Raw genomic sequence first — 57671 nt, forward strand, 5'->3', positions numbered from 1 at the left:
TTAAATAAAATAGAGAATGAGAGCAAAACTTTTATACAAGCAGAAGAAGAAGTATTAGGTTTTACCCACGCACAAATCGGCTCCATGGTAGCTGAAAAATGGAACTTTCCTACTCCTCTTGTAGAAAGCATTCAATATCATCATTCTCCAGAAAAAGCTCAATCAAATCAGAAGTTAGTTTCCATAGTCCACATAGCTGATGCAGTAACTATGATGATGGGTATAGGACTAGGCAGTGATGGACTTTCTTATAATTTTTCTAACTTTGCCTTTAAAACTTTAGGAATTGAAGAAGATGTTATTGAAGAAATTCTTTTCGAGGTTACTAATCGATTAGAGAATAATAATGATTTTAGTATATTGAATTGAAACAAAATCCATTACAATCTTATAAACAAAAACCAGAGTATTAACTACTCTGGTTTTTTTGTTATTATATGCTTTCCTACACACTTGCATCTAAGTGTTTTCCTAAATTAGGATCCACAGCCGAATTCTTTAGCATTTCTGTCATCTGGGTAGCTGTTTCTTTTCCTGTATTCATAGCAATCTTCATTACTGCCAACTTAGCTGCTTGTTGTACTTTTGATTGACTCATTGATATTGATAGTGCTGCTATATCCATAGTTACCTCCTAAATTGTTATTTTAATAGTCTAGTACCTTTTATCCATTCTCTGCATCCCAGGAATATTCTTGTTAAGTTAATATTCTAAAAACTGGTTCACATTTTCTCTGCTTGATCTTATAAAGAACCTATCTTTTTATTATAAAGCTCGGTGTAGCATTTAATCCCAACTTTTCAATTGTAATGTCTTTGCCCCTAAAATAATCATCTACAGCTTTAGTTTCTCCAGGGAAAACTCCATAATCGTCAATAACAAGCACCCCTCCCTTTACAATCTTTGGATATAGATTTTCTAAAATTGTAACTGCTGGCTCATAAATATCAGTGTCTAAATTTAACATAGATATCTTTAACTCCGAATGATTTTTAACATACTCTGGTACCGTTTTTGTAATATCTCCTTTTATCAATTCAATGTTTTTATTAATTCTTTTATTTTCAAGCACATTATAAAGCTGTTCAACTGAAATACTCTCTTCTCCAGCACTTTTTATAAATTTATTCCTTAAATTTTTATCTTCTTGAAAATCAGTTTCTGGAAATCTATCAAAAATATCAAAACCAATCAATTTTCTTGAATTGCTATTTTCAATTAGTTCTCTATACATTGCAAATCTGCTAAAAGAAGCTCCTTTAAATACTCCGCATTCAACAATAGCTCCAGGTAAATTCAATACTCTTTTATATAGTTCGTAGTGAACTAAAGCTTTTCCAATTCTTGAAGAATCGCATGACAAGTAAAAATTATTTTCATAATCAAAACTTTTTGTATAAATTGGCATATCAATCATGTTTACTACCTCACTTTTTAATTTTGCATACTGCAAATATAGTATCTGTTTTATTAGATTTTATTAATACATTATCATAAGCACTCTTTAATTCATCATCAAATATGTTGTCAAACATACCTTGTCCACCTGGCTTTCTATTTTCAAGCCAATTTATATGATTTGATATATCATATCTCTGTATATTAATTATTTCATATTGATAACCAGCTTTATCTAGAACATAACTTAAACTTCTTCTATTAAAATACCATAAATGTGCTGACTGATAATAAAAGTCTCTAAATTGTGGAATGTCATATGTGCTTAATAGAATATCTCCATTATTAGGTACCTCAATAAATAAAATGCTATCTTCTTTCATACTGTTTTTTAATTTTTCAAGAAAATTTATAGGATCTATCATATGTTCAAGTACATGAAACATAAATATCTTATCGAATTTATATTTAAAATCCTCAATATTTTTTGCAGTATTTATTCCAAGCTTTTTACAGTAACTTGAATTACCTTCATCCCATTCAGTTCCACTCACTAGTTTTACCTTATCTTTTAATATATTAAGAAAGTATCCAGATGAGCATCCAATTTCTAATATAACATCTTCCTTATTTAAATATTTTTCTACTCTTGATACTCTTATTTCTGCTTCAGGAATAGATTTTCTAAAAAAATTTTCTATTTTTTCTTCTGAATAATAATTTTCTTCAGTATAATTTTTTCTATATTCGCCATTGTAAAAACTTCTTAACTCTTTTTCTGTAAAATATGGATTCAAAAAATGCACCCCACAACTGCTACATTTATAAACTTTTGTTTTATCTGTATGTACATTTCTAATTTTTGTATCTATTAGATCTGTTTTCCCATTATTACATAATATACATTTCACATTAAAATCTCCTTCTTCTAAACTTATAATATTCTATTACAAAGAGTTATGTAAGTTTGCTCTTTGAATTAATTATAAATTCTGCCACTTCTCTTACTGCCCCAAAACCACCTTTTGCTTTCGTTACATATTTTGCTTTATTTTTAACTTCTTCCATTCCATCATTTACAGAACACCCAAACCCAACAGATTTTATGGCTTCTAAGTCATTAATATCATCACCTATATAGGCTATCTCCCATAAAGATAAGTTATATTTTTTAGCAAGTTCATATATTATATCAACTTTATTCTTAATGCCCATATATAAATCATCAACTTTTAATTTTTCTGCTCTTCTTTTAACTAAATCCACTTTTTCACCCGTTATTATAGCTGTTTTAATATTTGCATCCCTTAACAATTGTATCCCCATTCCATCTTTAGTATTAAACTTTTTCATTTCGTCACCATTCTCGGAGTAATACATTCCTCCATCTGTTAAAACACCATCACTATCCATTATAAACAATTTAATCTTGCTTGCTATTTTGTTTATATCAATTTTATCAATATTTCTTTTTTCCAATAGTTCCTCTACAATAATCCAATCACTGGGCTCATCAATTTCAAAATAAGAATCTTCACACATCTCAACAAATCCTATTTTACCAGAAATTCTACATTTACTGTTTAACAAATCTTCTCTTTTTGTGATATAGAAAGCTCCATTCTCTACTAGAAATCCATCAAATTCTTGCCTTCTTGGTCTATTTGTAAAATTATAATTTATTGGTGTTAGAAATCCTTCGCCAGAGTGTTGCCATAAAAATCTCTTTTGCCTTACTACTGATAAAACACTATCATATTTTCTCTTATTAAATTCTTCAAACCCTTTGTCTAAATCACTAGTTGTTAATAATGGTGAAGTTGCTTGAATCAAAGTTATAGAATTAAAACTATATTTTTCAGCAAATTCCATCATAGCTGATTCAGTAGAAGCATTATCTGTGGATGTTTCTTTACTTCTATCTATAACTTGTATCATATCAGAAGAATATTTCTCCACCACACTTTTTATTTCATCACTATCGGTTGCTACGTACACTCTATCAATAAAATTACATTGCGTAGCAGCATCTAATACCCAATAAATTAGAGGACGTTTATTTATTAATTTTATATTTTTAAGTGGTATGGATTTACTTCCTCCTCTTAATGGTATAAAAGCAATATTGTTATGATGTTTCATTTTATCTCTCCCTATATTTTAACTTTTCTCTTTGTATTTTTTCAATATTTAATACTTCTTCTTTCTTATAAGTTAAAGCCTTATATGTATTTTTTAAATCTCTAGCAAGTCTTCTTAATCCGTCTGGTTCAAGTGATGCAGCATGATCCGTACCTTTCCAAGTTCTATTAAGAGTAAAATGTCTTTCTATCGTAGTCGCACCTAATGTTAACGCAGCTATATCTAAAGCGATTCCATTATGATGTCCCGAAAAACCTATTTCTTTTACTCTTTGACCATAAGTTTGAACTAATCTGCTAATTTCCAATAAACATACATCCTCTACCGGCACTGGATATCCTGATGTACATGCATATAAGACCAAATCTTTGGCTCTACCGTTTTTCTCAAATGTTCTTACAATCTTTTCTTCTTCATCATGTGATGTCATGCCCAAAGATACATGTATTTCTCCTTCATAATTATTGCATAACCATTCAAGCATTTTATAATTATTATTGCATGCTGACGGTATCTTAATTAGCTCTGGTTTTAATGCAGCAATTTCTTTTGCTGATGTTAAATCCCATACAGATGAACTGTAAACTAATCCAAATTGCTCACAATACTCTTTTAATTCTTGATGCTGTATCGAAGTAAATTCAAGAAATTCTCTATGTTCTCCATAAGTTTTTCCATACGAATTCCACGGATTGGGATGCGGTTCATTATATTGCTCTTTAGTTAATAATTCTTTATTATTTCTTTTTTGAAATTTCACTACATCTACCTGACAAAATATTGATGCCATTTTAATAAATTCCTTAGCAATTTCTATATCTCCCATATGATTACATCCTATTTCTGCTATAACTCTTGGCTCCTTATATTTCATTTCTAACTCCTCTTTCTTCATTTTATCTACATTTGTATTTATATAATCTTATTTATATTCATCTCTACTAAATATTCTAATAACAGATGGGTGTTCATTTTAAAATTCCTTTATCACGCCTTGTCAAATAATTTCAATCTCACCTAGTATCAATATTTTTTATTTTTATAGTAACTTGTATATCTCCTTTAACATAGAATTAAAATAAAACCACTAAAAATCATATTAAATTAGTTTTATCTGAGTATTATTAATAGTTATAGTAAAATCATACATATTTTACTATTAGACTTTATTTTTAATCTCATCTAACAAAGGATATACTTCGTAATTTAATAAATCTCCTACCAATGTATAATCGCTATTTTCCAATGCTTCTACAACTTCATTCAATGTTTCATTTATACTTTCTATATTTATCTTTTCTCTATGGACATCTTTTGTCAAATATAGCACTTGCGACAACCATTCCATTCCTTCTGCAAAATGTGGCATTATAGATATAGCCTTTTCTTCTTTTCCTTCATATATATAATTAAATGCCTTTTCTACGCCATCTTTTAAGTTATCTATATAGCTTTTAGCAGTTATTAAAGTCTCCATCTTTTCTTCTCTCATTCTTTTTCCTCCTTTAATTTATCAATAGCTATTTTTAACAGTGGCATAACCTCTTTTATTTTATCTCCTATACCTTTATATAATTTCATACTTTTTTCTGCTATCTTAATTCCTCTCTCCCTTTCACTATCTTTAGAGCTTATCATATATTCAGGATTGCACAATACATCCTCTAGAATTTTAAATATTAAAAAATTTATAATCATAGTTTCTTCTCTGTTTTTTTCTATAAACTGGCCTATTATATCTAATTTTTTATTTATATTATCTATGTCTATTTTTTTTCCTATCTTATAAGATAAATATATCTCTTTTGAATATTCAAATCCTCTATCTACTTTTATATTTATGTCTCTTAAACTTTTCTCACTTTGTTGTAAATACTTTAATATATTGTACTTTCCTATCCTTGCTGAACGATCAAAAATTTCTCTTATCTTTTCTTTATTTATTTGTTCTATACCATATTTATCTATAGTATATTTTAAAGTATAAACTTCAGTGGCCTTCATATAAGCTCCACCTTCAGTACTATCAATAAAAACTTTATCCTTATATTTCTCGATAATTTCTTCCATGTTATTTTTATAAAAATTTAGAATCCAACTTGTTTTAACGGGATATCCATATACATCCTTAACAACTATATATTCATCACTACAATTTATTTGATTCTCTTTTCTAAATGCCGAAGAATCTGCATGAAATTTTTCTCCTGTATAGGCAAAATCCTGTCCTATAAATGTAATAGGATTGCAGCCTAAATGAAGAGCAAAAGATGTACACGTATGAGCTACAGAACCACCTGTTAATAAGTCCTCTACATCATACTGCAACAAATTATGAATAATGGTATTACCAGTGAAAAAAATTTTTTCTCCTTTATGTAAATCTAAAGCTTTATAGCTAGTACTTTCAAAAAACACTAATGGAATATTATAATCTAAATAATCTTCAATAAACTTCAAGTTCAAATCGCAAGGATCCACCATACATATAAAATCAGGAACAATATCATTTTTAATAAGAGTTCCTAAACTTCTCGCTCCTGTTATTATTATAAATTCATTTTGGCTTTCTTTAAGTATATGAACATTCTTTTCAAGAGAAGGTCCCGCCGAAACTACTATTGCTGGCTTGTCTTTGAAAATATTTTTAAAATAATTTATCGGCGTAGCTTCTGCAATATGATATAAATTATTAACAAAAGCCTTAGTAAATAATTCTGAAAAAGACTTATTGGTAGAATTATTTACTAACGATTTTTCTATAAATTTTTTAATACTACTAAATGCATTAATAATTTCTTTTCTATAAATTTTGTCATAATTTGAGAATTTTATAATTTTTATGGAGGTCCTTATTGTTAAAGAATTTATATATGTATTTAAAAATGTTTCCACTTTATCTTCCTCACATAGACATAACGATATCCTCTCATCTGAAATCAACTCTTTACTATATTCTATTTGTAAAAATCTATTTACAACATTTATATCTGGCTCTATAATCAATACTTTATTGCTCTCTTCTAATCTCTTAAGAAGCTCAATTATATGCTCACCTGCGCCTAGTCCAAAAACTATTATTATGCTTTGAGGGGTTATATCTTCTAACCCTTTTAAAAATTCTTCTATATCTCTTTGAACATTATATTTACTTCCTAAGTAAATTTTTTTTCCATCTTTGTTTATTTTTATTATATATTTATCATCCTTGCTTTTTTCTAAGGAGTATTCTTCATTTATATTATTATCATTTATATATTCCATAGTATCTTTTGTAAAATTATCCATGACACACCTCTAAATCAATTTAAATTATATAACTATATATCGTGATTTTATAGGATATCTTTAATTCATTGTTTTAACTTTGAATTACAAAAAGAGTCAGAGAAAAACTCTCTGACTCTTTTATTATTTTATGTTTTGTCTATAAATCTATCAAGGAAATTCAGACTATGTCTGAGTAAGCGACTTACGAACTTTTAACTAAAGTAAAAGTGGTTCGCTGCTTATCTTAATAATTGTAGAACTCCTTGTGGAGCTTGATTAGCTTGAGCAAGCATAGCTTGTGAAGCTTGTTGAAGAATATTATTCTTAGTATACTCCATCATTTCCTTAGCCATATCTACGTCTCTAATTCTTGATTCAGCAGCTTGTAAGTTTTCGGAAGCATTATCTAAATTCTTAATTGTATGTTCTAATCTGTTCTGTGTTGCTCCTAATGTAGCTCTATTAGTATTAAGGGTTTTAATAGCAGTATCTAATGCCTTTATCTCTATTTGAGACTTAGATGCAGTCTTTAAATCACCAACAGCTGCTAATAAAGTTGCAGAATCATTTTTAGTTAATTTAATGTCTATTGTCTGACTTGCATTAGCGCCAACTTGTATAGCAATTGTTTGTGATGATGCTAAAACATCTTTTCCGTTAAACTGTGTCTTTTCTGCAATACGATCAAGCTCCCCTACTAGTTCTTGATATTCTAAATCAAGTTGATCTCTATCATCTGTTTCTAATGTTCCTGTTGATGATTGAACTGCTAACTCTCTCATTCTTTGAACAATTGCATGAGATTCATTCAATGCGCCTTCAGCTGTTTGTATTAAAGAAATACCATCTTGAGCATTTCTAGATGCCTGATTTAATCCTCTTATTTGACCTCTCATTTTTTCTGAAATTGAAAGTCCAGCTGCGTCGTCTCCTGCTCTGTTAATTCTTAAACCTGAAGATAATTTCTCCATGGATTTAGCAGCACTTCCAACGTTAACACCCATTTGTCTGTGTGAGTTCATAGCATTCAAATTGTGATTAATAATCATAAATTTACCCTCCTTGAATTATAAATTCCACTTCCTTGTGAAACTCTATTTTTTATTTTAATAGTTATAAGAAAATACCTATCTTCATGGCCACTCAGTTGGTATATCTTTCTTATACTTATTATATCGTAAGTGAATTTCTATACTTTATAGTTTTTTATCATATTTTATATTTTTTTTGTAAAAACTATACTTTTGGTATAGAACTTTTGGTTATATCCTTGATTAGCTTTTCTATTGGTGTTTAACTCTGTAATGTCTTGCCTTATCTCTTTCTTTTTTTTATTCAATAACCCTTGTAGTTTTTCATTGTTATCCAGAAGATTAATTTCAATACAAAACTTTATAAACTCTTCTTGAGTATAGGGTATATTTTCTATTTTTTCTATAATTCTTTGTCTCTTGTCCATTATCTCCTCAAGACATTCTAAATTTTGACTGTTTATTTTAGCAATTAACTCTAAGGTTAGTTGGTTAAAACTTATTAAATAATCTTTCAAAATCATAATATTTACTCCTATTGTCCACCACCAAGTTGTTGAGATAACCAAGAAGCTTGAGCGTTGTACTTACTCATAGCTTTTTCTAGTGCGGCAAATTGCTTATATAACTGCGACTCTTTACTCTTCATTTTTTCATTTAATTGATTTATTAAAATATCTTTTCTGTATATTTGGTCAGGTAATTTATTCGTTCCAATTCCTCCATAAATACTATGGTCGTCTTGCTTATTTGCATATTCAGTAAGTATAGCATTATTTAAAGTGGTTCCTGGTAGTCCTACGTAATCCTTTAGTATATTGTTTATCCTTTGAAATACACCAGAATTTTTATTTAATATTTCTTTTTGTTTTTGTTTTGATTCCTTTAAATCATCTGCAGATAAAGTATAAGTTTTATTAAATAAATTCATTATCTCCTCTGGTCTTTCTCTCAAAGCCTTCTTTAATATTTCTTCCCCACCAGCTGTGAACTCAATTTGCCCTGCTTTAGACGCTATGTTGCTAGTGTCTAATCCTAATTCCTTTCTATTAAAGGTTAAGTTGCTCCCTTCTACTGAAGTAAAAAAGGTATTTCTTAATTCACTTAGCATTTTTTCTAAATTAGCATCATTTCTTAATATGCCTTTTTTAGTTTTTTCCTCCCAAGCTTTTATATCCTCTTCTTTCATATCTTTTTTCTGATCGTCCGTAAGAGGTTTATAGTCGTAATCTTTCTTCTCTGTTATTTTTTTATTTATTTTATCTACTAAAGCATTATATTTATCGAAGAAAGTTTTAATTCTGTCGAAGGTTTTATCTACATCTTTTGTTATGTTAACTTCTGTGCTAGTTAATGATTTTCCTGTGGTAGTATCGTAACTATCCACTCCAGTTAGATTATAGCTTACACCATCTATAGTAAAGTTGTTTGAATCTCTTTCAACTTTTGTTCTTGTACCTCCTGGAGGGGTTACATAAGATATTGACCCTTGACCTGATTGCTCCCCAGTAGTTAATTTTATTCCCGATAGAAGATTACCTGATCCAACATTCTCTATATTTAATTTTGACGAACTGCCAGTGGCTTTAGTATTAATTGTAAAGGTACTAGTTAATTCACTAAAAGAAACGTCAATATCATTACCAACCAACTCGTCCTTACCATCCCATTTAGTAGATTTTATTTTACTAATTAAAGTTTTTATGGTGTCATTTTCTTCTATCTTTATTGTAGCTTCTTTTCCATTGGAAGATATTTTAAATTCGCTACCTGCAGTTATTGATAAATCATTTAATTTAGTATTTAATGTAGTAGTAGCACCCAAGTTTCCACTTTTTATAGTAGCTCCCTTAGCCAATTGTTCTACATCAATCCTGTAATTTCCCTCAACTGTTCCCTGACCAGCTGTCACTGTAGCAGATGTTCCACTATTCACCTTAGCTACATAATCAGAATAGTTACTATTAGAGTTTAAATTATCTTTGGAAGTCACACTAAAATAAGCGTTCTGTAAATCCTTTAAGTCCTTAATTATATCTCTATAAAGTTCCTGTTTCCATAATATTGTTTGCTTATCTTGCTTTACCTTGTCTATTTTCATTTGTTGCCCTAAAAGCATCTTCTTAACTATCTCATCTGTGTCCATGCCAGTAGCAAGTCCACCTATTCGCAAACCGCCACCACCTATTCCGCTTACCATTTTGAAAAACCTCCTTTTTCTTTCGAGTTTTTTAGTTTTTTAGATTTTTAGTTATAGAGAATTTTCACCTTAATTATAAACTATTTACCTAATTTATATTAAGTAAATTTAAATATAGTGTTAAAGGATATATTGTGCAGTATGCATTGGAGCAAAATTTAGTAATTCTTAATTAATTTTAGAATTTATTATTTTGTGAGAGTTACACAAACAATACATATCCTTTTTCTCTACTTAGCATTCTTGCTTAACTTATATGCCTCATTCCAAGTATCCCTTACATCCTCAATTAAAGGAATTACCTCATCCATTATAGTTTTATCTTTTTTTATATTTGCTTCCATAAGCCTATTTAAAATAAACTCATATACATGCATTAATCCCTTTGCCCACTCCCCACCTTTTTCTACATCTAACGTTGCTATTAGCTCGTAGAATATATTTTGGGTTTTTACTATATTCTCGTGAGCCTTTGGTATATTTCTTTCTTCTATACCTAGCTTAGCTATCTTTGAAAATTTCACTGACCCATCTAATAGCATCAATAATAACTGTTCCTTTGATGCATAGTTTACACTATTGTTTTTATATGCACTATATGCATTACTAGAATACATTTAGTTTACACCTACCTTTTCTTTCGAGATTTCTAGTGTTTTAGTTGTTGTAAAAATTTCCTTATGGTATTTCATCCCAGTTGAACCATATTAGAGGATATGTACTGTGCAGTATGCATTGGAACAAAGTCTAGAATTACTTATTTTGTGAGAGCTATACAAACAGCACATATCCTTTTATCTCTTAGTATCTAGAAATCTTCCCCTAGATAAATTATTTTCTTCACCTTTATACTTAATTGCTTCTACATCTATTTCTTCAATTTTTTCAGCTTGTACTAATATTACTTTTTTCTTTTTTCCTTTATACTTCTTTAGCTCATCAGAAAAATCCTTATCTTCCTTTTTATCTTTAGCATCTTTATCTATCTTTAGTTCCTTTTTCCTATGGATCATGCCTTCCCTAGTTGTATCCTCAATTCTTTGTCTAACTTCCATATCAACTTTATTAAGCCTATATTCCATAGAAACACCCCTTTTTGAGTTGTTTAGGTTTTAATTGTAATAGAAATTCCCTTATGAACTTTCATCCTAATTTCACCACGTTAAAGGATATGTACTGTGCAGTATGCATTTGAGCAAAATTTAGAAGTTCTTATTGAAGCGAAAGCTACACAAACAGCATATATCCTTATGCCTTCTCATCAACAAACATCCCTGCTAATTCGCAAAGTTTTTCTACCATGTCGATAATTTTTTTAGGTGGCAATTCTTTAACTAATTCATTTGTGTTTCTATCCATTACTTTGATTACTATATTATTAAATTTTCCGTAAACTTCATATTGCAAATAAGTAGTTTTATCTTTAAATTCTTTATTTAAAGTATCTACTGCTTTTTTTACATCCTCTTCTTTTATCTTTATGTTTTCTACTTGTACTCCGTTATTAGTACTTTTATCATTGGCTATAAGTTCATTGTATATAGTATTTTTGTCGAAGTTAATCTGTCCTCCTTGACTTACTAACTTTACATCCATGTTTTTAACACCCCTCTAAATCTAGAATACTATTTTTTAAGTTTTTTAAGCAATGAAATATCTACTTTAGCAGCATTTTTGTTTTCTTCTTCTATTTCTTTATATAATTCTTTTCTAAGTATTGTAATTTCCTTTGGTGCAGATATGGCAAGTCTTACTGAACCATCTTCAATTTTAACCACAGTGATTTCTATATCCTCACCTATAATAAGGGATTCTCCTTTTTTTCTACCTATAACTAACATTATTTTTCCTCCTGAAAAATTGGGTGTTTTATTCCGTAGTCATCCTTTTCTAGTATTATTTGTTCCCCCATTTTCTCCTTTATATTTACTACTATGGGCGCTCTTAAATTAGTAGTAATATTTTCATAATTTGAGTTAATGGTTACTGTGGTAAATACTAATATATCTTCCGGTGAATTTGCTTTTAAACTCTTTATTATTTCTTTTGAAAGAGTAAATTCATAATCTTTATCCACATTAAAAGGAGAAATCAATGGGATCCCAATATCTTCATCCTCTATTGAGTGAAGCAAAGTAAAAATCCCCTCTTGTTCAATAGGTAATAATATAAACTTTCTAAGCTCCTCAAAACCTGGAAGTCCCTTCGAAAAAACAACTATATCCTCTTCTTTATATTCTATTAAACCGTGATACTTTGTATTTAGCTTCATAGTTTATCCTCCAATTATCTTATGTAGTCCATCAATGTTGGTTGAAGTACTCTTGCACTAGTTTGCAGAGCAGCTATATATACTGTTTGAGCTACTGCATATTCCATAGTTTTTTCTGTTAGGTTTATATCTTCTGTTTTAGAAAGTATTTCTGTCATATTGAAGTTCTCTTCAGTATTTCTATCTTGAGCTCCTTCCATACTGTTTTGCTTTGCTCCTACCTGTGAACGAATTTTTAATATATTATTTAAAACAGCATCAATAGCTTCTAAGTCTTCTCCTGTCAAAGCCCCTACATCATTATTGTCTAAATGAGTTGCAATTTTCTCGAATACTTCTCTTGCGTCCCACTCTTTGCCGTTGTTATCTTTAAATTCTAAAACTTCTGTAGCTGTTACGTTATACTCTACCCTCACTCCTTGAGAAATTTCTGTTACAAGCTTTTCACTGATTAAGTCTAATTGATTGTCAGAAATTTTTTGACCACTCAGAGTATTTAAATCATCCACTACCGTAGTAGCAGAAATCTTTATTTCATTTCCCTTGTCTTGATTAGTGAATTTTATATAGCTCTTTCCACCATCTTCAATTACCTCTACAGATAGCTTTCCTTTTAGTTCTCCTGAATCAATCTTCGCCTGTAAATCTTCTCCAAGTTCTTTCACGGAATTGATAGGTGAAGTTAGGTCTATCTGTACAGAATTCCCTTTATACTCAAAGTTTATTTCTTTTCCACCCCAGTTGGTATCCAAGTTGGCAACATTAACCTCAACTATGGATGCCTCAGGTAGAACTTCTCCATCTCTTCCTCTGAACACTAATTTTGAGTTTTCACCTACTTTTTCTATATCTACAGGCTTTGAAGTAGCTCTTGTTCCACCAAATATATACTTACCATCAAAATTTGCATTTAAGCTATTAGAAAACTGCCCTACTATTTCATTTATTTCATCTTTAAGCTTCTTTCTTTCATCTGCTCCATAACCAGGATTACCAGCAGTTACTAATAGTTCCCTTACTCTTTTCATTTGCTTTCCCATTTGGTTTAAAGCTGTATCTGTAGTATCTAACCAATTTATAGTATCCTTTATATTTTCATTATACTGTTTATTTGTATTTATATCCGTATGCATCTGCATTGCTCTAGCTACCTTAAAAGGATCATCCGAAGGTCTTCTTATTTCCTTTCCTGAAGTTAATTGAGATTGCAGCGTTTGTAGATGACTTAAATTTCTATTCATATCTACCAAAAAATTATTAGCTAACATTTTATTTGTAACTCTCAAAATTTCTCAACTCCTTATCTTTTCAATCCATTGACGATAACATCTAGAAGTTCGTCTACTGTGGAAATAATTTTCGCGTTAGCTTGATACGCATGTTGAAATTGTATCATGTTGGTCATTTCTTCATCTAAGGCTACCCCTGAAACAGCTAGTCTTGATTCTTCAAAGCCAGCTAGCACTGATTGCTGATTTTTAACCATTCTTTTTGCTTCTTGGGCTTGAACCCCTAATCTATCTATAGAATCCTTAAAGTAACTATCTATTTTCATACCATCTGTGCTGCCTTTTACTACAAGAAGGTCTAAATCATTATCTTTTACTAAACCACCACATAGCCCATCAATATAGCTCTTTCTATTAGTTTTTCCAGCTCCCTCTAATTTGATATTTTGAATTTCCATAAATTTATCTCTTAGAGAAGCAATGGCTAAGGCTCTTTTTCCGTCAGATTCTCCACCATTTAAATCTTTTCCTGTCTTTATTAGCATTACGTTGTTTAAAATTTCTACATTTATGCTTATATTTCCTGCAGTTATGTTGCTTTCAGCACCTAAAACATCTTCTAAATTAGTTAATTTAGAAGGATTTTTACTATAGTTTGCCTTATCTTTATTCACAAAGAAAGGTAAATCATCTAGAGAAGCATCCCCATTTTGGCTATGTATAGCATTAACAGAATATACTATAGCTTGAGCTAGTTTATTTAATTGTTCTATATTAGCATCTATATCTTCTTGCACTGACATATATCCTTTAAGCTCACCACTACTTGGAGTGAATGTGGCTATTGAATTTATATTTGCACTTTCTCCTAAAGGCTTACCCTCTTTATCAACTGCTAGCCCATCTTTGCCTGTCCATATAACTCTACATTCATCTAAAGCCCTTAGTTTATCCATAGCGGTTAAATTATCTTCACCTTCAACAGACATTTCAATAACAACTTTATTTTTCTCTGATGTCATATCCCCATTTTTATAATAGGTTACCTTATAGGTACCATCCTGTCCATAGGTTACCCCTTCACTAGGCTCAATGCTGGATATATAAGCAAAATTTAAGACATTTTCTGGGTTAATACCTTGGATTAAATTTCCTCCACCTGGCGGAAGTGCCTTAGCATCCTCCTTTGTGTTTACATCTATCGCATTGTGCCCTACCTTATCTATTTTAACTCCAAATTTTCCACTTAATTGATCAAGCAAATAATCTCTTCTATCCATCAAGTCGTTTGGATTATTTCCGGCTACACTAACTTGTATTATTTCATCATTTAACTGTCTTATTTGTCTCATTATTGAATTTGCATCAAAGACTGATTGTCTTATAACATCTTGAGCATTACCTTTAAGTTTCTCTAGTTTGTCGTAAACACGATTTAATTCATCGGCTAATGCCTTTGATTGTTCCGCCACTACAGTTCTAGCGTTAGAGGTATCACCTTGTTTTGCTAACTGTTGCCATGAATCAAAAAACTTTCCTATTAGATTTGATATTCCTGTATCACTTGGCTCGTTGAAAATATTTTCTACTTCCCTTAAAAACTTATCTCTTCCTGCAAAGTTTCCCTGCACTCCTAGTTCCACTCTAACTTGGTAATCCAAAAATGAGTCCCTTACCCTAGTAATTTGAGATATAATTACCCCAGTACCTATTTGACCTGGCTCTGCTGCATTATTCATACCTGGAGTGCAGAAAGGTCTTCTAGTTTGCATTTCTGCCCTTTGCCTTGAATAACCCTCCGTATTTGCATTGGCAATATTATGGGTAGCTACATCAATGGCTCTTTGATTTGCAAATAATCCGCTTTTTCCTATATTTAAAGTTCCAAATAAACCTGACAAATTCTCTTCACCTCTATTTCATTTTTCCATAAGGGCTATAAGTTTTAGCGCTTCTATCTGGATTTAGTATTTGAAGCATTCTTGTTGTAAAACCTAGTCCTTGCTTTATAAGCATTTCATTAGCATCCTTTTGTACATTAAGCTCCTCAAGCAATGTTCGCATTTTTCTATAATTTTTTTCTATTTCCATATCCTTAAGTTCCTCAACTATAGAACTCATAGTTTTTCCTTTAGTTAAATTTCTTCTTTCCATTTCCCATTTTGCAATTTCTCTATTACATTCCTCAATTTCCTCAACCACTTTTTCTAATTTTAGTATTTCATTTTTAACTACATATTCGTGTTGTTTATCTAAAGCTCCTAAAAGCTTTTCTAAAGAGAGTATCTCGTCTTTCATTATGTTATTTAACTTTTCTATCAAGGTTTCATCTCCTCCAAAATCCCTTGAGCTATGAGTTTCCCGTCCACCTTATAAGTCCCTTTTTCAATTTGCTCTCTTATTCTTTCTATTTTTTCATTTGAAGCTGCTGGGTTTAAATCTAAACTATAATTTTTTAAACTTTTCCCTAATGAAGATATTTCAATGGAATCCGTTCCTTTTACCTTTTGCAAATCCTTGCCTTCCACCTTTTTCTTATTGTCCCCATAGGCACTAATTATTTTATTTGGGTTTATTCCGTTAATCTTCATGTGATACACTCCTTACGATACACATTCTACATATTTCCATGTATATATTATCGGCAACTATTTATATTTGTTTATAGTTATTTAAAAGTATTTTATGACATATAATGAAAAGAACGGCTCTTTAAAGCCGTTTTTCTACTATTTTCCTAATGATTTTATTTTTTCTTCATTGCTTACAATACTGGTAATTCTAACTCCAAAGTTTTCATCTATTACAACCACTTCACCAAAGGCAACCATTTTTCCATTAACAAGTATTTCTACTGGTTCTTCTGCTAATTTATCCAGTTCTATTAAAGACCCTGTACCCAGGTTTAATATTTCCTTTATATTTAGCTTCGTTCTTCCAAGTACAACGGATATTTCTAAAGGAACATCCATTATTAAATCTATGTTACTCGGCAATGCTTTTGAAGGCACCTGTGAATTTAGCGGCTGAAATGCAGCATGCTTTACTTCAACAGGTTTTTCTTCTGTTATGGTTTTAGGTGCAACTTCTTCTCTGTATCCTACCTGTTCTATAACTTCTTTTGTTACTGCGGGTTTTTCCTGTGGTTTTTCCACTACCACTGGCTCTTCATTTCCCATCATTATGGACACTATTTTTCTAGCGGTTTTAATAGGTAGTAGTTGCATAATAGTGCTATCTACTAATTCTCCTATGTTTAAAGTAAAGGATACCTTTACTATTGGTTCATCGTCACTTAAAGCATCAGTTAAAGGCGCAGTCAAATCATCCCATATTCTTGATGTTGGCGGAGATATATTTACTTCCCTTGCAAACATAGTTGCCATAGAAGTGGCAGCAGATCCTATCATTTGATTCATAGCTTCCGATACTGCACTTTCTTCTAATTCAGATAGAGAAGTAACTTTGTCTACCTTACCATCGCCGCCCATCATAAGATTTGCAATAACAGCAGCATCTGTCATTTTCATAACAAGAAGATTTTCACCCATTATACCGCTGGTAAACTTAACTTCTAATGCAATATTTGGAACCTCGAAGTTATCTTTTAATTCTTTTAAAGTTGTTATTGTTACTACAGGAGTGGTAATATTAACTTGACTTCCAATGATAGTAGACAGAGCTGTTGAGGCTGAACCCATGGAAATATTACCTATTTCTCCTAAAAGGTCCTTGTCTATTTCACTTAGTTCTGATTCTTCTTTAGTATTATCAGCATCATTTTCACTAAAGCTTCCTCCACCACTTAGTAGTAAATCTATTTCTTCTTGTGAAAGAAATCCATTATTCATCCATTTCCACATCCTTATTTATCATATCTAATACTTGTATACCAACTTTTTTCCCTATTAATCCAGGTTTTCCATAGCAATATAATTCATCTCTTACCACTACTTTACATGGATTACTTATTTTTTCTTTTAATACTAACACATCTCCTGTACCAAGCTTTAAAAAATCATTAATAGTTAATTTAGTAGAGCCTAGTAGTGCAGATATCTCTGCTGGTACTACATTTAATCTATCTCTTATCTTTAATTTTGATTCCTTTAAGGTATTTGGATCAGATTCTTGGAACCAATATTTAACTACAAAATTATCCAGCACCTTTTCTATACTTAAATAAGGTATACAAATATTAATAAAGGAACTTACTCTTCCAAGCTCTACTGAAAAAGTTATTAAGGCAACTGGTTCATTGGGTGCTAAAGTTTGATTTAGCGCAGGATTTGTTTCTAATCCTTCAATCTCTGGGTGTACTTTAAGAATATCTTCCCATGCCAATTTCAGACTAGAAATCAACCCAGTATTTACGTGTTTGATAATATTTTTATCTATATCTGTAAATTCCCTTAGTTTAAATCTACCATATCCTGTGCCACCCATAAGTATATCTATTGCTTCATATACAAATTGAGGATTAGTTTCAAATAAAACCGAACCACTAAGTGGAGGCATTTTAAATACTGTTAATATGGTTGGATTCGGTATCGAGTGAATAAACTCTTCATAAGTTATTTGTTGAACAGATTCTATTTTAACCTTTACATTTGACCTTAACTGAGCAGTAAGGTAGTTTGAGATTATCCTCGCATAGTTATCGTGCACTAATTCTAAGGTCCTTATATGATCTTTAGAAAACTTTTGAGGATTCCTAAAATCATAGGGTTTCACTCTTTGCTTTTCCTCCTGTTTTGGCATTTCATCAGGGGATATTTCACCTGATGAAAGAGCTGCCAAAAGGGAGTCTATTTCGTTTTGTGATAAAACATCTGGCATCTTACTACCTCATTTCCTACTGGTTTAAAAGCAGCTTATCTATATCAATCAATGTTACTATTCTGTCCTTGAAATTAACTATTCCTTTGACATATGCTTTTTTACTATCGTCATCAAGTTTTTCTATAAGTTCTTCTTCTACTTCTAAAACTTCATCAACTTGATCTACAGTTATGCCAACCAATTCTTCTTCAATATTTAATATTATTATATTATTTTGTTCCTTTTCTCCTTTATCAATATCTAAAAGTAGATTTATATCTAAAAGTGAAATGATATTTCCTCTTAGGTTAATAAGCCCTTTTATATGGTACGGAGCATTAGGAACCTTGGTAATTTCCATAGTATCATTTATACTTTGAACTCTATCAGTTTCAACTGCAAATTGCTCATCCTTAAGTTTAAAAATAACCACCTGCATTTGCTCACCCCCGTTTTTTAGTTTTTTAGTTAAGAGTTTTTTAATTTTTTAGTTGAAGGTGAAATTCCCTTTAGGGAATTTCCTCAATGACTAAAAATCTAAAATACTAAAGCACTAAAAACTCTATTACCCAATTACCTTTTTAATTGCTTCTAGAACTCTGTCTGCTTGGAATGGCTTTACTATAAAATCTTTTGCTCCTGCTTTTATAGCGTCCATAACCATAGTTTGTTGTCCCATGGCTGAGCACATTACTATTTTTGCACTAGGATCCATAGCCTTTATTTCCTTTACAGCTTGTATTCCATCCATATCAGGCATGGTGATATCCATAGTCACTACATCAGGTCTTTCTTTTTTATATAATTCTACAGCCTTAATTCCATTATTTGCTTCTCCTATTACTTCATATCCATTCTTTTCTAGAATGTCCTTTATCATCATTCTCATAAAAGCAGCGTCATCAACGATTAATACTTTTGCCATTTTATTCCCTCCAAAATTACATTACTCCTAATGAATTTAATATTCTTTCTAATGATCCGGGCATAGGTATATAATAAAAATGCCCTTGTATTTTTTCATTGTCTTGTAAAAAAACTGTTTCCATATCTAGGACAAACTCATCAAATTGTCCTGATTCAATAAATGTTGTTGATAGTATTGCACCAAGCATATCATATGTTACAGCTGGTACTGATGGTATTATAGTTAGATTTGTAAATCTTGCTATAGCATTCATAAAAGCAGCTGATATTATATTTCCTATTTCTGATATAACAGAGCTACCCATTTCACTTAAATCCTCTTCTCTCCTGCCAATTAATAATTCAATCATATCAATTGCAGTTTCCTTTTCAAAGACAAACAATATATTTCCCGGAGTATCTCCAAGCACTCTTATCAAAACTCCGAAAACTATTTCCTCCCCTGCAATACCTGAAAATATCTCATCAAAGGGTACAATGTTTATATAGGGCACTGCCATATCAATTTTTTTATTTAATAGCTGCGAAAGAGCTGTAGCTGCATTACCAGAACCTATATTTCCAACTTCCTTTAAAGCATCTAATTGTATTGGTGTAAAGTTGTTGTAAGACATATTTATCCTCCTTATATTAAAGCAGAAACATCAAGTATCAATGTAACTAAACCATCACCGAGTATTGTAGCCCCAATATACTCTTTCATTCCTTGAAGAGTTTTTCCCAGTGGTTTAATTACTATCTCCTGTTGACCTAAAAGTGAGTCTACCATAAGTCCCACATTCTTTCCTCCAACTTTAACAATAACAGTATATTTCTTATTTTCTGATAGAGCTTCCACTTTTAACTCTTTATTCAATCTAATAAGAGGAATTACATTTCCATTGTAAATTATTACTTCTTTATTATTAGATTTTTTAACTGAGTCTTCTGTAAAATCAATAACTCTATCTATATATCCTAAGGATATAGCCATGGTTTCACTTCCAACTTTAACAAGTAAAGCTTGGATTATTTGAAGAGTAAGAGGTAATCTTATTATAAAAGCTGAACCCTTTCCTTTTTCACTTGTTACTTCTACAGTGCCGCCTAAGGATGAAATTTTAGTTTTCACTACATCCATGCCAACGCCTCTACCAGATATATCCGTTACTTGTTCATTAGTGCTAAAGCCTTGAAGGAATATCAAATTTATTATATCTTTATCTGTCATGCCTTCTGTGGCAATGCCTAGTCTCTCTGCTTTGGCCTTTACTTTTGCAACATTTATACCTTCTCCGTCATCTTCAACTTTTATAACAGCCTTAGTACCTTCTTGATAAGCAATTAATCTTATCTTTCCTACTGGCTCCTTGCCTTTAGAAGTTCTTTCTTCTCTAGATTCAACTCCATGGTCTGCAGCATTTCTTATTAAGTGTATCAAGGGTTCTCCTATTTCGTCAATAACGGTTCTATCTAGCTCCGTATCTTGCCCTTGAATTATTAATTCCATTTCTTTTCCTAGCTCCACAGAGAGGTCTCTCACCATTCTAGGGAATCTATTAAATACTACATCTAATGGTAACATTCTTATTTTCATAACTAGATCTTGCAAGTCTGATGTAGTTCTAGCAACTTGTTCTAGGGTTTCATTTAAATCTTTTAATTTATAATTTAAGCTTATTTGTTCTAACCTAGTTCTATTAATAACAAGCTCTGACACCATATTCATAAACTTATCTAATCTTTCTAAGTCAACCCTAACAGACTGATGTTGCTTTTTAACAGTAGTTTCCTTTGTTTTAACTTCTTTTACCTTAATCTCATTTTTAATTTTTTCTTCTATTTTTTCTTCAACCTTATCTGCTATTATTTCCTCTGCCTTTTCAGTTACTTTTTTAGATTGTTCAGCCTTAATATTTATATTATCGACTAAAACTTTATCAACTTCAGATATATTCATCAATGAGCTATATATTTCTTCTTTTTTTCTATTAGAAACATATACTAGGCTTATTTCTAATTCAAAATTTTCATTTTCAATATCCTCTGTACTTGGGGATGATTTTATAATTTCGCCGAAGTCCTCTAAGCTCTTGAAAATTAGAAAAGCTCTCGCTGACTTTAAAAGGGTATTTTCACTTAATTTAATCAAAATATTATAAGTATTAAATCCCTTATCTTGAGCTTGTTTTATAACATTTATATCATATTCATTTAAATTAATATCTTTATTTTTTTCGTCTTCCTCCACAATTTTTTGTGGAGTTTCCTTCATACTTTCTAACTCTAGTATAATTTCCTCAATATATAATTCCTTATCAGAACCTTCTGATATATTGTTCACCATTTGTTCTAAGGTATCAAGGCATTTAAATAAAACTGTAACAACTTTTTCTGTAACATTAAGTTGACCATCTCTAAATTCTGAAAGCACATCCTCCATTTTATGAGTTAATTCTGCCATTTGATTGAACCCCATGGTGGCGGCCATTCCTTTTATAGTGTGAGCAACTCTAAAGATTTCATTAAGCTTATCTATATCTTCTGGTTCTTGCTCTAGCTGTAGCAAGGATTCATTTAAAGTCTGAAGATTGTCCATGGACTCTTCTAAAAACATTGACATATATTGTGATGTATCCATTATATTCCCTCCTTAAACCTTTCTGTATATAAAGGTCGAAGCCTTATCAAATCCGAAATCTTTGTAATTATAAATACTTTCTGTAGCACCAACAAATAATAATCCACTTTTCTTTAATGACCCATGAAACTTTCTATAGATATCATCTTTTATATCTTGATTAAAATAAATTACTACATTTCTGCATACTATTAAATCAAAATCAGTTTCATATTTATCAAGTATTAAATCATGTTTTTTAAAGGTTACAATGCTTTTTATCTTATTATCAATTACATAATTTTCGCCTTGTTTTTTAAAATATTTATTTAACTGGTCATTTTTAATATTTTTTATTTCAGATTCTGAGTATTCTCCCCTTTTAGCCCTCTCTAAAATTCCTTTATCTATATCTGTAGCTATTATACTATGTCTTCCTCCTGGTGCAATTTCATCTAATATCATAGCTATGGAATAAGGCTCTGCACCTATGGAGCAAGCTGCACTCCATATTTTCAAGTTTTTATTAAGCGGGAGAAGTTCATCTTTTATTTTGTTTCTCAATTCATTAAAAATATCTGGATTTCTAAAAAATTCTGTTACATTGATAGTTATAAAATCTAAAAACTTTTCCCTTTGACCTGCATCTTTTTTTAATAAATTTATATATTCATCTACTGAGTTAACACCAATCCTAGACATTAAACTTAATATCCTTCTGTGCAGTTGGGTAGGTTTATACGCTTTTAAATCTATTCTAAACTCTTTATAAACCCACTCTTTAAAGTATTCTAAGTCCATAACTTACCTCCAATTTTCTTTAACCAGCCTTACTATTTCTCCTGAAATATTATGTAGTGGTAAAACTAAATCTACCATCCCAGTTTCAAAGGCAGCCTTAGGCATTCCATATATAATTGCAGTGGATTTGTCTTCTGAAATTGTAGTTCCACCTTTCTCTTTTACCCTTAGTGTTCCTTCTGCTCCATCCTTACCCATCCCTGTAAGTACAACACTTAAAAGCTTGTCCTTATATATATTAGCAGCGGATATAAATAATTTATCTGCAGCAGGTCTTACTCCCCAAAGGGTTGGATCTGTGTTTAAATGAATTTTTTTATCAACTCCTACCTCCATATGAAATCCACCTGGTGCCACATAGACTACATTTTTTTCGATAGGCATTCCCTCTTCGCCTTCAACTACCTTAAGCTCACTATTACTATTTAATCTATCAGCAAAAGCTTTTGTAAAAGTTGATGGCATATGCTGTACTACAAACACTGGCACATCTAAATCCTTTGGCAAATTTGTAATAACTGAGTGTAAAGCCTTGGGTCCTCCTGTGGAAGCTCCGATAACCACAGCTTCTATTTTATTAAAGGATTTTCTTTTGCTCTCAATTGCTGTTATCGTTAGTTCATTAGAATATTTTTTTATATCCTTTTCATCACATCCAAATTCGCATTTTTCAAAGGCTAGGTTTATTTTAGTTATTAAATCATCTTTTACCTTTTTAATATCTAAAGAAATAGCTCCTGACGGTTTAGGAATAAAATCAAAAGCTCCTCCTTCTAGGCATTCTATGGTTAACTCTGATGATTTTTTTGAAAAACTACTTAAAACAATTACAGGGATAACTATTCCCTTTATTTTTAATTCTTTTAATGCAGTAATTCCATCCATGATAGGCATTTCTACATCTAGAGTAATTACATCTGGTTTAATGATTTGTAGCTTATCCATTAAATCCTTACCGTTTCTTGCTGTATTTATTACTTCCATGTTTACTTCGCTGTTTATCATATCTGAAATAATTTTCCTCATTAGTGCAGAATCATCAACTACAAGAACCTTAATTTTCTTCAAAGCCTATCAACTCCATTACAATTCTTTTATTCCAAGTCCTACGGTTTTTATTTGTACTGAGCCACTTATAGTTTCTAGTACCATAGTTCTTCCTTTATTGCCACCAACATCTTCTCCTAATAAAGGAATGGACAGTTCTTTTAATTTCTTTTTTACTGCAGTGGTGTTTCTATTTCCTATATCCATTATTAAATTTTTATCAGAAAAATTAAACATAGAGGCACCCCCTGCTATTTTTGCAATTAAATTTCTTTTTACTGCTCCTTTACGCTCCATTTTTTCAATTAATATTGGAATACCCAAATCTGCAAATTTTAATGGATTGGTTACACTTGAAAACAACGTACTATCCGGTAGCATTATATGCAGCAATCCCCCTACTAAATTTTGTTTATCGTATAATGCAATACCAATACATGATCCAAGCCCTACTGTTATAATTTTATCTGGAGAAGAAGCAATATCTAAATCTGCAATTCCCACTCTATATTCTTTAACATCCATAGTATGCACCTTTCACTATTTATTTTGAGATTAGGACTTTCTCTTCCTCTGTAAGAATGGAGCCTAGCTTAAGGAATATTATTATTTTTTTATCTATTTTAATAAGTCCTTTTATGTATCTTTTTGATATTCCTCCTACAATGGCTGGTGCTTCTTCAATCTTGTCTAAATTTACATCTCTTACTTCTGATACAACATCTACTACTATTCCAATCTTTTCATCTTTCTGTTTTGCTACAATTATTTTTTCATCTTTATTTACCCCTTTTATAGGTAAGTTAAATTTTTTAGTAAGAGATATTATAGGCAAAATATTGCCTTCGTAATTAATAACACCTTCTAAAAAATTCGGAGAATCTGGAAGCTTAGTTGGCTCCTCAAATCCAAGAATTCTCTCCACTTCCATTATATCTGTAGCATAGTATTCATCGTTAATACTAAAGATTAAAACTTTTATTTCTTTCCCTACCATAAAAACCCTCCTACAATATGAATCTGTCTACTATTAAATCACCTTTATTATCTAGGTATGCATGTACATCTTTACTAGGGACTTCAAGCAAGAATTCTCTTTGTCCAATAGTAAAAATAGTGTTTTGATACGCAACCTTTGCCCATATATTCCCTTGATCATTGACAATAAGCTTTGTGGTAACTCCTCCTACACTACCTACTATCCCACACTTTATTTCATTTTTCGCTCTGAGCATTCCTCCCCTAACCACACTATTTTCTTTTGTAAAATATATACTATCATTTGCATTTATTGAAGAAATATATGAACCTTTACCATTTACATATATATTTCCAGTACTATTTACTTCACAATCTTGACAATAATTTATTTGCACGTTTACAGGAAGTGACAATTCTTCTTTTAATTTGTTTATTTTTTTAGTAATTAGGTCGTTTAAATTCTCTAGTTCTTTGATACTTCTTATATTTATCGGCCCTAGTCCTAACAACTTTCCTTTTATTATAGGAAGTATTTGTTCTTCTGCTTCTACATCCTCGTTTAGTTTTATATCTTTTATAATTTGAAAACAAAGTTTAGGGATATTTTTATACTTTGTTTCTATTAAAACTTTTACTATTTCTCCATCTTTTCTTTTATTATTCATTATATCGTATTTTTTTATATCTTCTACATTTTTAACGATGCCTTGTATGCTATTAAATATTTCTGTTAGTTTATCTATGTAATTAACTTTAGAAACATCCTCTCCTCCACCAATAATGTTAGAGGCTATTGCATTTCCACCAATACTAATATCTCCCTTACCTTTTATCAAGGATCTATCCACATGTTTTGCTATAGCAATAGAGTTATCTGCTATTACTTCCATACCTTCTTTTACACTACCATGTATAACTACATCCCCTATAAACTTAACGTTTCCTGTAGTTAAATCTATATCTCCTCTAACCTCATGAAGTTTATTTACATAAAACACATTATTTTTTGTGCTAGGTTTTCCTTCAATAGTTGCGATTACAGTATTATTATCTTTAAGAAGGCATCCTTGTCCAACCTTTAAATATAGCTTTTTACCTGGCTTATGTTTAATTGTATTACCAAAAATATTTTTACCGTCTCTTCCTGGCTCTCCTGCTTTTCTAATTCCTATTATGTCATTTTCCAACACAGATTTTATTGAGCAAATATTTCTAAAATCTACGTTACCCTTATCGTCTTCGATTAGCTTTAGTAAGTTTTCATCCATGGGAAACTTATATTCAATTGCATCATCTTTACCATTAATAGTCTTATCTCCATTAGCAATTAGAATATTACTGCAATTTATTTCTACATTATTTTTGATATTCTCTTCTATTATACCATAAATAATTCCCATTTTAGATAATTCTTCTTTTACTTCATTAAAATTGTATATTGGTGGCATAATTTCACTTTCTATTTCTTTTTCAATTGTTAGCTCATTCACATCTTCAGAATCTTTAAGTTTATATTTTCTTTCAGGAATATATTGAATTTCCATATACGCCTCTAATTTATCTTCACTAACTTTGATTTTTAAATGTCTTTCAGCTTTTTCCTCAGGAAAAACAACTTCTATAAGAGAATGTTCAAAAACTTTTACTTTATTTTTTACTATCTCTCCATCAACTTTTAAAATCAAACCTTCCTCAGCCATAAGAAAAGCAGCTTCTCCTTCTGCTATAGGATTAGTTACAATAATATTATTGTTTTCAATCTTAGCCTTCCCTTGAGTCTCTTCATTAGTAATTACTACGGAAATTACAACCTCTTTTTTAAAAAAACTACTTTTCTCTTTTATAATTTCATATTTTATATCTTCTTTTTCTAAATTCAGAGATTTACTTGCCTCTTCTAAACATTCTTCAATACTTACCCCTTTGAACAGTGTTTGCATATAAACCATCCCCCAATACAAAAAAATTATCGTATTAATCCTCTATTTTCTTAACTAATACTTTTATTTTTTATATAATTTATTATCATTCCACTATACAAGTGCATCACTTTTTTTATTAACACGTTTTCAGCAGATGCTATTTTAAATCCATTTACTTCTTTTACTGGAAGTATATCAAAGGGAGTACTTGTTAGAAATATACCTTGAATCTCACTTAATTCATCTTCTTTTATATTTCTTTCTTCCAATTGAATATTAGCTTCCTTACAAATTTCTAGTACAATACCTCTTTTAGTTCCAGGTAACACATCCTTAATAGGAGTGGTAATTATCTTGCTATCCTTAACTATAAATACATTGGATTTGCTTCCTTCTGTTATGTACCCATTTCTATCCACGAGTAAAGCTTCAAATATGTCCTTTTCTTTCATAAACTTATCTAAATCCATTCTAAAATCCATATTTAATACCTTTGCATTAGGATTATCTCTTTCTCTTTTATATGTCCATATAGAAACTCCTTCACTAAAATCCTTTTCACTTGGAAAAACTACTTCTTCAAAGAAAGCTAGAAATACTTTTTCATCAAAATTCAATACGAATTTTAGACTTCCTTCCTTAACTTCATTCTTTAAAATTATTTTATTTAATGCTTTTTCTATGTATTCATCCTCAACCCATAAGCTTAAACTGGTTAATTTAGCTGAATTATGAAGTCTCTTTATATGTCTTTCCAAAAATAAAGGAACCCCTTCTTTTACTTTTATTACTTCATAAAGACATTTTCCATTCTTTAATAAACTTTCATCAAAAAGTTCTATTTCCTTCATATCATCATTTAATATGAAGCTATTAAATTTCATCATATTTTCACCTCCCTATTTCCATTTTAATATTTGAATTTCTGTATGATCTTTTTTATAGTTTATCAATCTTGGGTTTCCTACTATTTTAAATAAAGGTAAATCTGATAAGGAGTCAGAGAACATATATGAATTTTCATAGTCCACTTCTATATCTTCTTCTTTTAAATATTCTATTAACCTATTTACTTTCTCTTCACCCTTGCAATTTTCCCCTTGAATTTTTCCATAGTACTTCCCATCTTTTAATGCAAATCTGGTTCCAATGATTTTGTCTACATAGGGTATATTATAAAATTCGAAGAGATAAAACTCCGCAGAAGCAGATATTAAATATATTTTATACCCTTTATCTTTAAAATCTTTCATAATATCCATGGCATCTTTATAAAGTATTTTACTAAGCCTTTCACTATAGAACTCTTTTACCGCCTCTTTCATTTCTTCATGGTCTATAGCTTCAATAAACGACAAAAAGTTTTCTTTAGCCTTTCCTGCGTCATATATTTTTAAAATGTACAAGAATCCTGATTTTAAACTTCTCGGCAAATACTTAATTAATCCAGGCTTTTTCTTTAGCATAAACCTATAAAATTCAATTGAAGTTTCTCTTTTAGTTAAAGTGAAATCTATATCAAATATAGCTAATTTTACTTTTTCCTTAGTCAAATCTATGACCTCCTATACTCTTATATATTTTATTATATATTATTTCTAAACTTTTACTATATATAATACAAATTATTGAATAAAAATTATAATTATAATAAAAAAAATAGAGTAAATTAACATTTACTCTATTTTATCTGAACTATTCTTCTGTATTTGTTAATGTTTGATAGTAATTAGTTACTTCATCGAACTCTTCATCCTCTGGAACAACTAATTCACTATTTTCTTCATCTCCAACTACTTTAAATAAATATACTGAACCATCTTCTGGATTTTGTACTAGTACATATTCATTATCCTTATACTCAAATCCGTCCACAACCTCACAGGTTACGATGTTTCCGTTTTCGTCTTCTAAATCAACTAAAAGCGCTTCGTGATCATGTTCTTCACAACCACATCCACAATCATGATTTGATTCCTCAGAACCACAAGTTGATTCTTCACAACCGCAACCGCAGCCATTTATTTTATCTTTATCCATATTTATCCCTCCTTTTAGGTTATGTTCTAATTGTACCCTTATTTTATCCTTTTTAAAAGAGTTTTTTATAAATACTTTAATAATTTTTCATAATTTCCATACAAAAGGAGACCCTTAGGCCTCCTTTTATGGTTTATTATTTATACTGAGCTAATCTTACGTAGCTTTCATATCTTTCTTTTGCATCTTCTTCAGTCTTAGCAAATAATGCATCTGCTACTTCTGGGAATGCTTTCTTTAAGGATGAGTATCTAACTTCACCCATTAAGAAATCTTGAAATTTGCTCCAATCTGGTTCTTTTGAATCAAGAACGAATGGATTCTTTCCTTGCTCCTTAAGAGTTGGGTTAAATCTATACATCTGCCAGTATCCAGCTTCAACAGCTCTCTTCTGTTCAGTTTGGCTTCCTGCCATACCAATCTTTAATCCTTGGTTAATACATGGAGCATAACCAATAACTAATGATGGTCCTGGATATGCTTCAGCTTCTTGAATAGCTTTTAGAGTCTGGTTCTTATCAGCACCCATAGCTATTTGAGCAACATATACGTATCCATAGCTCATAGCCATCATTCCAAGGTCTTTCTTCTTAGTTCTCTTACCAGATGCAGCAAATTTAGCTATAGCAGCAGTTGGAGTTGATTTTGAAGATTGTCCTCCTGTATTTGAGTAAACTTCTGTATCAAATACAAATATATTAATGTCTTCTCCGCTAGCTAAAACGTGGTCAACTCCACCGTATCCGATGTCATAAGCCCATCCGTCTCCACCGAAGATCCATTGTGATTGTTTTACTAAGAAGTTCTTGTTTTCTACCATGAATTTAACTGCTTCATTATTTTCTTTTTCAGCTTCTAATAATGGAAGTAGTTCATTTGTAGCTTTCCTTGAAGCTTCTCCTACAGTAAATGTATCTAACCAGTTTTGTAATGCAGCCTTTAAAGCTTCGCTTACATTTGCAGCTAAAGCTTCTTTAGCCATTTCAGCAAGTTTTGCTCTTAATTGGTTAACACCAAGAGCCATACCTAATCCGAATTCAGCGTTGTCTTCGAATAAGGAGTTAGCCCAAGCTGGTCCTTGTCCTTTTTCATTCTTAGTATATGGAGTTGATGGAGCTGATCCTGCCCAGATTGATGTACAACCAGTAGCGTTAGCTATCATCATTCTATCTCCAAATAATTGAGTTATTAATCTTGCGTAGGAAGCTTCTCCACAACCTGCACAAGCTCCGTTGAACTCAAGAAGTGGTTGCTCAAACTGGCTACCTTTTATTGACATTTTGTTCATTGGGTTTTCTTTCTTGCTTAATGTTAAAGCATATTCCCAATTATTTTGTTCTGCTAACTGAGTTTCAGTTGGCTTCATGATAAGAGCTTTTCCTGGAGCTGGACAAATGTCAGCACAGTTTCCGCAACCTGTACAATCAAGTGGAGTAACTGTTATTCTGAATTTTAATCCTGCAAAGGATGGTCCGCCCTTAGCATCTACCATGTTAAATCCTTCTGGAGCATTAGCAGCTTCTTCTGCATTTGCTAAGAATGGTCTAATTACTGAGTGAGGACAAACATATGAACATTGGTTACATTGAATACATTTGTCTATTTGCCACTCTGGTACGTTAACAGCTATTCCTCTCTTTTCGAAAGCTGCTGTTCCGTGTGGTAATGTACCATCTTCTATTCCATTAAATGTTGAAACTGGTAAGGAATCTCCTTCTTGTCTGTTGATAACATCAACCACATTCTTTATGAAATCTGGTCTCTTTGAATTATCTTCAGCATATCCTTCAGTTGTTGTTTTCCATGATTCTGGAATTGTAACTTCATGTAATTTGCTTATTCCTACTTCAACTGCAGCCTGGTTCATGCTAACAACTTTTTCACCCTTATTTCCATAAGAAGCAACTATAGCATCTTTTAAATACTTAACAGCATCTTCTAGTGGGATTATGTTAGCTAACTTGAAGAATGCAGATTGCATTATCATGTTAATTCTTCCGCCAAGACCAATTTCTTGAGCGATTTTAACTGCGTTTAGTGTATAGAATTTGATGTTGTTATTAGCAATAAAGTTTTTCATTTCTGCTGGTAACTGAGCATCTAATTCTTCATCACTCCAAATACAGTTAAGTAAGAATGTACCATTCTTCTTTAATCCTTTTATAACATTGTATTTGTGAACATAAGATTGATTATGACAAGCAACGAAATCTGCCTTATTTATTAAATATGGGCTCTTTATTGCCTTTTTACCAAATCTTAAGTGGGATACTGTTATACCACCAGATTTCTTTGAGTCATAATGGAAGTATGCTTGAGCATACATGTCTGTATGGTCTCCAATGATTTTTATAGCAGTCTTGTTTGCTCCAACAGTACCGTCTGATCCAAGTCCCCAGAACTGACAAGCTGTTGTTCCAACTGGAGTTGTATCTACATCTGGTCCTAATGGTAATGATGTAAATGTTACGTCATCAACTATACCAACTGTAAATCCATCTTTTGGACATTTTTCTTTTAAGTTATCAAATACTGCTATCATATGTCCTGGAACTGTGTCCTTTGAACCTAATCCGTATCTTCCACCAACGATAACTGGTCTTATATCTGAATTATAGAATGCAGATTTAACATCTAAGTATAATGGCTCTCCTATTGAACCTGGTTCTTTAGTTCTGTCAAGAACAGCTATTTTCTTAACTGTTTTTGGCATAGCTTTAAAGAAGTGCTCTAATGAGAATGGTCTATATAAGTGAACTTTTACTAAACCAACTTTTTCTCCTTGAGCCATTAAGTAATCAATAGTTTCTTCGATACAGTCACAAACTGATCCCATAGCTATTATTACTCTATCAGCATCTTCTGCTCCATAGTAGTTAAATAATTTATAATCTCTTCCAGTTAATTTGTTGATTTCATTCATGTAGTACTCAACAGTTTCTGGAACTGGTGTATAAAATTTATTTGAAGCTTCTTTACCTTGGAAGAATATATCTGGGTTTTGAGCTGTACCTCTAGTTACTGGATTGTTTGGATTTAAAGCTTTTGCTCTAAATGCCTTTACAGCATCCATATCAACTAATTTAGCTAACTCATCATATTCTAACACTTCTATCTTTTGTACTTCGTGTGAAGTTCTAAATCCATCAAAGAAGCTCATAAATGGAATGCTAGTTTTTATAGTTGCTAAGTGAGCAACTGCAGCTAAGTCCATAACTTCTTGAACACTGCTTTCAGCAAGCATAGCAAATCCAGTTTGTCTTGCAGACATAACGTCGGAGTGATCTCCGAAAATGTTAAGTGCATGAGTTGCAAGTGCTCTAGCACTTACATGGAATACTGATGGTAAAAGTTCTCCAGCAATTTTGTACATATTAGGAATCATAAGTAATAATCCCTGTGATGCTGTGTATGTAGTAGTTAAAGCTCCAGCCTGTAATGAACCATGAACCGCACCAGCAGCACCTGCTTCTGATTGCATTTCCATTAATTTTACAGGTTGTCCAAAAATATTTTTCTTTCCTTGCGCAGCCCACTCATCAACATGTTCTGCCATTGGGGATGAAGGAGTTATTGGGTAAATAGCTGCTACATCAGTAAAAGCATAGGATATATATCCAGCAGCAGTATTACCATCCATAGTCTTCATTCTTCTCATTTAAAAATTCCCTTCTTTCTATATATTTTTGATATTTATTTTAATATTAAAAATAAACAATTAAACAGCATAAAATAATGCATAATAATTTCTCTGCATTACCACTCTATAAAAGTTTGTTTTAAAATTAACAATCTTTCAATACTATACCATACTTATATATATACTATAAAAGTTGAATTATGTAAAATATTTTTTCATTTAAACCTTTGCAAAGTTATTATAACACATTTTTTTTTATTGTTGTACACTTTTTTAAACTTTTTAAATAAATAAATTGTTTTTCAAAAAATTGGGTTAGTTTGTTACAATATTGCAAATATTCTTAATTATTATTTTAACAATCTAATGAGGCTACCCTATAGAATAGCCTCATTATTACTTATTATTTTCCTAATAATTCTCCTAGGTTTTTAGCATTTTCTATTTCTTCATCTTTTGGAGCTTCTTGAACCACTAATTTTCCAACTATATTAAATCCGTATTCTACCATTAGCTTTTCCCAACTCTCCATAAACTTTCCATCATCCCAACCATAAGAGCCAAATAATACAGTTGGCTTATTTTCCATATTTAACTCTTTAAAATTCTTTAAAAATGGTGCCATTTCCTGTTGTTCTACCTGATTATTATCCATAGATGGACTTCCAAAGGCAACTGCATCAGCTTTTAAAACATCTTCAACTTTAGCATACTTTACTTGGTTTATAGAAACTTCTGCCCCTACTCTTTCAGCGCCTAGTTTAATATTTTCAGCTAAAACCTCTACATTACCACTACCGCTCCAATATATAATTGAAACTTTTTTCATGAAAAACACCTCTTTCTATTAATTAATAATAAATATTCTTAAATATAGACTATTAATTATATATTATAACAATTTATAATATTATTCAACAATTAAATAACAATATTTAGTCTATATACTTATATTTTCTATCAAATTTATAATATTATCCACACCATTTTTTATTGGACTTTTATTCATATTCAATGTATATTTTTCTTTATTTTCATAGAGAAGATTAATTTCATTTTTCAATTTCTCTCCTGTAAGTTTTTCCTCTTCAATTACTACGCTATATCCACTTTTTTTGAAGGACGCCGCGTTTAAAATCTGGTCTCCCCTACTGGATTTTTTCGATAGGGGGATTAATATATTAGGCTTCTTCAGTGCTAGTAGTTCAAAAATAACATTAGCTCCTGCACGAGATATAACTAAATCAGCGCCTTGCATAAAATGGGCTAATTCTTCCTTTACATATTCAAACTGCTTATATCCTTCTTTTCTTACTAAAGCTTTCTCTAAATTCCCCTTACCGCAAATGTGTATTATATTGTATCTTAACAATAATTCATCTAATATTTCTCGTATAGAATCATTAATAACCTTAGAGCCAAGACTTCCTCCTATTATCAACAAAATTGGTTTATCTTCTTTAAATTCACAAATTTTTATAGCCTCGGATTTTTTACCTTTGAATAACTCTTCTCTAATTGGTGTTCCCGTGAGTACTCCCTTATCTCCTTTTAAATTTTTTAATGATTCAGGAAAGGTTACACATATTTTACTACAGTATGGCATTGAAAGCTTATTTGCAAGACCCGGAGTTATATCTGATTCATGGGCTATAACTGGAATCTTATTTAAATACGCGCCAATAACCACCGGAACAGCTACAAAACCTCCTTTAGAAAATACTACATTCGGTTTTATCTTCTTAATTATATTTTTTGCTTGCCATATACCCTTAATTACTTTTATTGGATCTGTAAAATTTTTTATATCAAAATATCTTCTTAGTTTTCCACTGGATATTTCATGATATCTTATATTTTCTCCTAAAACTAAGTTTTTTTCTATACCTTCCTTTGTTCCAATATATTCAACTTCATATCCTAAATCCTTTAATTTAGGTATTAATGCTAAATTAGGAGTAACATGGCCTGCTGTACCGCCACCTGTAAGTATAATTTTCTTTTTCTTCAATTAAATCTACCACCTTTAGCTATCTCTCAATTTATATATATTTTATATTATTCAAATAGGTGTGTCCAATGTTATATGTTTTAATATTTTTTATATAATATTCAATAAAGTGCACAATATGGCAGAGTGCCCTTCAATATCCTAATATAAATTAGGTAAAAAAGGTTAATATAATAGTACCAAATTAAAAAGGAGGTTTTAACAATGGCAAACAGAAGTAGTAATAGAATATTAGTACCAGAAGCTAGAGAAGGTCTTAACAGATTTAAGATGGAAGCAGCTAGAGAAGTTGGGGTAAACTTAACTGAAGGCTATAATGGAAACCTTACTTCTAGAGAAAATGGTTCCGTTGGTGGACAGATGGTTAAAAGAATGGTAGAATCCTACCAGAAAAATAACCTATCAAAGTAGTTTGAGTAATAGTTTTAGGCATATAGTGTAAAATCTATATGCCTAAAATTTTTTAGTTTACTAATATATATCTGACATTTCTATAGTTATTAAATCATCAAAACTTTCATTAATTGTAACTAATTGTGGTTCATTAGTGTTTATTTTAGAATATCTTCCAAATTCTAAAATAAATTCCGAGCCTTCACCTTTCTTACTTTTAACTTTAATATCTCCTTCCATACACTCCACAAATTTTTTAACTACAGTTAGACCTAGTCCTAAGCCCTCTGCCCCTCTAGTTAGTCCATTGTTTAATTGCAAGTACCTATTAAAAATATTATCTATATCTTCTTTCGCTATTCCTAATCCTTCATCCCTTACATGAACTTCAAATATATCCTTTCTTAAAATTAAATCAACATAGATATTTTTATTTTCCCTAGTATATTTTATGGCATTTGAAAGTAAATTTAGCAGTATTTTTATATACTTTTCCTTATCAATTACCACATCATACTCTTCTTCATTAGTGTCAAAAATTATATTTATTCCTTTTTTTCTTGCATAGTAATATACAGAGTTAACAATTAATTCACTCTCCATAACTATATCAAATTGCTGATTATTTATTTTCATTAACCCCGCATCGAAAGCCGAAATATCCATTACATTATTTGTAAGTTTCAGTAGTCTGCTGCAATTTTGGTTTATTCTTTGCAATGTTACATCTAAATTTAAAGTAAGTTCTTCTTTATAAATATCATAAGCTAATTGCAGTGCCGAGTAAATTATAGTTAAAGGCGTTCTTAATTCATGTGAAACTACAGTAAAAAACTCATCCTTTAATTTATTTACTTTCTCTAATTCTTTATTTGAATTAATCTCTTCAGTAATATCCAAAATATGTATATATATTCTTTTATAATTGTCTTTATATTTAAAAGGAGTTATTTTAAATTTATAATATTTTTCTTTCCCCGAAATCTTCTCTATATAATATGGAGATATTATCACTTCTTGATTGTTTTTTCCAGCTTTATGTATAGCTTCAACCAAGGTATTTTTAATAAACTCATCAAAGGTTTCATATATTTTTTTACCTATTATTTCCTCACTATCACCTTCAATATATAAAATATTCTTTGCAAATTCTATTCCTAAATTATTTGCAAAACTTACTTTCAAATCAGGATAATCTAAAACTATAACAGGTATACTTAAATTACTTAATGTCCTTTCAATGAATTTCGCTTGATTTTCAGCAATTAATTTATTTATTTTACTATCCGTAATATCTTTTATAGAAATAACAGTGTACAGTAGCTCCCCATTACTTTTTAATATAGGATTACTATTAAATTCTATATATTTAACTTTATTTGTAAAGTTATCTTTAAGCTTCAACACCAAATTTTTAACAGGAGATTTATCCTCAAAAAAATGAGTAACATAATTAGAAATATTAGAATTATTTTCTTCAGTACATATGCTATATTTTTTCAAAATATTATTATAATCTAACAACTCAATCTGTTTCAAATTTAAAATATTACAAGCTGATTTATTACACAAGTTAATTCTAAATTCTTTATCTAAAACCAGAATACCCTCCGATATATTGTTAATTACATCCTTTAAATGCATCAAATGTTGCTTTTCTCTTCGTCTTAGAATTTCAACTACATCACTTTTAGCTTTAAACTCCATTGAAAGAGCAACATACCTATCGATTTCTTCTTTTAAGGCTAAGCACTCTTCTGTATGAACTTGATTTGCAAAAACTTGAACAATTCCTTCATTAAAAGAAAGGTTTAAGTCTACTATCTTTTCTAAAGGTAATTTATATCCCCTTAAATACTCCTCTTTCTTATTTTTCCTAAGAGTATTTATTTTATTTATTAAATCTTTAGGCAATGAATATTCACTGTGATAATTTAGCATTTCCTTCATCTTGCCATTGATATATTTAATCAATAAGCTATCACCTTCTAATATCATTGCACCAAAGGGTACATTGTCAAAACATGTATACATTCTCCCTATCCCCCATACCTATTACCATAAATATATTATAGTTATTATATATCACTTTTATAATAACTCAAAGAACAATTTGACCAAAATTCAGATATTTAAGATTTTTATGAACTAAATCTATAATCAAGTATACGAACCTGTGGTGTGATGTATCCGTTATATTCATTTATAAAAGGGAAAAACACAAAATCCATTTTCAAACCTAAAGGTCTATTTATAAAATTAATATATTCATCGCCATACCTATCTCTTAGTTCCTCTTCAAATTCTATGCCCTTTCCAAAAGCTAATCCATCAATTTTATCAAAGCTACCTTCTATTCTGAATGTAAATTTAATTGTATTTTTATCCTTACCTATGATAGCAATTTTCTCTATATTTATATTTTTCTCTGCAAAAACAGGGGAGCTATTACCCTTTCCAAAGGGTTCTAGCACCCCTAATTTATCTATTAATTTAACCGAAACCTCCCTTAAAGATAGTCTTCTATCGATAGATATCTTAGGTATGAAATCCTCATCTAAGAGACTACAATTATTGTTTAATTTCTTTCTTAATTGGTCTATTTTATCCTTTTGAATGGATAGCCCTGCCGCCATAGGATGTCCTCCAAATCTATCTAGTAACTCCTTACATTTTAACAGTTCTTCAAACATGTTATATCCTTCGATAGATCTACCAGATCCTTTTACGCCCTCTTTTCCTTTAGTCAAAATTATAGTTGGTTTGTTGTATTTTTCTTTAATTCTGCCTGCCACTATCCCCGCAATGCTTTCATGAACCCTCTCCTCATACACTACTAGAATTTTATTATCCCTATATTCTCCAAACTCTATAATCTCACCAACACTATCTACACTTTCCGTTGTAATATCTTGTCTTTCCACATTCAAAAGATGAAGTTTTTTTCCAAGCTCCTCCGCTTTTTCATCTTCTTTCGTGAGCAAAAGTTCTACAGATAACTCTGCAGTTTCCAGTCTACCCGTTGCATTTATACAAGGGCCTAGTATAAATCCAATATGATAGGAAGTCAACTCCTTACCTTCTAATCCAGTAACCTTAATTAAAGATTTTAACCCCTTATTGTTGGTATCTTTTATTAAAGGAAGACCATTTTTTACAATAATTCTATTTTCATCTATTAAATCTACCACATCGCATACAGTACCAATTGCAGCAAATTGTAGTAGATGATAAAGCTCATCCTCCCTTATATTCATTATAGAAAATAGTCCCTGGGCAAATTTTAATGCAATTCCAGCTCCACATAATAGTTTAAATGGGTATTTACAGTCTTCCCTTTTAGGATTTATAACAGCGTGAGCTTCTGGTATTATGTATTTTCGCTCATTATTCTCATCTTCTATAAAAGGTAGTTCATGATGATCTGTTATAACAACCTCCATTCCCAATTCTACCGCTAGCTTTACTTGTTCAATAGCAGAAATACCATTGTCACAACTTATTATTACTTCTGCTCCCTCTTCTTTTAATTTTATTATTCTTTCTCCATTCATGCCATACCCCTCATTTTCTCTATGAGGAATATGATACATAACCTTTCCTCCACATATAGTTATGGCTTTATGCAGAATTACTGTAGAGGTTACTCCATCAGCGTCATAATCTCCATATATAGCTATGGTTTTACCCTTTTCTATAGCTTTCCTTATTATTTCTATTCCTTTATCCATATCCTTCATTAAGAAAGGATCATACATATCGTTTAATGAGGACTTAATAAATCTATCTATATCATAAGGAGTTTTAATTCCTCTATTTGCAAGAATTGTTAAAACTACCTTATCTATTCCTGTGACTTTATTTAATTCATCTATGTTAACATTGTTGCATTTTAGCATCCATCTTCCCTTCAAATTTAATCACCTCTTATTTAGTTTACTAGATATTTAGTTAATAGTTAATAGTTAAAGAAAAAATTCCTCCGAAATTTCTTAATACCCTTATCTACATTTTTAATTTCAGTATTTATATAGCCCTTTTCTCCCTTTGTTGTGTTTTCCGCTCCCTTTAATAGATATTCTATTGAAATATCTATAGCACCTGTTCCTCCAATCAAGAATATTTTTGAGTAATTTTTATTATTTGTAATCAAAGAAACATTATTAAAGTTCTGGTGAGTATGGAATATTAAGCAATACTTTTATGAATAAATTTTACTGATTATATAAAAAATATAGATAACAATTAGGAGGAGATAAGATGAAAGCTTTTTTAAAAAATCAATATGACAAATTAATTCACTATTTAATGGTTTATCCATGTAATTTTGAAATAACAGACCCCGGAAATCCTTACAAGGGTAAAATTGACTATCCTTTAATGTTTTCTCAATATAATAATTTTGTAAATACTCTTATAAATAATGGAGTAAAGGTTCAATTTTTAGACCTAATAAATAGCCCCTCTCAAGTATTTAGTAGGGATATAGGCTTTGTGGTAGGTGATATTTTGTTCATCTCAAAAATGAAAAGTCCTGAGAGAATACATGAACCTGCGGCCTTAATAAAGTTTGCTGAAAAATATAACATCAGAACTTACCATATGCAAAACCATATAGAAGGAGGTGATGTGGTTTTACATGATGAAGTTATGTTTGTAGGTATGAGTAGAAGAAGTACGTTAGAGGCTTGCAGTGAAGTGCAGGAGGTTTTAAATAGTAATAATATTCCTGTCAAAGTTATTCCTATAAACTTTGACAATAAAAAGCTTCACCTTGATTGTGTTTTTAATTCTATAGATAAAGATAGATGCATTCTCTCAAGTTATGTTTATGACACTGACATAATAAAATCCCATTTTAAAAAAGTTATTTCTCTTAAGGATGAAGATGCTGATGTTTTAGCATCAAATTTTGTGTGTCTTGGAAATAATACAATAGTTACAAGCAATAAAACTACAGCAAAACTACTTTTCGAGGAAGGGGTAAATGCTATTTACTCAGATTATAGCGAAGTAATAAAAGCTGGTGGTAGCTTTACCTGTAGCACCTTGCCTATTTTAAGAGAGCATAATTAAAGTTTTTTAGATAACTAGAATTTTAAATTTGACTGATATTCCCTTAGAAGTTAAAATTAATAGAAGAATATATGGTAAAGGCGGTTTTATTATTGGATAAATTACTTTTTGGAATATCAGGTCTTCCCATTGGTGATGGAACTCAAAAATTTACATATAAAAGCGGTATAGAATATTTAAAAAAATTAGGTTTAGATGCCATGGAACTCCCCTTTGTTAGATCAGTAAATATAACAAATAAAAATCAGCATGAGGTACTTAAGAGTAAGATAGATAATGAATTTTATCTTTCTGCTCATGGCTCTTACTTCATCAATTTAAATGCAGTAGAGGAAGAAAAACAAGAAAAATCTTTGGAAAGAATACTGCAAGGTGTACATGGCTTAAAAAAGGTACATGGAAGGAGTCTTGTTTTTCATCCTGGCTTTTACTTAGAAAGTTCAAAGGAAGATACATTTAATAAGATAAAAGAAAACTTATTAAAACTTCCTTACTTAGATGTAGATTATAGATTAGAAACCACCGGAAAAGCCACTCAGTTTGGCTCCTTGGAAGAAATTGTTTCTCTTTGTAAAGAGGTTAAAACATGTAAACCCTGCATAGATTTTTCTCATCTTCATGCTAGATATAATGGTGCCTTAAAAAGCTACGATGATTTTGCTAAAATACTTCAATATATTAAAGATGAATTAGGTTATGAAGCCTTAGAAGATATGCATATACATATATCCGGAATAAATTATGGAGCAAAGGGCGAAAAAAATCATCTTCCCTTTTTAGAAAGTGATTTTAATTTTACTGCTGCTATGAAAGCTTTTAAAACCTTTGACATAAAGGGATGTATTGTTTGTGAAAGTCCTATACTTGAAAGAGATGCTTTATTACTAAAGGACACTTATATATCCTTATAATTAAAAGGAGAGCAAGCAATTGATAATAATCAACTGATTGCTCTCCGATTTTTTATGTAAACAAATATAGCGATTAAAGAAGTAAAAACTATATTAAAAATTACGTATATAGGCATTATTTTGCCTGTAAATTTTCTTGAATCAGCTACATTACCATAAAGGGACGATACTATAATGGCAATAGGGAAAAGTAGTAACACAATGTTTTTTCTTTTTACTTTTTGAACAACTTCATTTAAACCATAAGTGAAAACAAAATAATTGTTACATATGGTCTTAAACATAGTTAAGGACCATAATGACATAAATATATACCTAAAAGAATTTATAACTGGTATCATTATACTCTCTGTCACTGTAACTACAGGCCATAAAAATTTAACACTAGCATCTATTCCTAAAAAAACTATATCTAAAATAGTAAATACAGTATATATGGTTGTTATAAAAACAATGCTTTTCCATCCGCATTTCTTTAAATTTTTATTATTTTGTATGAAAGGATATATAATAAATATTATTTCTATGCCCGCAAAGGCAAAGGTAGTTTGCTCTATCCCTTTTATTATATTTATTACACCACTTCCTAAAACAGGTCTTATATTTAAAATACTGCTATCCTTTATAGCAATCAAAGGAATAAGAAACTTAATAAATGTAGCAAAGAAAATAAATTCATTTAATCTCCCTACAGCTTTACTTCCATGATATACAGCGTAGGTAATTACAATATATGTACCTATTAAAATATTCCACTTATTCAAAAAGTGAACCATATATATGTTCAATACACCGCTTATACCTGAAGCCACCTGTGTGGCTAGAAAAAAGAAATATAGAAGAAATATTAAGTTAAAGATCTTTCCTAAAGCTTTACCAAAAAACTTTTTGCTTAAGATTAATATGTCTTCTTTAGGATGTTTGCTGCTTATATAGCTTGCTAAAAAAACAATGTACACAGGATAGATTGCTCCTAATATTACAGATATCCATCCATCCTGTTTTGCAATTTTTATAACATCATTAGGCAGCGTTAAAATGCCTATACCTATCATAGCGCCAATAAGCATAAGGGTAAACTGAGTATCCGTTAGTACATTATCTTCCTTCATTTAATAGTCTCCTCTTCCTTGGCTATCAACTTTAACTTTCACCTTTACCTCTATTATAGAATTTAAAACTTCCCTATTCCAATCAATATCCTTACCTCTTCCATACTTTGCAGCTGCTACTTTTCCAAGGTCTAAAACATCCACTGGGTAGTTATCCTTAGCTTTATTTATAAAGTTCATACACTTTTTCTCCACCTGTTTTTCCATTTCCTCTTCAAATTCTTTTAATACCTTTGGATCACTATCAAAATCTTTATACAATTCATTTGATACAATAGCTCCTTGAAGATCTAATTCTATAATAAATTTATACCTATCCTCTTCCTTAGTGCATTTAACCCTTCTTTTAGCTTTAGGATAATAATTTATATATTCCTTAGAATTTTTTTGCATAACTAAAGTTCCTTTCCCTCCATTTTCCCTTAAGAGATTTAATATTCTTCCATCCTCCATATTCATTTTCCCTACCATTTTATCTTTGTCAAAAATCGCCAACCCTGTTACTTCAATACCTTTATTTGTTATTTCCACATAGGGTAAAATCGGATTTCTCCCTTCCGAAGAAGACACTATAATATAGTCTATAAGAGTATAGTCCTCTGGAAAAAAATTATAATCTCCAGCATGATCTATCATGTCTCCTATTACCTCATCAGTACCGCCATATCTTTTTGTTTCATACTCTAATATATCCTTTGCCATTCCACTACAAACAACCACTTTACCATTATCATTTACCTGAGGGTTGTTTAATAAACTATCTATTACATTTTTCATTCCATACATAGCATATTCTTCACTAACAACTATTACTTTTTCTAGCCCAAGTATAAATTTTTTATTAGCTTTCAATTGTCTATCATCTCTAGTTTCAATAATGCTTAAGCCTTCCCCCTCTAATACCTGACTATCATTTTGTAATTTACTTTCTGCAAAATATGTTCTAACAGAAACATTGTATATTACTGTATCCCCAAACTCCTTTCTTAAATCATAGCCTATAGCACTAGGTATGTTTAATTCTTCCACAAGTTCTCCCCTTTCCCCAATAAAGTTAATTATTATAATTAAAATAGCACTAATTGTTATTATTGTTTTCATCTTTTTTTGCATAATTATCACCTTTCCCTAACGCTACTAATATAGCAGTAATGGTAATAAACACAACATTATATGTTACGTAAACGGGAAACACCTTCCCTATAAAATCCCTTCTAATGGTTGGATTCCCATATAAACTAGACAATATAATCATTATAGGATAAAGTATTAAAATCCAGTTTTTTCTACTAATTTTTTTAAACAACTTATTTAATCCATAGGAAAAAATATAATAATCTATAGAAATGACCTTAAACATAGTCATAGTCCAAAGGGCTAAAAATACATATCTAAAGGAATTAATTACTGGTATCATTATACTTTCTGTCACCGTAATCAATGGCCATAAAAATTTTAAAGTGGTATCTATACCCAAATATAGTATAGTGACTATAGTAAATAAGGTGTAAATAATTGTAATAAATATTATGCTCCTTAATCCACATTTACCAATATTTACATTTGTATGTAGGAAAGGATATATTATGAATAATATTTCTACTCCAGAGTAAATAGTAGCCGTTTCCTTTACTCCCTTTATTATAGTTAATACCCCACTCCCTAATACCGGCTTTAAATTCAAAATATCTCCTTTGCTTACAGCAAACAATGGTATTAAAAAAATCGCAAAAGTGCTATAAAATAGCACTTCATTCATTCTACCAATGGTCTTTGCTCCCCCATAGGCAGCATAAGCTGTTATTAAAAATAGTAGAGTTAAGATATTCCATTTATTTAAAAAATGTACCATATAAATCTTCAACACATTATTTACTCCAGCTGCTACTTCTGTACCAATAAATAAAAAAAATATTAAAAATATCATATTAAATATAATCCCAAAGAACCTACCATAAATCTTTTTATTTAAATCTAACAAATCCTCTTTAGGATGTTTTTTTCTAATATAGTTAGCTATAAAAATTACGTATAAAGGATACACGGAACCTAAAAGAACAGATATCCACCCATCTTGTTTGGATATTTTTATTACGTCTTTAGGTAAACTTAATACTCCAATTCCTATCATACTTCCTATAAGTATACATACCAACTGACTCTCCGTTAAAACATTATCCTCTTTAGTTCCCATCCTTTTTCCTCCTAAAAAGGTTTCTAAAATTACTCTGCCTAGTAGAATTTATATTTGGCATGATTTCAGGTCTTTTATCCATTTTCCATATAGGTGCTCTTATGAGGATATCCTTTAAATCACTTTTATATATCTTAAAATATGGCACTCCATAACTTTCCAATGTGCATAAATGAGCTATAATAAAAAACCAACCTGCTGCAATTCCAAACATGCCCAAGAAATTCCCCAAAAACAACATAGGATAGCCTATTAGCCTTATGGAAAGGGACATTTCATAATTAGGTATTAGAAAGGTTGCCACAGTAGCTATACCTATTACAAGCAAAGTAGTAGAACTTACTATTTTCGCTCTTATAGCAGCGTCTCCTATGATGATACCTCCAACTACGCTTAGGGTTTGCCCTATTTTAAAGGGCAGCCTCAATCCACCCTCTCTTAAAAATTCTACAATTATATTCATAGATAATATAGACATAAAAGGGGTTAATGCTATGCCTTTTCTAGATTCAATAATAGACTCTAAAAATTTTAAAGGAATCAGCTCTGTATTAAACTTTATTAAGGTTATATATATTGCAGGTAATGTTATAACAATAAAAACTGCTAAATACCTTAATAATCTTGAAAAGGAACCTATGTATGTTCTTTCGTTATAGTCTTCTACAGCTTGAAAAAATTCAAAAAATACCGTAGGAAAGGTTACTGCATAGGAAGTTCCATCTACAATTACTGCAATTTTACCTTCTAATAAATTTGCTACTACTACATCCGGTCTTTCTGTAGGAAAGCTTTGAGGGAATATACTATAAGGGCTATTTTCTATCAATTGCTCTAAAGTACCACTACCTGAAAAGCCATCTACATCTATAGCATTTAGCCTTTCTTTTATGTCATTTACTATATTTATGTCTGCAATGTTGTTAATATATAATAAAGCTACATCCGTTCCAGTTCTTCTGCCAATTACTAATCTTTCCTCTACTAGATTATTATCTTTAATTCTTCTTCTAATTAAACTTATATTTGTTTCTAATTTTTCTACAAAACCCTCTCTAGATGCTCTTACAGAAGTTTCATTTATTGGATCTTGTATACCCCTGTATTCACCTCCACTAGCATCAACTACTATAAATTTGCTAGTACCTTGTAATATCACTATAGCTTTACCTCTTCTAATATTAAAAACAGCTTTGTTCATATCTTCTTCTACAAAAGTATTACTAACAGATATATATTTCCTACAAATGCTATCCTCTAAATCATGTATAATGCTTAAGTTCTCTTCAACTTCAAACATCAATGGTCTAAGTATTTCTCTGTCTATAGTCTGTCTATTAGTCAATCCATTTATATATAATACCGCTGCATTTAAATTGTAATTCTTTCCTATTACAAACTCTCTTACTATTAACTCATTTTTTTCTCCAACTAAATTTTTAATAGAATCAATTTTTATTTGAAGATTGTTTACGCTTTTTTCCATAGATATCTCATCCTTCCATGGTAAGTAAAATATATACAATAGTTATCTCCTTGTAGTTATATAATTATGCAAAATACACCATTAGCTCTAGTTTTATTTTGTTGAGGTATATAATATAATATTATGTTAATATATAAACTATATATATTAACTTTTAGGAGGTTTTTATGAGAATTGGGTATGCTTGTATTCCTATGGCTATAGATGCTAAAACTACACGAAGTTTTATATTAAAAAACTTTACCTTTGACAGGTTTCATTCTTGCGTTAAAGAAAACCTAATGGATCTTGAAAAAATACTAAAATATAATATTGAAAATAAAATCTATATGTTTAGAATAAGCTCAGACATCATTCCCTTTGGCAGCCATTCAGTAAATGAAATAAAATGGTGGAGTATATTTAATGAAGAGCTTAGTAATATAGGTAAGTTTATACAAAAAAATGAAATAAGAATATCCATGCACCCTGGACAATATACTGTCCTTAATTCTCCTTCTGATGAGGTGGTAACTAACAGCATTCAAGATATTGAATACCATACAAGATTTCTTGATTCTTTGGGAGTTGACTATAGCAATAAAATTGTAATACATATGGGGGGCGCCTACGGAGATAAATCCGCTGCCCTGGAGAGATTTAAAAATAACTTTAATAGATTATCAATCTCTGCTAAAAAAAGACTTATTTTAGAAAATGACGAAAGGGTATTCAATATTCATGAAGTACTACATATTTGCAATGAACTAAATATTCCAGCAGTATTTGATAACCTACATCACAGATATAACTCAGAAAATAATGAAGATATTAGTACAATCTTAAAGAAAGTAGCTCAAACATGGAAAAGCGAAGATGGCAACATTAAACTACATTATTCCGATAGCGATAGTATTAAACAAAATGGTGCACACTCTAAGCATGTAATAACAGAAAACTTTATAAAATTCTATGAGGAAGTTAAAGATTTTCCAGTAGATATAATGCTTGAAGTAAAAGATAAAGAGCTATCAGCGATTAAATGCATAAATTCAATAAACTTTAGTAATAAACCCTCTTTAAAATATGAACAGTGGTCAAAATATAAGTATTCCGTTATGGAAAAGGATTATTCTCTTTATAAGGACTGTAGTGCAGTTATAAATTCCAGTTCCTCTATGGTTGAATTTTATAAATTAGTTGATAAAGCATTATTCTTACCTTTTTCCGAAGGAAATTATAAAAATACTCTTCAACATACTTGGGGGTATTTAAAAGATAAAGTAAGTAATAAAGAAAGAGATTTATTTTTTACTAGCTTTGAAAAATTTGATAATACAGAAAAGACAAAGAACATCCTTAAAAAGTTATGTAAAAAATACAATATAGAATATCTACTGCAATCTTACTATTTTTTAATTTGAAGAAATTATTTTTCTTATTATATATAAAGGCTATAGGCCTTTTTTTCATGTTTAGGAATAAATTTCTTAAGATTAGGGATACTAGTAGATAGTGCTCACAGGAGGTTTTATTGATGAAAGGATATCTTACAAATTTCCAAATAGCGGTGTTTATCTTCAACGCTATGTTCGGTTATGGAATAATGATTTTGCCTCAACAATTAGCAGAGTCAGCCAACACTGCTGGATGGTTAGTCATTTTAGTTTTCACTTTTCTATCAATGATAATAACCTATATGATTACATATTTAAACTATACCTTTAAGGGAAGTACTTTAGATGAATATAGTAAAATTCTAGTGGGAAAGTTCCTCTCCTTTATAATTATAGTTTTTTATATTCTATACCTTTTTTTATATTCTACTGTAATCATTAGAAAAACCTCTGAACTAGTTAAGTATTCTTTACTAGTTAAAACTCCAATATGGATTTTATGTTTAACTTTATTATTTGTATGCTATTTTGCAGTAAATAGAGGAATAAATACCATCGGAAGGTTTTCCGAACTTTATGGTATCTATATAATAATTACAATTTCTTTGCTTTATATTATATTTTTTACTCAGGGAGATATTAAAAATATTAAACCTTTTTTAGGATATGAAAATTTATCCCATTATTTAAAATCCTCTTACCCTGTAATGACTTCTTTTCTTGGTATGGAACTCATCGGAATAATACCTTTTAATAACAAGAATGATAAAAATATATTTAAATACTCCGTAATAGCTACTTTGTTAACAGGCCTTTTATACATATTTCTTTTTGAATCAAGCATGTCCCTTGTAGGACCTGAAAGAATTATATTTTATGAAGATGCATTAATTGCTGCCGCAAGAAGAACTGAAGTACCTTATTTAGAATTTTTAAGGAGAATTGATGGAATAGTTATTATAGTATGGCTAATGAGCGTCATTACTACAGTAACTATATTGTCCTATGCATTAGTATTTTATTTAGGTAAGATATTTAAAAAAGCTAATATAAATACTCTTACTATCCTTTGTTTTGTTTCCACCTTTTTAGCCTGCCATCTTCCTAAAAATACAAGGCAAGCTCACAGCCTTGCAGATATTGCAGGTTATGTTGGAATAATCTCCTCTATTTTTATAACAACAATACTATTTATCGCATTAAAGGTGAAAAAATATGCACAAAAGAATTGATAACTTGCACAGAAAAATTATTAAATTATTATTAATCTTTCTTATCTCTACAACTTTATCAGGCTGCTGGGATTTAATAGATATAGAAAAAAGAACAATTCTTATCAGTGCTGGTCTAGATAAAGAAGGTAGTGATATAATTTTTACTACTGAATTATCCTCTATGTTTCCAGCCATTCAAACAAAGGCAGAAGGAATAGGTCCCCATAAAGTTACTGTAAAGACATATAGGGGCATAAATTTTGAAGATGTCTTAGACAAATCTTCTAGAAGTCAACCTTATCGTATTTTCCAAGGAGCTACTAGAATTGTAGTCTTTGGAGAAAATTATGCAAGAGAAGATATATCTTCTTATTTTAACAGAATTGATAGATCCTATGAATATAGAAAAACTGTTCTGCCAGTAGTAAGTCGGGAGCCTGCTAAAGATATACTAAATTTTGATACCCTCAGCGATTTATCCGTAGGCTTTTTAATTGAACATACTATTATGGATAATCTATACAATAATAATACAACTTTGTATGGTCAATTAGGAAACATAATTGACTATGAAGCAATAGATGAAGTAGGATATCTAATACATTATATAGGTATCCAGGATAATGAATTATCAGTGCTCGGCTTTGCTGCCATAGTTAATGGAAAAATGGTAGGAATCCTAGAAGATAGAGCTTCTAGAGGAGCAGTATATTTAATTAATAAAAAATTTGGTTTTTCTCATACCTTAATTAACCCTCAATCTGGAGAAAATATTGTCTTTCAAACTATAGGTGGAAAGAGAAAAATATCTACTAATTATATAGATGGTGTTGTAAATATTAATATAGATTTAAAGTTAGACCAAATACTTATGTATCAATACAAACTCAACCCCATAAGTGAAGATTTATATAAAGAGTTAGAAAAGCAATTGGCCGATAAAATTAAAAATGATATTGAAGAAGCTATAAGAATAGCTCAAGAAGATATTAAATATGATATATATCAGCTTGCCTTATATTTTAGAGGAGATCATCCTAAAATCTATAAAAACTTAGATTGGAAAGAAGAGTTTCCAAAGGCTAAAGTTAAAGTAACTGTTTCCTCTAAAATAACTAAAAGAAACTTATATGATCCAAATGTCAAAGGAAAATAGGTGGTTTTAATGAACAAAATTAATTCTCTCCTCCCATATATAGAACAATTAACAAAAGAAGACTTAGGCATAAAAAAAAGAATACTTAATGTATTAGGGTTAGATATATATATTCTCTACATTCCGGAAATAACCAATAGAGAGTTACTTTCAAAAAATATTATTGAACCCTTGCTAAATTATAATGGCCCAGGAGTTACTATAGACTCTATTGTTAGTTCTATTATATATGTAGACGATGTTCATGTAATCTTTAATCATCAAGAAATATTACAATACATTTTAAAAGGTTACTCTATAATATTATCATTATCGGAGGATAAATATATAGTAGCCAATACTTTGAAAATTGAGAAAAGAAATGTAGATAATCCCCATGTTGAAGAGGCTTTAAGATCTCCTAGAGATAGCTTTACGGAAAATTTAGAAACAAATCTTTCTTTAATTAGGTACAGAATAAAGGATGATAATTTAAGAATTTATAAAACTTTAGTAGGTCGTAGAACTAAAACCACTGTTGCTGTAGTATATTTAAAAGATGTGGCCAATGATGAATATGTTGACACTATTAAAGAAACCTTAAATAAAATAGATGTAGATGGAGTTTTAAATTCAGGGGTTTTACAAAAACTTTTAACAGACAACACTCAAAATTTCTTTCCCCAAATTGGAGTAGCCGAAAGATCCGATGCTGCTTGTTCTAACATTCTTATTGGAAAGATATGCATATTAGTAGAGGGAGGAAATCTCTCCTTAATCCTCCCTCAAGTATTCTTAGAATTTTTCGATTCCAGTGATTCTTATAGTGAAACTTTTTATTTTTCTATATTTATTAAACTTGTAACTATAGTGTCTCTTTTTATTACCTTAGCTTTGCCTTCTTTATATATCGCTGTCACAAGCTTTCACTCTGACATCTTACCACCGCAATATATTTTAATTTTAGCTAGTACAAGAACTACTGTACCTGTAAATTCCTTTATAGAGACATTTTTAATGGAGTTTATATCTGAAATTTTAAAGGAAGCTAGTTTGAGACTTCCAAAACAAATAGGTCCAACCATTAGCATAGTTGGAACAATAGTACTCGGTCAGGCTAGTGTAAGTGCTGGCCTTATAAGTCCTCTTTTGTTAATTATAATATCTATTTCAGTTATGACTTCATTTATGGCTCCAGATAATTCTATAACTAGCTCAATAAGGGTTATAAAATTTCTTCCTATTATAGCTACAGGTACTTTAGGCCTCTACGGTTTTATTTTGAGCCTATCCTTTATAGTTATGCTTTTAACTTCAACTAAGAGTCTAGATGTACCCTATACAGCTCCTTTGGCTCCCTTTGAACCTGTAGATTTAAAAGATTATTTTTTAAGCGATATAAGATCCTATAAGAAAAGACCTCTTTTTACAGGCGCTAAAAATAAAAAAAGAAAAGATTAGCGCTAGGTTAATATTTGTATTGATGGGTTACATAGAAACTTTTTTATAACTTCATTTATAAAATCCCCTTGTAAAATTTCTAGCCCTTCTACTTCATCATATACTTTTTTGTGATTCTCATACATTAACTCGTAGCACGTTAAGTCTTTTGCCAATTGAATAGATTTTTCAAGTCTTAGGGCTCTCTTTAGTTTTATACTTTTAGAAGCCCTTTCTATTTTATCTTTAGTAAAAAACCCTTCTTCTTTTTTAATTTCTTCAATAGAAGATTTAACTATTTCTATGGCTTCATTAACCTTATCTTTAGAAGTTCCAAGATGGATTAAAAATAACTTTATACCTCTTTCGTTCTTTATGGTACTACCTACCTCATAAGCTAATGCGTTTTTAGTTCTTATTTTATTATACAAAATGCTACTTGTACCTTCACCAAAGTAATGATTAAATATTTTAAGTGCCCTAAATTCTTCATGGTTTAATTGATGAATTGGGTATGCAAATAATATTTTTGATCCATTTATTTCATCTTTATTTTTTATAAATATTCCCCCATTGTTTTCTTCATATAGATTTATATCCCTTGCTTTTTCTGCACTAACTTCTCTGCTTTCTCCTTTAAAAAATTTCTGAACTACCTTTAAAACTTCTGTAAAGTCTAAGGAGGTTACTATGGTTAATACCATACTGTCTAATTTGTAGTATTTTTTATAAAAACTTTTAATATGTTCTAGAGTTATAGAATTCAAGCTTTCTTCTGTGCCTATTATTAAATCTTTTATTCTCCTATTATTAAAGCTATTATATAAAAGTTCGTCTTCACAATGCTGATATAAATCGTCTTTCCACTCCTTTAACTCTTCTTTTATTATATTTATTTCCTCGTTAAATCCGTCTTCAGGGAAAGTGGGATTAAGAATTATATCTGAAAATAGCTCTAATCCTCTCTCAAAATCCTCAGAAAGAGTAGTACCATAATAAACAACATAGGGATAATTTGTCATAGCATTTTGAAATCCAAATATCTCATCGCAGAGTGTATTTATTTCATCCTCACTTCTAGTTTTTGTGCCTTTAAAAACCATGTGCTCTACTGCATGAGCCGTTCCTAAAGGGTAATCTTCCTCTTCTATAGCTCCTGCATTAAATCCTATAGTAAAGGAGGTTATATCTCCTTTTATTTGCTTATATATTAACTTCATAAACTTTCCCCCTCTCTTCTAAATAATTATGTAGAAATATTTTAACAATGTCAATTATTATTGTAATTTAGTATAATTATGATATAATATCATAGTAAACTACTCAACATTAAGGAGTGATTAAATGAATCAAGTTGGATATGTTTCATCTGTTAATGGGGACAAGGTTAATGTGATGTTTAAAAGAATGTCTGGATGCGGTGATAGTTGTGCTACCTGCTCTGGCGGCTGTGAATCTCCTCCATTACTTTTAGATATGGATAATACACTTTTAGCGAAACCTGGGGATGTTGTAGAAGTAACTATGGAAGATAATACTTTTTTTAAACTTACATTTTTTGCGTATGCTCTTCCTTTAATGTTTATGCTTTTAGGTATTGGCGTAGGATATATTTTAACAAAAAATGAGCTTACTTCAGCTTTTTCTGGACTGGGTTTTTTGGCTATTTCTTATGGAATATTAAGAATAGTTAACAACAATCATAAGAAGAACCATAAAGAAAGTGTTTCTCTAGTTAGGATAATTCCTGAAAGTGAATTAAAAAGTGTGGGTTGGGACTTCTAATTTAAAATTTAAAAACTTTTAGGCTTTTAACTAGTTAGTTAAAAGCTTTTGTTTTTTACATTTATCGGTATTTTGCTACAAGCTATCTGAATTAACTTTTAGATTATGCTAATACTAAGTAAGAATAATTTTAATTATCTGTATAATTTAAAAGTACTTACTTTCTTTATTAATATGGTATATAATTTCTTATCGTACTATAATAAAATCAAAAGATAAAATTTTATAACTTATCATTAAGGGGGTCATAAATTATGGACATTAATATTATTGGAGTTCCCATGTTCTATGGTAGTGACATTGAAGGTGTGGAATTCGGACCGCAGAAATTAAGAGAAAAAAACTTACATGGTATTTTAAGTAAATACCATAAAATTTATGACTTAGGCGATATATACGTTCCTCAAGAGAATGTTTCAAATAAGTTTTCCTATCATCCCAAAATGAAATATTTAAAACCCATTATTGAAGTAAATAGAAACCTAGCGCATCAGGTATATGCCTCCTTAAATTCAGGAAGTTTTCCTCTTGTACTTGGCGGAGACCACTCCCTAGGACTTGGAACTATTTCTGGAGTAAGTAAATATTATAAAAACTTTGCAGTAATTTGGATTGACGCTCACGGAGATATAAATTCCTATTTAACTACTGAAACTGGAAATGTTCATGGGATGCCATTAGCTGCAGCCATGGGCATAGGTTATGAAGATTTAACTAACTTATATTTTCATGGAACAAAAGTAAAACCTGAAAATGTATTTATAATTGGAGCAAGAGATTTAGATCCTGGTGAATGTGATCTTATAGAAGAAAAGAAACTTGATGTATACTCCACTTCAAGACTTCACGAACAAGGTATTTCCTCAATAACATCTGATATCTTAGAAAAAATTAAAAAACTTAACATTAAAGCCGTTCATTTAAGTTTTGATATTGATTGTATAGATTCAGACTATGTCCCTGGAACAGGAACACCAGTAAAAAATGGAATGAGTGTAGGAGAAGCTAAAACTCTTTTAAAAGCTTTAGCTGAAACTAGATTAATAAAATCTATGGATTTTGTTGAACTTAATCCAAAGTTAGACAAAGATGATACAACTTCAGATTTATGTATGGACTTATTAGATTGGACATTTAAATATATAAAATAAAGATCAGCTTTTTAGCTGATCTTTATTTTGTCTATATAGTCATCTAAAACCACAAGCATTAAACTGCTTCCTCTTCCAGCTCTGTTTTGTGATTTTATATCTTCTATATTCAATGTTTGTTCATTCTTCTTTTTAGATATTAACTTTATATTTTTATAATTTTTTTCTACAAGAAAAGCAGTTGCTACTAAATCTTCTTCTTTAAGACTTATCCCTGTTACTCCAGAAGCCATTCTTCCCATTAAGCTTACAGATGGAGAATTAAATCTTATGCACATTGCCTTATCTGTAATAATAATTATATCTTTTTCATCATCCTGGGAAAATTGAACAGAAACTAAGGTATCCTTTTCCCACTTAAATTTATATCCTCCACAAATAAAGTAGTCTCCCTTAAACTCATCTAAAGCAGTCTTTTTAACAAGTCCATTCTTAGTAAAGAAATATATGTTTCCTTCATCTTCTTCTTTGTAAGATAAAATATTTAACACTTCATTATTCTTATCTTCTATTAAATCAAATACATTTATACCTTTTTCACTTAAATTTTCTAGCATAAAGGAAGATAAGGATATTACATTTCCATCTTTTAAGAAAATTAATAGTTTACTTTTAGAATCTGTATTCAATATGGAATTAAATCCTTTTAATAATTTATTTCCCTCTTTAATCCATCCTTCACTGCTCCATACAAGGTTAAAACTTTTAAACTCACCCTCTTTTATAAGGCTGACCTCAGTTAAAGAATCTTTTTCACTTAAATTAAACAATTGAACTGGCAGTATATTTCTCTCCGCACTTTGAATCTTAGGCTCTTCTATAGTAAATTCAAAGCCAATTTCCGTACTTATCTTTATGAATCCCTCTTCACGATCTCTATCTACTAATTCTGCTTTTAATAACTCTTCACTAGATTTTAACTTTGTTCCTACAAGCTTAGTATAACTTGTTATATATCTATCTAGGGGAGATTTTTTAATTCCACCTTTTGATGTAATAAATATAATGTCCTTTTGGGCAGAGAAATTTTCTATACAATAGGAATTAATTATATTTTCTTCTTCTAAATTTAAGCCCTTAAGTATATAGTCTACCCTTTCGCCTCTTTCTTTCCATCTCATCTCAGGAATATCTACTACTTTTATTTGATACATATTTCCCAAATTAGTAAAGAAAATTAAAGTATCCTTTGTGTTTCCTGTAAGCAAAAATTTATTGTAGTCTCCTTCTCTATGATCAATTTCCTCAACATCCGTGTTAGAGCGATTATACGTCTTTTGAGCTATTCTTTTTATAAATCCATCCTTAGATAGAGTTATTACCACATCTTCTTCTATAATTAATTCTTCTATATCTATTTTAGCTTCTTCATCGTCTTCAATTATTTCAGTTCTTCTTATGTCACCATATTTTTCTTTTACTTCATTTAGTTCGGATTTTATAACCTTAAGTAATTCTTTTTCACTACCTAGTATTTTTCTTAATTTAGCTATTTCTTTTTCTAATTCTTTATGCTCTTTCTCAAAGGCTTTAACTTCAAGCCCTGTAAGCCTATATAACATAAGCTCCAATATAGCGTCGCTTTGAATTTCTGTAAATCCAAATTGACTTATTAGGTTTTCTCTAGCATCTTTTTTAGATTTAGAGCTTCTTATTAAAGCTATTATTTGATCCATAATATCAATGGCTTTAATAAAGCCCTCTACTATATGAAATCTTCTTTCTGCTATTTCTAAATCTTTTAAAGTTCTTTTTGTTACCACCTCTTTTTGGTGATTAACATAATGGTGGATTATTGTTTTCAGACCCATGGTTTCTGGCTTTCCTTCTGCTAATGCCACCATATTAAAGGATAAATTGTTTTGCAATTCTGTTCTTTTATATAAATATTTCAAAACCTTCTCTGCAGTATCTTCCTCTGTAGATTTTTTAAATTCTATAACAGCTCTAATACCTGTTCTATCAGATTCATCTCTAATATCACTGATTACTTCTAAAGCTTTTGCATGCTTTTTATCTGCTGTCATTTCAGAAATAGTTTGTAATATTTTAGCTTTATTTTTCCTATAAGGAAATTCAGTTATAACTATTCCCAGTCTACCATTTTCAAGTTTTTCAATCCCAGCCTTTGCTCTTAAAGTTACTTTCCCTGTTCCAGTTTCATAAGCTGATAAAAGAGAGTTTGCTCCTATTAATACCCCTCCTGTAGGCAAGTCTGGTCCTTTTATATAATTCATTAAGTCCTTAGTGGATAAGGAATTATCGTCAATGTAAGCTAAAGTTGCATCTATAACTTCCTTTAAGTTGTGTGGAGGGATGTTAGTTGCTAATCCTACTGCTATTCCAAAAGCACCATTTACAAGAAGATTAGGATATCTTGCAGGAAGTACCTCTGGTTCTTTTTCTGAAGAGGAGTAGTTATCTACCATGTTAACTACTCCCTTTTCTATGTCCCTAATTAACTCTAATGCAATTGGAGTAAGTCTGGCTTCTGTATAACGCATTGCCGCTGCACTATCTCCGTCAATACTTCCCCAGTTTCCATGTCCATCTATTAATGGCTTTCTAGTGGTAAATTCCTGAGCTAAAATTACCATTGCATCATAAACGGAAGAGTCTCCATGAGGATGATATTTACCTAAGATATCCCCAACGATTCTAGCAGACTTATAATAGGGCTTATCTGGAAAGGCAGATAATTTATATGCACCATAAACAATTCTCCTATGAACTGGTTTTAAACCATCCCTTACATCTGGAAGTGCCCTATCCTTTGCTACTTCTATTGCGTAAGGAAGATAATTGTCTGGCATAGCTTCTTCTATTGGTATCTCTATTATATTCTTATCTTCTGGTATATTATTTTTTCTTGACATTAAAACACCCCTTTAGTTATAGCTAAATTAAAACTCCCCGTATTTATACATATAATTTTTTCTAGGCTCTACTACATCTCCCATAAGTAATGATACCATTTTTTCTGCTTTTGCTGCGTCATCTATGGTAATTCTTTGCAGTGTTCTTGTTTCTGGACTTAATGTAGTTTGCCAAAGCTGGTCGGGATTCATTTCTCCTAGTCCCTTATATCTTTGTATTAAAAATCCTTTACCTATTTCCTTTTTAGCTTCTTCTAATTCCTCATCACTATATGCATACTTAACGATTTCTTTACCCTTTACCTCTTTATATACTTTATACAAAGGTGGTAATCCCATATATAAATGTCCATTTGTAATTAAGGGTCTCATATATCTATAAATATAAGTCATCCACAAAGTACGAATGTGGTATCCGTCCACATCAGCATCTGAAAGTATAATAATTTTATCGTATTTTAAATCTTCCTCATTATAATTATCAAGAACTCCTGTACCTATGGCAGTGTTAAATATCTTAAGCTCTTCACTGCTAAGTACATTTTCTAGTTTTTGCTTTTCCGTATTCATAATTTTTCCCTTGGAAGGCATTATGCTTTGAAATTTTCTATCCCTTGCCTGCTTCGCTGAGCCACCGGCGGAATCCCCTTCCACCACTATGAATTCACAAAGTTTTGGGTCTTTTAAAGTACATACTGCTACTTTACCAGCTAAGGGTGCAGTACCTTTTCCTATTTTCTTCTTTTCTGCTTCATTTATTTTCTTAATCTTTTCTCTTCTTGCAGCTGCATCTACTGCATTTGATATAATAAGAGCTGCAGTTTCCTTATTATCTTCAATCCATTCAGACAGCTTAGTGTATGATAAGTCATTCATCATAGCATAAGCTTCAACATTGCCTAATTTAGTTTTTGTTTGTCCTTCAAAGATAGGATTAGTAAGCTTTATCCTAAGTATTGCTGTCATGCCCTCTCTTAAGTCATCCCCTTCAAATTCCTTATCTTTTTCCTTTATAAGATTTAATTTTTTAGCCCATTCTTTAAAAGCTCTAGTCATTCCTGTTTTAAACCCAGTTTCATGGGTTCCTGATTCTGTTGTTGGTATATTATTTACATAGCTTGCTATATGTTCTGTAGTGGAGTCTGTAAATTGAATACATACTTCACCGTACATATTAAGATTGTTTACCT

Annotated in this window: 55 protein-coding genes (2 of these 55 running past the window's edge); 10 read left to right on the forward strand and 45 right to left on the reverse strand. The window is 30.4% G+C overall.

Annotated features, from left to right (window positions below; genetic code table 11):
* Positions 1-369 carry the final stretch of an HDOD domain-containing protein gene (locus tag ABDZ69_RS09095; protein ID WP_343768960.1) on the forward strand. 489 nt of this gene lie to the left of the window's left edge, so the window shows 369 of its 858 coding nt (coding positions 490-858); the start codon falls outside the window, past its left edge; the stop codon is at positions 367-369.
* A 76-nt stretch (positions 370-445) separates the two neighbouring features.
* Here the strand turns inward: ABDZ69_RS09095 and ABDZ69_RS09100 are convergent, their stop codons facing one another.
* The 36 genes from ABDZ69_RS09100 to ABDZ69_RS09275 all read right to left on the reverse strand — a co-directional run bounded on the left by ABDZ69_RS09100 (position 446) and on the right by ABDZ69_RS09275 (position 34332).
* Positions 446-625 carry a YjfB family protein gene (locus tag ABDZ69_RS09100; protein WP_343768961.1) on the reverse strand — a complete coding sequence of 60 codons (180 nt, stop codon included), beginning with the start codon at positions 623-625 and terminating at the stop codon, positions 446-448.
* Between the two features lie 130 nt (positions 626-755).
* On the reverse strand, positions 756-1418 hold the full coding sequence (locus tag ABDZ69_RS09105) for a TylF/MycF/NovP-related O-methyltransferase (RefSeq protein ID WP_343768962.1): 663 nt from the start codon (positions 1416-1418) through the stop codon (positions 756-758).
* Positions 1419-1428: 10 nt separating this feature from the next.
* Positions 1429-2310 (reverse strand): class I SAM-dependent methyltransferase, encoded by an 882-nt coding sequence (locus ABDZ69_RS09110; RefSeq protein ID WP_343768963.1) that lies wholly within the window; start codon positions 2308-2310, stop codon positions 1429-1431.
* Between the two features lie 46 nt (positions 2311-2356).
* The gene (locus ABDZ69_RS09115) at positions 2357-3541 is read right to left on the reverse strand and encodes a cytidylyltransferase domain-containing protein (RefSeq protein ID WP_343768965.1); all 1185 of its coding nucleotides are present in this window, start codon (positions 3539-3541) and stop codon (positions 2357-2359) included.
* A gap of 1 nt (position 3542) precedes the next feature.
* Entirely contained in the window at positions 3543-4415 is an 873-nt protein-coding gene (locus ABDZ69_RS09120) for an N-acetylneuraminate synthase family protein (RefSeq protein WP_343768967.1), read from the reverse strand.
* A gap of 285 nt (positions 4416-4700) precedes the next feature.
* On the reverse strand, positions 4701-5033 hold the full coding sequence (locus ABDZ69_RS09125) for a DUF8042 domain-containing protein (RefSeq protein ID WP_343768968.1): 333 nt from the start codon (positions 5031-5033) through the stop codon (positions 4701-4703).
* Positions 5030-6829 carry a motility associated factor glycosyltransferase family protein gene (locus ABDZ69_RS09130; RefSeq protein WP_343768970.1) on the reverse strand — a complete coding sequence of 600 codons (1800 nt, stop codon included), beginning with the start codon at positions 6827-6829 and terminating at the stop codon, positions 5030-5032. The genes ABDZ69_RS09125 and ABDZ69_RS09130 overlap by 4 nt, the downstream gene beginning before the upstream one ends.
* Positions 6830-7050: 221 nt before the next feature.
* Complete coding sequence (locus ABDZ69_RS09135) at positions 7051-7860, reverse strand: flagellin N-terminal helical domain-containing protein (protein ID WP_343768972.1); 810 nt, start codon at positions 7858-7860, stop codon at positions 7051-7053.
* A gap of 167 nt (positions 7861-8027) precedes the next feature.
* On the reverse strand, positions 8028-8366 hold the full coding sequence (locus ABDZ69_RS09140) for a flagellar protein FliT (protein ID WP_343768973.1): 339 nt from the start codon (positions 8364-8366) through the stop codon (positions 8028-8030).
* An 11-nt stretch (positions 8367-8377) separates the two neighbouring features.
* Positions 8378-10042 (reverse strand): flagellar filament capping protein FliD, encoded by a 1665-nt coding sequence (fliD, locus tag ABDZ69_RS09145; RefSeq protein ID WP_343768975.1) that lies wholly within the window; start codon positions 10040-10042, stop codon positions 8378-8380.
* A 230-nt stretch (positions 10043-10272) separates the two neighbouring features.
* Positions 10273-10659, reverse strand: coding sequence for a flagellar export chaperone FliS (gene fliS, locus ABDZ69_RS09150; RefSeq protein WP_343768977.1), 387 nt, complete (start codon positions 10657-10659; stop codon positions 10273-10275).
* 177 nt (positions 10660-10836) lie between these two features.
* A complete protein-coding gene (locus tag ABDZ69_RS09155; RefSeq protein WP_343768978.1) occupies positions 10837-11124 on the reverse strand; it encodes a hypothetical protein in 288 nt (95 codons plus the stop codon).
* Positions 11125-11290: 166 nt separating this feature from the next.
* Complete coding sequence (locus ABDZ69_RS09160) at positions 11291-11638, reverse strand: flagellar protein FlaG (RefSeq protein ID WP_343768980.1); 348 nt, start codon at positions 11636-11638, stop codon at positions 11291-11293.
* 29 nt (positions 11639-11667) lie between these two features.
* Positions 11668-11883: a carbon storage regulator CsrA gene (gene csrA, locus ABDZ69_RS09165; protein WP_343768981.1), complete on the reverse strand. Its 216-nt coding sequence runs from the start codon at positions 11881-11883 to the stop codon at positions 11668-11670.
* A complete protein-coding gene (fliW, locus tag ABDZ69_RS09170; protein WP_343768983.1) occupies positions 11883-12314 on the reverse strand; it encodes a flagellar assembly protein FliW in 432 nt (143 codons plus the stop codon). Before fliW ends, csrA begins: the two co-directional genes overlap by 1 nt.
* Before the next feature lie 14 nt (positions 12315-12328).
* On the reverse strand, positions 12329-13600 hold the full coding sequence (flgL, locus tag ABDZ69_RS09175; RefSeq protein ID WP_343768985.1) for a flagellar hook-associated protein FlgL: 1272 nt from the start codon (positions 13598-13600) through the stop codon (positions 12329-12331).
* Between the two features lie 14 nt (positions 13601-13614).
* Positions 13615-15444 carry a flagellar hook-associated protein FlgK gene (flgK, locus tag ABDZ69_RS09180; RefSeq protein WP_343768987.1) on the reverse strand — a complete coding sequence of 610 codons (1830 nt, stop codon included), beginning with the start codon at positions 15442-15444 and terminating at the stop codon, positions 13615-13617.
* A 13-nt stretch (positions 15445-15457) separates the two neighbouring features.
* Positions 15458-15865: a flagellar protein FlgN gene (locus ABDZ69_RS09185; protein ID WP_343768989.1), complete on the reverse strand. Its 408-nt coding sequence runs from the start codon at positions 15863-15865 to the stop codon at positions 15458-15460.
* Positions 15862-16134: a flagellar biosynthesis anti-sigma factor FlgM gene (gene flgM, locus ABDZ69_RS09190; RefSeq protein ID WP_343768991.1), complete on the reverse strand. Its 273-nt coding sequence runs from the start codon at positions 16132-16134 to the stop codon at positions 15862-15864. Before flgM ends, ABDZ69_RS09185 begins: the two co-directional genes overlap by 4 nt.
* Positions 16135-16272: 138 nt before the next feature.
* Positions 16273-17394: a flagellar motor switch phosphatase FliY gene (gene fliY / locus ABDZ69_RS09195; RefSeq protein WP_343768992.1), complete on the reverse strand. Its 1122-nt coding sequence runs from the start codon at positions 17392-17394 to the stop codon at positions 16273-16275.
* Positions 17387-18382: a flagellar motor switch protein FliM gene (gene fliM, locus ABDZ69_RS09200; RefSeq protein WP_343768994.1), complete on the reverse strand. Its 996-nt coding sequence runs from the start codon at positions 18380-18382 to the stop codon at positions 17387-17389. Before fliM ends, fliY begins: the two co-directional genes overlap by 8 nt.
* Before the next feature lie 16 nt (positions 18383-18398).
* Entirely contained in the window at positions 18399-18803 is a 405-nt protein-coding gene (locus ABDZ69_RS09205; RefSeq protein ID WP_343768995.1) for a chemotaxis protein CheW, read from the reverse strand.
* Between the two features lie 126 nt (positions 18804-18929).
* Entirely contained in the window at positions 18930-19289 is a 360-nt protein-coding gene (locus tag ABDZ69_RS09210; RefSeq protein ID WP_343768996.1) for a response regulator, read from the reverse strand.
* Positions 19290-19305: 16 nt separating this feature from the next.
* Positions 19306-19905, reverse strand: a complete 600-nt coding sequence (locus tag ABDZ69_RS09215; RefSeq protein ID WP_343768997.1) for a chemotaxis protein CheC — start codon at positions 19903-19905, stop codon at positions 19306-19308.
* An 11-nt stretch (positions 19906-19916) separates the two neighbouring features.
* On the reverse strand, positions 19917-21911 hold the full coding sequence (locus ABDZ69_RS09220) for a chemotaxis protein CheW (protein ID WP_343768999.1): 1995 nt from the start codon (positions 21909-21911) through the stop codon (positions 19917-19919).
* Between the two features lie 12 nt (positions 21912-21923).
* Positions 21924-22691, reverse strand: coding sequence for a CheR family methyltransferase (locus ABDZ69_RS09225; RefSeq protein ID WP_343769000.1), 768 nt, complete (start codon positions 22689-22691; stop codon positions 21924-21926).
* Positions 22692-22694: 3 nt separating this feature from the next.
* Positions 22695-23759 (reverse strand): protein-glutamate methylesterase/protein-glutamine glutaminase, encoded by a 1065-nt coding sequence (locus tag ABDZ69_RS09230; protein ID WP_343769001.1) that lies wholly within the window; start codon positions 23757-23759, stop codon positions 22695-22697.
* A 15-nt stretch (positions 23760-23774) separates the two neighbouring features.
* Positions 23775-24263 (reverse strand): chemotaxis protein CheD, encoded by a 489-nt coding sequence (locus ABDZ69_RS09235; RefSeq protein ID WP_343769002.1) that lies wholly within the window; start codon positions 24261-24263, stop codon positions 23775-23777.
* Between the two features lie 19 nt (positions 24264-24282).
* On the reverse strand, positions 24283-24735 hold the full coding sequence (locus tag ABDZ69_RS09240; RefSeq protein WP_343769003.1) for a chemotaxis protein CheW: 453 nt from the start codon (positions 24733-24735) through the stop codon (positions 24283-24285).
* Positions 24736-24745: 10 nt separating this feature from the next.
* Positions 24746-26659 (reverse strand): flagellar assembly protein A, encoded by a 1914-nt coding sequence (locus tag ABDZ69_RS09245; protein ID WP_343769004.1) that lies wholly within the window; start codon positions 26657-26659, stop codon positions 24746-24748.
* Positions 26660-26709: 50 nt separating this feature from the next.
* Complete coding sequence (locus ABDZ69_RS09250; protein ID WP_343769005.1) at positions 26710-27528, reverse strand: aminotransferase class IV; 819 nt, start codon at positions 27526-27528, stop codon at positions 26710-26712.
* A 12-nt stretch (positions 27529-27540) separates the two neighbouring features.
* Complete coding sequence (locus ABDZ69_RS09255) at positions 27541-28194, reverse strand: HAD-IB family hydrolase (protein ID WP_343769006.1); 654 nt, start codon at positions 28192-28194, stop codon at positions 27541-27543.
* 142 nt (positions 28195-28336) lie between these two features.
* The gene (locus ABDZ69_RS09260) at positions 28337-28681 is read right to left on the reverse strand and encodes a DUF1292 domain-containing protein (protein WP_343769008.1); all 345 of its coding nucleotides are present in this window, start codon (positions 28679-28681) and stop codon (positions 28337-28339) included.
* 136 nt (positions 28682-28817) lie between these two features.
* Positions 28818-32339: a pyruvate:ferredoxin (flavodoxin) oxidoreductase gene (gene nifJ, locus ABDZ69_RS09265; RefSeq protein ID WP_343769010.1), complete on the reverse strand. Its 3522-nt coding sequence runs from the start codon at positions 32337-32339 to the stop codon at positions 28818-28820.
* A gap of 385 nt (positions 32340-32724) precedes the next feature.
* Complete coding sequence (locus tag ABDZ69_RS09270) at positions 32725-33150, reverse strand: flavodoxin (protein ID WP_343769011.1); 426 nt, start codon at positions 33148-33150, stop codon at positions 32725-32727.
* 111 nt (positions 33151-33261) lie between these two features.
* Positions 33262-34332 carry an undecaprenyldiphospho-muramoylpentapeptide beta-N-acetylglucosaminyltransferase gene (locus tag ABDZ69_RS09275; protein WP_343769012.1) on the reverse strand — a complete coding sequence of 357 codons (1071 nt, stop codon included), beginning with the start codon at positions 34330-34332 and terminating at the stop codon, positions 33262-33264.
* Between the two features lie 204 nt (positions 34333-34536).
* Between ABDZ69_RS09275 and ABDZ69_RS09280 the strand changes: the two genes are divergently transcribed.
* Entirely contained in the window at positions 34537-34743 is a 207-nt protein-coding gene (locus tag ABDZ69_RS09280) for an alpha/beta-type small acid-soluble spore protein (RefSeq protein ID WP_343769013.1), read from the forward strand.
* A gap of 60 nt (positions 34744-34803) precedes the next feature.
* Here ABDZ69_RS09280 and ABDZ69_RS09285 read toward each other — a convergent pair whose 3' ends face one another.
* Both ABDZ69_RS09285 and recJ read right to left on the reverse strand, forming a co-directional pair.
* Positions 34804-36759: a sensor histidine kinase gene (locus ABDZ69_RS09285; protein ID WP_343769014.1), complete on the reverse strand. Its 1956-nt coding sequence runs from the start codon at positions 36757-36759 to the stop codon at positions 34804-34806.
* Between the two features lie 107 nt (positions 36760-36866).
* Positions 36867-38639 (reverse strand): single-stranded-DNA-specific exonuclease RecJ, encoded by a 1773-nt coding sequence (recJ, locus tag ABDZ69_RS09290; protein WP_343769015.1) that lies wholly within the window; start codon positions 38637-38639, stop codon positions 36867-36869.
* 346 nt (positions 38640-38985) lie between these two features.
* Here recJ and ABDZ69_RS09295 point away from each other — a divergent pair, with 346 nt between their 5' ends.
* Positions 38986-39801 carry a dimethylarginine dimethylaminohydrolase family protein gene (locus tag ABDZ69_RS09295; protein WP_343769017.1) on the forward strand — a complete coding sequence of 272 codons (816 nt, stop codon included), beginning with the start codon at positions 38986-38988 and terminating at the stop codon, positions 39799-39801.
* Between the two features lie 92 nt (positions 39802-39893).
* On the forward strand, positions 39894-40712 hold the full coding sequence (locus ABDZ69_RS09300) for a TIM barrel protein (RefSeq protein ID WP_343769019.1): 819 nt from the start codon (positions 39894-39896) through the stop codon (positions 40710-40712).
* 29 nt (positions 40713-40741) lie between these two features.
* Here ABDZ69_RS09300 and ABDZ69_RS09305 read toward each other — a convergent pair whose 3' ends face one another.
* The 4 genes from ABDZ69_RS09305 to ABDZ69_RS09320 are packed head-to-tail and all read right to left on the reverse strand — an operon-like array spanning position 40742 to position 45504.
* Positions 40742-41824 carry a GerAB/ArcD/ProY family transporter gene (locus ABDZ69_RS09305; RefSeq protein ID WP_343769021.1) on the reverse strand — a complete coding sequence of 361 codons (1083 nt, stop codon included), beginning with the start codon at positions 41822-41824 and terminating at the stop codon, positions 40742-40744.
* On the reverse strand, positions 41825-42937 hold the full coding sequence (locus tag ABDZ69_RS09310) for a Ger(x)C family spore germination protein (RefSeq protein WP_343769023.1): 1113 nt from the start codon (positions 42935-42937) through the stop codon (positions 41825-41827).
* On the reverse strand, positions 42903-44018 hold the full coding sequence (locus ABDZ69_RS09315; protein ID WP_343769025.1) for a GerAB/ArcD/ProY family transporter: 1116 nt from the start codon (positions 44016-44018) through the stop codon (positions 42903-42905). The genes ABDZ69_RS09310 and ABDZ69_RS09315 overlap by 35 nt, the downstream gene beginning before the upstream one ends.
* The gene (locus ABDZ69_RS09320; protein ID WP_343769027.1) at positions 44008-45504 is read right to left on the reverse strand and encodes a spore germination protein; all 1497 of its coding nucleotides are present in this window, start codon (positions 45502-45504) and stop codon (positions 44008-44010) included. Before ABDZ69_RS09320 ends, ABDZ69_RS09315 begins: the two co-directional genes overlap by 11 nt.
* A gap of 167 nt (positions 45505-45671) precedes the next feature.
* On the opposite strand from ABDZ69_RS09320, the gene uvsE reads away from it, so the two are divergent.
* The 4 genes from uvsE (at position 45672) to ABDZ69_RS09340 (ending at position 50690) form a co-directional block, all read left to right on the forward strand.
* The gene (gene uvsE, locus ABDZ69_RS09325; RefSeq protein WP_343769028.1) at positions 45672-46907 is read left to right on the forward strand and encodes a UV DNA damage repair endonuclease UvsE; all 1236 of its coding nucleotides are present in this window, start codon (positions 45672-45674) and stop codon (positions 46905-46907) included.
* A 113-nt stretch (positions 46908-47020) separates the two neighbouring features.
* The gene (locus tag ABDZ69_RS09330) at positions 47021-48112 is read left to right on the forward strand and encodes a GerAB/ArcD/ProY family transporter (protein WP_343769029.1); all 1092 of its coding nucleotides are present in this window, start codon (positions 47021-47023) and stop codon (positions 48110-48112) included.
* Entirely contained in the window at positions 48096-49250 is a 1155-nt protein-coding gene (locus ABDZ69_RS09335) for a Ger(x)C family spore germination protein (RefSeq protein ID WP_343769031.1), read from the forward strand. Before ABDZ69_RS09330 ends, ABDZ69_RS09335 begins: the two co-directional genes overlap by 17 nt.
* 9 nt (positions 49251-49259) lie before the next feature.
* A complete protein-coding gene (locus ABDZ69_RS09340; protein WP_343769032.1) occupies positions 49260-50690 on the forward strand; it encodes a spore germination protein in 1431 nt (476 codons plus the stop codon).
* A gap of 2 nt (positions 50691-50692) precedes the next feature.
* On the opposite strand, the gene ABDZ69_RS09345 is transcribed toward ABDZ69_RS09340, so the two are convergent.
* Complete coding sequence (locus ABDZ69_RS09345; RefSeq protein ID WP_343769034.1) at positions 50693-51889, reverse strand: M16 family metallopeptidase; 1197 nt, start codon at positions 51887-51889, stop codon at positions 50693-50695.
* Between the two features lie 124 nt (positions 51890-52013).
* Between ABDZ69_RS09345 and ABDZ69_RS09350 the strand changes: the two genes are divergently transcribed.
* Positions 52014-52454 carry a SoxR reducing system RseC family protein gene (locus ABDZ69_RS09350; protein ID WP_343769036.1) on the forward strand — a complete coding sequence of 147 codons (441 nt, stop codon included), beginning with the start codon at positions 52014-52016 and terminating at the stop codon, positions 52452-52454.
* Between the two features lie 254 nt (positions 52455-52708).
* Entirely contained in the window at positions 52709-53605 is an 897-nt protein-coding gene (gene rocF, locus ABDZ69_RS09355) for an arginase (RefSeq protein ID WP_343769037.1), read from the forward strand.
* A gap of 11 nt (positions 53606-53616) precedes the next feature.
* On the opposite strand, the gene ABDZ69_RS09360 is transcribed toward rocF, so the two are convergent.
* On the reverse strand, positions 53617-56481 hold the full coding sequence (locus ABDZ69_RS09360; RefSeq protein ID WP_343769039.1) for a DNA topoisomerase IV subunit A: 2865 nt from the start codon (positions 56479-56481) through the stop codon (positions 53617-53619).
* 27 nt (positions 56482-56508) lie between these two features.
* Positions 56509-57671 carry the 3' portion of a DNA gyrase/topoisomerase IV subunit B gene (locus ABDZ69_RS09365; protein ID WP_343769041.1) on the reverse strand. The gene runs 793 nt beyond the window's last position, so 1163 of the gene's 1956 nt are visible here — the last part of the coding sequence; its start codon lies beyond the right edge, outside the window; the stop codon is at positions 56509-56511.

It is taken from the genome of Clostridium malenominatum (assembly GCF_039521365.1).
GTDB classification, from domain to species: Bacteria; Bacillota; Clostridia; order Clostridiales; family Clostridiaceae; genus Clostridium_AW; species Clostridium_AW malenominatum.

Coding starts and splice junctions, on each gene's coding strand:
- ABDZ69_RS09320 (WP_343769027.1), bottom strand. CDS start 45,504: ATGGAAAAAAGCGTAAACAATCTTCAAATAAAAATTGATTCTATTAAA.
- fliM (WP_343768994.1), bottom strand. CDS start 18,382: ATGCCAGATGTTTTATCACAAAACGAAATAGACTCCCTTTTGGCAGCT.
- fliY (WP_343768992.1), bottom strand. CDS start 17,394: ATGAATAATGGATTTCTTTCACAAGAAGAAATAGATTTACTACTAAGT.
- ABDZ69_RS09305 (WP_343769021.1), bottom strand. CDS start 41,824: ATGAAGGAAGATAATGTACTAACGGATACTCAGTTTACCCTTATGCTT.
- fliD (WP_343768975.1), bottom strand. CDS start 10,042: ATGGTAAGCGGAATAGGTGGTGGCGGTTTGCGAATAGGTGGACTTGCT.
- ABDZ69_RS09225 (WP_343769000.1), bottom strand. CDS start 22,691: ATGGACTTAGAATACTTTAAAGAGTGGGTTTATAAAGAGTTTAGAATA.
- ABDZ69_RS09250 (WP_343769005.1), bottom strand. CDS start 27,528: ATGATGAAATTTAATAGCTTCATATTAAATGATGATATGAAGGAAATA.
- ABDZ69_RS09120 (WP_343768967.1), bottom strand. CDS start 4,415: ATGAAATATAAGGAGCCAAGAGTTATAGCAGAAATAGGATGTAATCAT.
- ABDZ69_RS09245 (WP_343769004.1), bottom strand. CDS start 26,659: ATGCAAACACTGTTCAAAGGGGTAAGTATTGAAGAATGTTTAGAAGAG.
- fliW (WP_343768983.1), bottom strand. CDS start 12,314: ATGAAGCTAAATACAAAGTATCACGGTTTAATAGAATATAAAGAAGAG.
- ABDZ69_RS09330 (WP_343769029.1), top strand. CDS start 47,021: ATGAAAGGATATCTTACAAATTTCCAAATAGCGGTGTTTATCTTCAAC.
- ABDZ69_RS09140 (WP_343768973.1), bottom strand. CDS start 8,366: ATGATTTTGAAAGATTATTTAATAAGTTTTAACCAACTAACCTTAGAG.
- ABDZ69_RS09220 (WP_343768999.1), bottom strand. CDS start 21,911: ATGGATACATCACAATATATGTCAATGTTTTTAGAAGAGTCCATGGAC.
- ABDZ69_RS09155 (WP_343768978.1), bottom strand. CDS start 11,124: ATGGAATATAGGCTTAATAAAGTTGATATGGAAGTTAGACAAAGAATT.
- ABDZ69_RS09310 (WP_343769023.1), bottom strand. CDS start 42,937: ATGCAAAAAAAGATGAAAACAATAATAACAATTAGTGCTATTTTAATT.
- ABDZ69_RS09295 (WP_343769017.1), top strand. CDS start 38,986: ATGAAAGCTTTTTTAAAAAATCAATATGACAAATTAATTCACTATTTA.
- ABDZ69_RS09285 (WP_343769014.1), bottom strand. CDS start 36,759: ATGTATACATGTTTTGACAATGTACCCTTTGGTGCAATGATATTAGAA.
- ABDZ69_RS09350 (WP_343769036.1), top strand. CDS start 52,014: ATGAATCAAGTTGGATATGTTTCATCTGTTAATGGGGACAAGGTTAAT.
- ABDZ69_RS09205 (WP_343768995.1), bottom strand. CDS start 18,803: ATGCAGGTGGTTATTTTTAAACTTAAGGATGAGCAATTTGCAGTTGAA.
- ABDZ69_RS09360 (WP_343769039.1), bottom strand. CDS start 56,481: ATGTCAAGAAAAAATAATATACCAGAAGATAAGAATATAATAGAGATA.
- ABDZ69_RS09215 (WP_343768997.1), bottom strand. CDS start 19,905: ATGTCTTACAACAACTTTACACCAATACAATTAGATGCTTTAAAGGAA.
- ABDZ69_RS09210 (WP_343768996.1), bottom strand. CDS start 19,289: ATGGCAAAAGTATTAATCGTTGATGACGCTGCTTTTATGAGAATGATG.
- ABDZ69_RS09125 (WP_343768968.1), bottom strand. CDS start 5,033: ATGAGAGAAGAAAAGATGGAGACTTTAATAACTGCTAAAAGCTATATA.
- ABDZ69_RS09315 (WP_343769025.1), bottom strand. CDS start 44,018: ATGGGAACTAAAGAGGATAATGTTTTAACGGAGAGTCAGTTGGTATGT.
- flgM (WP_343768991.1), bottom strand. CDS start 16,134: ATGAAGATTAACGGAATAAACCCAAATAAAATAATTAGTGCCTATGGG.
- rocF (WP_343769037.1), top strand. CDS start 52,709: ATGGACATTAATATTATTGGAGTTCCCATGTTCTATGGTAGTGACATT.
- uvsE (WP_343769028.1), top strand. CDS start 45,672: ATGAGAATTGGGTATGCTTGTATTCCTATGGCTATAGATGCTAAAACT.
- ABDZ69_RS09100 (WP_343768961.1), bottom strand. CDS start 625: ATGGATATAGCAGCACTATCAATATCAATGAGTCAATCAAAAGTACAA.
- ABDZ69_RS09115 (WP_343768965.1), bottom strand. CDS start 3,541: ATGAAACATCATAACAATATTGCTTTTATACCATTAAGAGGAGGAAGT.
- ABDZ69_RS09130 (WP_343768970.1), bottom strand. CDS start 6,829: ATGGATAATTTTACAAAAGATACTATGGAATATATAAATGATAATAAT.
- ABDZ69_RS09135 (WP_343768972.1), bottom strand. CDS start 7,860: ATGATTATTAATCACAATTTGAATGCTATGAACTCACACAGACAAATG.
- nifJ (WP_343769010.1), bottom strand. CDS start 32,339: ATGAGAAGAATGAAGACTATGGATGGTAATACTGCTGCTGGATATATA.
- ABDZ69_RS09105 (WP_343768962.1), bottom strand. CDS start 1,418: ATGATTGATATGCCAATTTATACAAAAAGTTTTGATTATGAAAATAAT.
- ABDZ69_RS09345 (WP_343769034.1), bottom strand. CDS start 51,889: ATGAAGTTAATATATAAGCAAATAAAAGGAGATATAACCTCCTTTACT.
- ABDZ69_RS09235 (WP_343769002.1), bottom strand. CDS start 24,263: ATGGATGTTAAAGAATATAGAGTGGGAATTGCAGATTTAGATATTGCT.
- ABDZ69_RS09240 (WP_343769003.1), bottom strand. CDS start 24,735: ATGGTAGGGAAAGAAATAAAAGTTTTAATCTTTAGTATTAACGATGAA.
- ABDZ69_RS09260 (WP_343769008.1), bottom strand. CDS start 28,681: ATGGATAAAGATAAAATAAATGGCTGCGGTTGCGGTTGTGAAGAATCA.
- ABDZ69_RS09160 (WP_343768980.1), bottom strand. CDS start 11,638: ATGGATGTAAAGTTAGTAAGTCAAGGAGGACAGATTAACTTCGACAAA.
- csrA (WP_343768981.1), bottom strand. CDS start 11,883: ATGTTAGTTATAGGTAGAAAAAAAGGAGAATCCCTTATTATAGGTGAG.
- fliS (WP_343768977.1), bottom strand. CDS start 10,659: ATGTATTCTAGTAATGCATATAGTGCATATAAAAACAATAGTGTAAAC.
- ABDZ69_RS09280 (WP_343769013.1), top strand. CDS start 34,537: ATGGCAAACAGAAGTAGTAATAGAATATTAGTACCAGAAGCTAGAGAA.
- ABDZ69_RS09335 (WP_343769031.1), top strand. CDS start 48,096: ATGCACAAAAGAATTGATAACTTGCACAGAAAAATTATTAAATTATTA.
- ABDZ69_RS09270 (WP_343769011.1), bottom strand. CDS start 33,150: ATGAAAAAAGTTTCAATTATATATTGGAGCGGTAGTGGTAATGTAGAG.
- ABDZ69_RS09340 (WP_343769032.1), top strand. CDS start 49,260: ATGAACAAAATTAATTCTCTCCTCCCATATATAGAACAATTAACAAAA.